This is a genomic window from Streptomyces tailanensis (assembly GCF_008386495.1).
GTDB lineage: Bacteria > Actinomycetota > Actinomycetes > Streptomycetales > Streptomycetaceae > Streptomyces > Streptomyces tailanensis.
The window spans coordinates 1-57,671 of sequence record NZ_VTHJ01000060.1 but is presented as its reverse complement, the minus strand read 5'-3'; the positions used below and the strand labels follow the sequence as shown (position 1 = coordinate 57,671).

Here is a 57,671-nt window from a genome sequence, read left to right as displayed (position 1 = left end):
CTCTCCGCCGCCGACGACATCGGCGCCGTACGCAACGCCCTCGCGGGCGGTGTGAAGGGATACGTCGTCACCGGCACCCGTACCAACATCGGACTGCCCACCCGCCCCGGCGCCGCCCCCATCGGCTCCGCCGCCCGTATGCACCGCCGCCCCCCGGGTGCCCCGAGCCACCCGGGCGGCTACCGGGAGCTGTCGGGCCGCGAGGTCGAGGTGCTGCGCCTGGTCGCGGAGGGGCAGTCGAACAAGGCGATCGGCGTCTCGATGGGCCTGTCCGCGCTCACCGTCAAGAGCCACCTCGCCCGCATCGCCCGCAAGCTCGGCACCGGTGACCGCGCCGGAATGGTGGCGGTGGCCCTGCGTACCGGGATCATCCACTGATGTTCTGCACCTTCCGGTTCGCCGGGAACATTCACTGACACGTGTGACACATGACCGGTTTACGACCCCTGAAGGCCCGTCGACGGAACGTTCCGTCGACGGGCCTTGTCCATACACAGATACCCTTGACAGGTGACCGACGCCCAAGAGACCGCAGCAGACAGCACCCTGCGAACCACCGGAGGCGCCCCTCCGGACGACGGCGGATCTTCTGAAGCGGGGGCGCCGATCCCTTTGCTGGAGCCCCGAGACGGCATTCCGCCCGTGATCGCCGACGAGTCCTCGCTCGCCGAGGTGATCGCCGCCTTCGCCGCCGGCTCCGGCCCCGTCGCCGTGGACGCCGAACGCGCGTCCGGGTACCGCTACGGCCAGCGCGCCTATCTCGTGCAGCTGCGCCGCGAGGGCGCGGGCACCGCCCTCATCGACCCCGTCGCCTGCCCCGACCTCTCCGGTCTCGGCGAGGCGCTCTCCGAGGTGGAGTGGGTGCTCCACGCCGCCACCCAGGACCTGCCCTGTCTGCGCGAGATAGACATGGTCCCGACCCGGATCTTCGACACCGAGCTGGCCGGACGGCTCGCCGGTTTCCCCCGCGTCGGCCTCGGCGCGATGGTCGAGAGCGTCCTCGGCTACGTCCTGGAGAAGGGCCACTCCGCCGTCGACTGGTCGACCCGCCCCCTGCCCGAGCCGTGGCTGCGCTACGCCGCCCTCGACGTGGAACTCCTCGTCGATCTGCGCGACGCCCTGGAGAAGGAGCTGGACCGGCAGGGCAAGCTCGAATGGGCCCGGCAGGAGTTCGACGCGATCGCGACCGCGCCGCCCGCCGAGCCCCGCAAGGATCCCTGGCGTCGCACGTCCGGGATGCACAAGGTACGGCGCCGGCGGCAGATGGCGGTCGTACGGGAGCTGTGGGAGGCGCGGGACCGGATCGCGCAGCGGCGGGACGTGTCGCCGGGCAAGGTGCTCGGTGACGCGGCGGTCGTGGAGGCGGCACTGGCGCTGCCGGGCAACGTGCACGCGCTGGCCGCGTTGAACGGGTTCGGGCATCGGATGGGGCGGCGGCAGCTGGAGCAGTGGCAGGCCGCGGTGGACCGGGCGAAGGCGCTGCCCGACTCCGCGCTTCCCGCGCATGGGCAGCCCGTGACGGGCCCGCCTCCGCCGAAGGCCTGGGCCGACAAGGACCCGGCCGCCGCGGCTCGGCTGTCGGCGGCTCGGGCCGGGGTGTCGGCGCTGGCCGAGCAGTTGAGCATGCCGCAGGAGAACCTGATCACGCCGGACACCGTGCGGCGGGTGTGCTGGGAGCCGCCGGGCACGATCGACGCCGAGGCGGTGTCCAAGGCTCTGGTCGGGCATGGGGCTCGGGCCTGGCAGGTCGAGCTGGTCACGCCGGTGCTGGTGGGGGCGCTGACGGTGGTGGCGAAGAACGCCTGATCGGGCGTGGACGAGCCCTACTTCGTCGCTCCCCTCGTGAAGCCGTTGTAGATGAACCTCTGCAGGGCCAGGAACACGATCAGGGTCGGCAGGATCACCAGGACCGCTCCTGCCGAGATCGTTTCCCAGTGGGCGCCGAAGGGGCCCTTGAAGCGGAAGAGGGATGTGGAGATCACGCCGCGGTCGTCGGAGGGCATGTAGAGGAAGGGGATGTAGAAGTCGTTGTAGACGGTGATCCCCTTCACGATGACGACCGTGGCGATCGCGGGTTTCAGGAGCGGGAAGATGATCTTCCGGTAGATCGTGAAGGTGTTGGCGCCGTCGAGGCGGGCGGACTCGTCGAGAGAGATCGGGATCGACCGTACGAACTGCAGGAAGATGTAGATCGAGACGATGTCGGTGCCCATGTAGAGGGCGATCGGGGCCCAGAGGGTGTCGAACATGCCGAAGCTGTCGACGATCTGGAAGGTCGCGACCTGGGTGGTGACGCCGGGGACGAGGGTGGCGACCAGGAAGAGTGCCACGACCAGCTTGCGGAAGCGGAACGTGAAGCGGTCGATGGCGTAGGCCGCCATCGAGCCGATGAGGACCGTTCCGGTGATGGCGAAGAAGAGGATGAAGGCCGTGTTGCCGAAGGCGGCGAGCATCTCGCCGTCCTGGAACGCCGTCACGTAGTTCTCGAAGTTCAGGAGATTGCCCGGCAGCGTGAGCGCGCCGCTGTCGTCCGCCATCTGCCGTTCGGTCTTGAGCGAGGTCAGCAGGACCACCAGGAGGGGCAGCAGGACGACCACGGACGCCAGCACCAGGGACACGTACGTGAGCGTCCGGGCGACTCGGCGGCGTATGACCGGCGTGGAGAGCGCGAGCGTCATGTGAGGTCCACCTTGTCGTCCGGTACGAGGCGGCGCTGCACCCAGGTCACCGCGAGGATGATCAGCAGCAGGACGACCGCGGCGGCCGAGGCGAGGCCCGTCTTGTTGAAGCGGAAGGCCAGGTCGACGGTCTGGATCACGAAGGTCTCGGTGCCGGTGGCGCCGCCGGTCATGATGTACGGGATCTCGAAGACCGACAGGGAGCCGGAGATCGAGAGGATCACGCTCAGGCTCAGGACCGGTTTGATGCCGGGGGCGATGATGTAGCGGAACTGGTGCCAGCGGTTCGCGCCGTCGAGTTCCGCGGCCTCGTACAATTCCCCCGGGATCGACTGGATCGCGCCCAGGAACAGGACGAAGTTCAGGCCCATGTAGCGCCAGACGGAGACACCGGCCAGGGAGATGTTCGCCGAGGTGGAGGTTCCGAGCCAGGCGCGGTCGGACTCGTACCCGAAGAGGGCGAGGACCGAGTCGAGGGTGCCGCCGTCCTGGAAGAAGTAGAGGAAGACGAAGCCGATCGCCACGCCGTTGATCAGGTACGGGAAGAACAGGACGCCCTTGAAGAAGTTCCGGAAGCGGATGTTGAAGCTGAGGATCGTCGCGAAGTAGAGGGCGGCGGCGATCTGGACGGCGGAGGCGGCCAGGTAGTAGGCGCTGACGAAGAAGACCCGGAACAGCTCGGGGCGGGTGAAGATCTCGACGTAGTTGTCGGCGCCGGTGTAGTTCAGCTCGGGGCCGACGCCGTCCCAGTCGGTGAAGCTGTACGCCAGCATGTTGGCGACCGGCGCGTAGGTGAAGACGATCAGGAGGGCGAGCGGGGCGGCCAGGAAGAGCCAGGGGGTGGCCATCCCCCGGAGGCGCACCCGGCGAGGGGCGCGCGTCCGGGGAGACGGTGGCGCGACCACCGCAGGCCGCGCCACCTTCTCGGTCGTCTGAGGCATCAGGACCCCACGGTCTTCTGGGCCTCTGTCCAGCGCTTGCCGAGGTCGTCGAGGAAGTCGTCGACGTCGCCGTCCTTGGCGCCGCGGGCGAGGTCGACGAGGTCCTGGCGGTACTCGGGCGCGTAGATGCCGACCTCCGAGGCACTGTCGATGTCCTTGACCGCTCCGCCCTTGGCGTCGTCGAGTTCGATGAGCTCGACGCCCTGCTCCTCGTACGGCTTCAGCACCTCGGGCAGCGGGGCGTCCTTGAGCGTGGAAATCGAGAGGTTGTCCGCCGCGTAGCCCGACTTGTCGGTGAACCAGTCGATCCAGGCGCGGGCCGCCTCCTTGTGTTCGGAGTGGATGTTGACGGCCTGGTTGTAGTCGGGGGTGGCCGTCGCGCAGGCCTTGCCGTCAACGCGGGCGGGGAACGGCATGAACCCGATGTCGTCGGGGTCGGCGCCGGCCTTCTGCGCCGCCTGCCGGAACTGGATGACCGCCCAGCTGCCGAGCCAGGCCGTGGCGATCTCGCCCTTCGCCAACTGGGGCTTGGAGCCCTCCCAGTTGGTGGTCGCCGGGTCCTTCTCGATCAGGCCCTGGTTCACTATGTCGTACAACAGCCGGTCGCCGACGCGCAGTTCGCCATCCTCGCCCCACGGGTTGCCCTCGGCCAGCTTGGCGGTGGCTCCGGTGTCGCAGCTGACCGAGCCGTTGATGTACGTCCACTGGGTCAGCGGCCACTGGGCCGCGAAGTTGGTGTAGTACGGGATGGCGTCGGTCTTGGACTTGATGGCCTTCAGCGCGGTGAGGAATTCCTCGGAGGTGGTGGGCCAGGCGGTGACGCCGGCCTCGGCCCAGATCCGCTTGTTGTAGAGGAAGCCGGGGGTCGCGCCCATCGGGCTCTGGCCGTAGACCTTGCCGTCGACCGTGGTGAAGTCGGTGAAGCGGTACTTCTTGCTGAGCTCCTGCTGGGTGCCCAGCGAGGCGAAGAACTTGGGGTAGTCGTTCTTCTTGATGACGCTCGGGATCATGAGGACATCGCCGTAGTTCTCCGTGTTCATACGGATCTTGACTTCTTCCTCGTAGTCCGTGATCGCGTCGAACTTCACCTTCACCTTCGGATAGGTCTTGCCGAACGTGTCCGCGTACTTCTTCATCGTGCCGTCCTGCACCAGATCCGTCCGGTGGGTGAGGACCGTGATGCTTCCGGACACCTGTGACGGATCGTCGGCCGCCTTGGCGTCGGCGCCCTTCGAACTTGCCCCGCTGCCTGTGCAGCCCGCGGCGAGGAGTGCGGCGGCGAGCAGTGTTCCGGTGCGTGCGAGTGTCCTTCGGTTCCTGAGGTTCCTTCGGTGGTTCATGTGCACCAGCTCCGTTCGGGACGGACGAGCACGAGTGGGTTGGCTGGTTCGGCACTCTGGCAGCCCGTCACTGAACCGGTAAAGTCCCTATTTCGCCAAGGCTGTCGAAAGATTTCGCGATACCGCTGACTCATGGACTGGACCGGTTTAGGAGTGCGCATGCTGGAGGCCACACCGCTCACCGAGGGCTGGATCCTGCGACACGAGGGACGTTCGCTGCCCGCCTCGGTGCCCGGGTGCGTCCACACCGATCTGCTGGCGGCGGGGCTGATCCCGGATCCCTTCCTCGAGCGGAACGAGACCGAGGTGGCGTGGGTGGGGCGCCGGGAGTGGACGTACGAGGTCGGTCTGCCCGGCTCCGGGACGGTCGGCCACGACCAGACCGACCTGGTCTTCGACGGGCTCGACACCGCCGCCGAGATCCGGCTCGACGGCCGGCTCCTGGGCTCCGTACGGAACATGCACCGCTCGTACCGCTTCGACATCACCGGGATGAGCGGCCGGCTCTCGGTGCGGTTCGCCTCCGCGTACGCCGAGGCGGAAGCGGTGCGTGAGCGGGTCGGGGACCGGCCGGGCGCCTATCCCGAGCCCTTCCAGTTCATCCGCAAGATGGCCTGCTCCTTCGGGTGGGACTGGGGGCCGACGCTCGTGACCGCCGGTGTCTGGCGGCCGGTACGGCTGGAGCGCTGGTCGACCGCGCGTATCGCCCGCGCACGGCCGGTGGTGACGGTCGACGGTACGACGGGGCGGGTGGAGCTGCTCGTCGACGTGGAGCGGGCGGCCGTCGAGGCGGGGCTGCGGCTGGAGGCCCGGGTGGGCGGCGTCGACGTCCGGGCGGTCGCCGAGGTCGAGGGCACGGGCGGGGTCGTACGGCTCGACGTGCCCGACGTGGAGCTGTGGTGGCCGCGCGGGTACGGCGAACAGCCGTTGTACGACGTCGAGTTGACCCTGTACGACGACGGCCGGGACCGGGCGCTGGATGTGTGGCGGCGGCGGGTCGGGTTCCGGGGCGTGGAACTGGACCGGCGTGCCGATGAGCACGGCACCGGGTTCACCTTCGTCGTCAACGGCGAGCGGCTGTTCGCGCGCGGGGTGAACTGGGTCCCGGACGACGTCTTCCCCTCCAGGATCACGCGTGAGCGCTACCGGGAGCGGCTGCGGCAGGCTGCCGACGTCGGTGTGGATCTGGTGCGCGTCTGGGGTGGCGGTATCTACGAGAGCGAGGACTTCTACGACGCCTGCGACGAGCTGGGGCTGCTGGTCTGGCAGGACTTCCCGTTCGCGTGCGCGGCCTACCCGGAGGAGCAGCCGCTGCGGGGCGAGGTGGAGGCCGAGGCCCGGGAGAACGTCGTACGGCTGATGCCTCATCCCTCGCTGGTGCTGTGGAACGGCAACAACGAGAACCTGTGGGGATTCCGGGACTGGGAGTGGGAGGAGCGGCTCGCCGGGGACTCGTGGGGCGAGGGGTACTACCTGGGCGTACTGCCGCGTGTTGTCGCGGAGTTGGACCCTACGCGGCCGTACACGGCGGGCAGTCCGTGGTCGGGGTCGTGGGAGCGGCACCCGAACGATCCGGCGCACGGCACCCACCACTCCTGGGAGGTGTGGAACCGGGAGGACTACTCCGAGTACCGGGCGAACGTCCCGCGGTTCGTCGCCGAGTTCGGGTGGCAGGCGCCGCCGGCGTACGCGACGCTGCGGCGGGCGCTGGGCGAGGGCGAGTTGTCGGCCGACTCGCCCGGGATGCTGCATCACCAGAAGGCGGAGGACGGGAACGGGAAGCTGGAGCGGGGGCTCGCGCGGCATTTCGTCGTGCCCGACGGCGACTTCGACCGCTGGCACTATCTGATGCAGCTCAACCAGGCGAGGGCCGTCGCCACCGGAATCGAGTACTGGCGGTCGCTGTGGCCCGTGTGCGCGGGCACGGTGGTGTGGCAGCTCAACGACTGCTGGCCGGTGACGTCGTGGGCGGCGATCGACGGGGACGGTCGGGAGAAGCCGCTGTGGCATGAGCTGCGGCGCGTGTACGCGGATCGGTTGCTGACGCTTCAAGTGCGGGGCGGGGAGCTGGTGTCGGCGGTCGTCAACCATGCGCGGGATGCGTGGGCGGCGGGGGTGCGGTTGCGGCGGATGTCCGTGGAGGGGGATGTGATCGCCGCTGTGGAGCTGGACGCCACGGCTGCCGCGCGTACGGTCGCCGAGGTGCGGGTGCCGCGTGAGCTGGAGCCCGTCGGGGCGAAGGAGTTCCTGGTAGCGGACGCGGACGGGGTGCGGGCGCTGCACTTTCCGGCGCCGGATCGTGAAGTGCCGTATTTGCGGCCGGAGTTCGAGGTCGAGGTCGAGGTCGGTCCGGGGGCGGTGACCGTGATCGTGACCGCCCGGACGCTCGTACGGGATCTGCTGTTGCAGGCGGACCGGCTGGCGCCGGCTGCTCGGGCCGACACCGGGCTGGTCACGCTGTTGCCCGGGGAGCGGGTCACCATCGGGGTACGCGGGTGGGAGGGCGTTCCTGACGTGGATGCCGTGCGAGAGGCGCTGTATTGCGTGGAGCCGGGGCGATGAGTACGCCGCCGACTCCGCGCGTGACCATCAAGGACGTCGCCGCCCGTGCGGGGGTGTCCAAGGGGGCGGTGTCCCTCGCGTTCAACCGGAAGCCGGGGCTGTCCGACGCCACGCGGGACCGGATCTTCGCGGCGGCACGGGAGCTCGGGTGGGCACCGAATCTGGCGGCGCGGTCGTTGTCGAGTCAGCGGGTGGATGTCGTGGGGCTGGCGATCTGCCGGCCGGCGAAGCTGCTGGGGCTTGAGCCGTTCTACATGGAGTTCATCTCCGGGGTGGAGAGCGTGCTGACCGAGCGGTCCTGTTCGCTGCTGCTGCGCTTGGTGCGGAATCTGGAGGAGGAGGTGGGGCTTCAGGACGCGTGGTGGCGGGGGCGGCAGGTGAGTGGGTCGATCCTCGTCGACTTCCGCGCGGATGATCCCCGGGTGGGGGCCGTGGAGCGGCTGGGGATGCCGGTGGTGGCCGTCGGGCATCCATCGCTGACCGGGGGGCTCACGTCGGTGTGGACGGATGACGCCACCGCCGTGACGGAGGCGGTGCGGTATCTGGCGGCGCTGGGGCATCGGCGGATCGCGCGGGTGGGGGGTGCGGCGGCGTTGGGGCATACGGCGATTCGGACGGCGGCGTTCGACGAGACGGCCGGGGCTCTGGGGCTGGCCGGGGCTTGGCAGGTGGCGACCGATTTCTCGGGGGAGGCGGGGGCTCGGGCGACGCGGTCACTGTTGACCGGGGCCGATCGGCCTACGGCGATCTTGTACGACAACGACATCATGGCGGTGGCGGGGTTGTCGGTGGCCGCGGAGATGGGGTTGCGGGTGCCGGACGATGTGTCGTTGCTGGCGTGGGACGACTCGCAGCTCTGTCGGCTGACGCGGCCGACGCTTTCCGCGATGAGTCATGACGTACATGGGTTCGGGGCGGAGGTCGCGCGGACGTTGTTCGGGGTGATCGCCGGGGACGGGGAGTCGCATCCGGTGGCTACGCCTGTGTTGGTGCCTCGGGGGTCCACGGCGCCTCCCCCCTGAGGGCCGTACGGGGCTGCCGGTGTGTTTGGGCTGGGCGCGCCCACGCGGCGGAGCCGCATGTCAAACACAGCGCCGCGCCCCTAGGATGGTGCACGTAACCGGCGGTAACACATGGAGCCCATGTGACGTTCACCGCTCCGCTTCCCAGGACTGTGCAGTCCTGTTACTCACAAGTAGCATGGGGCTGAGCGCGCGCTCAGCGCATCGTGCAGATCCCGCACCCCCTGGAGGAGAGCCATCGTGCCTCGTACCGTCAGGGACGTCGTCTTCGTCGACGGCGTCCGCACCCCGTTCGGCAAGGCGGGCCCGAAGGGCATCTACCACGAGACCCGCGCCGACGACCTCGTCGTGAAGGCGATCCGGGAGCTGCTGCGCCGCAACCCCGGTCTCGACCCGAAGAAGGTGGACGAGGTCGCCATCGCCGCGACCACGCAGATCGGTGACCAGGGGCTCACCCTCGGTCGTACGGCCGGCATCCTGGCCGGGCTGCCGCAGTCGGTGCCCGGTTACTCGATCGACCGTATGTGTGCCGGTGCGCTGACCGCCGTTACCACCACCGCCGGTTCCATCGCCTTCGGCGCCTACGACGCCGTCATCGCCGGTGGTGTCGAGCACATGGGCCGCCACCCGATGGGCGAGGGCGTGGACCCGAACCCGCGGTTCGTGAGCGAGAAGCTGGTCGACGAGTCGGCCCTTTTCATGGGCATGACCGCCGAGAACCTGCACGACCGCTACCCGACGATCACCAAGCGGCGCGCCGACGAGTACGCCGTGCGCTCGCAGGAGAAGGCCGCCAAGGCGTACGCCAACGGCAAGATCCAGCAGGACCTGGTGCCGATCTCGGTGCGCCGCACCGCTGCAGTCGATAGCGGCTCCGCCGCGGGGTCGGCCGGTGAGACCGGGTGGGGTCTGGTCACCGCCGACGAGCCGATGCGGCCGGGGACCACCCTGGAGAACCTCTCCGGGCTCAAGACTCCGTTCCGTGTGCACGGGCGGGTCACCGCCGGTAACGCGGCCGGTCTGAACGACGGTGCCACCGCGTCGATCATCGCGAGCGAGGACTTCGCCCGCGAGAACGACCTGCCGGTCAAGATGCGCCTCGTGTCGTACGCCTTCGCGGGCGTCGAGCCGGAGGTCATGGGATACGGGCCCATCCCGGCGACGGAGAAGGCCCTCGCCAAAGCCGGCCTGTCGATCGAGGACATCAACCTCTTCGAGATCAACGAGGCCTTCGCCGTCCAGGTCCTGGCCTTCCTGGAGCACTATGGCATCGCCGACGACGACGCGCGCGTCAACCAGTACGGCGGCGCCATCGCCTTCGGCCACCCGCTGGCCTCCTCCGGTGTCCGGCTGATGACGCAGCTGGCCCGTCAGTTCGAGGAGCAGCCGCACGTCCGCTACGGCCTGACCACCATGTGCGTCGGCTTCGGCATGGGCGCGACGGTCATCTGGGAGAACCCGCACTTCGACGGAGGCAACAAGTGAGCACCACCGCTGAACTCCTGAAGGGCGCGGCCGAGCTGTTCCCCGACGAGGTCGTGACGTCCGCGCACGTACGCCACCTCGACCTGCCGTACGGCGCCGGGCGCTTCGCCCTGATCACGCTGGACAACGGCTTCGACCACACCAAGCCGACCACCTTCGGCCCGGCGTCGCTGGCGAACCTGAACACCGCCATCGACCAGGTCGAGCAGGAGGCCGCGGCCGGCGAGATCGTCGGTGTCGGTGTCACCGGCAAGCCGTTCATCTTCGCCGTCGGCGCCGACCTCAAGGGCGTCGAGCTGCTCAAGGAGCACGAGCACGCGCTGGCCATCGGCAAGGGCGGCCACGAGGTCTTCAAGCGGTTGGCCGCCCTCGCGGTCCCGACCTTCGCGTACTACAACGGTGCCGCGATGGGCGGCGGTGTCGAGGTCGGTCTGCACTGCTCCTACCGGACCGTGTCGAAGGCGCTGCCCGCCTTCTCCCTGCCCGAGGTCTTCCTCGGTCTGGTCCCCGGCTGGGGCGGCTGCACGCTGCTGCCGAACCTGATCGGCGCCGACAAGGCCGTCACGGTCATCGTCGAGAACTCGCTCAACCAGAACAAGCAGCTGGGGGGTCAGCAGGTCTTCGAGCTCGGCATCGCGGACGCGATCTTCGAGGGCGCGGACTTCCTGGAGCAGTCGCTGATCTGGACGGCGAACGTCCTCAAGGGTGACGTCGAGGTCGAGCGTCCGGTCATCGACCGCGGCGAGGCCTGGGACCAGGCCGTCGCGCGCGGCCGGTTCATCGCGGACGGCAAGGTGCACGGGGCGGCCCCGGCCGCGTACCGCGCGCTGGACATCATCGCCGCCGCGAAGAACGGCGACCTCCAGCAGGGCTACGACGCCGAGGACGTGGCCCTCGCCGACCTGATCATGGGGGGCGAGCTGCGCGCCGGCATCTACGCCTTCAACCTGGTGCAGAAGCGCGGCAAGCGCCCGGCGGGTGCGCCGGACAAGAACCTGGCGCGTCCGGTCACCAAGGTGGGCGTGGTCGGCGCGGGCCTGATGGCCTCGCAGCTGGCTCTGCTCTTCCTGCGCCGTCTTGAGGTGCCGGTCGTGCTGACCGACATCGACCAGGAGCGCGTCGACAAGGGTGTGGGCTACGTCCACGCCGAGATCGACAAGCTGCTCGGCAAGGGCCGTATCAACCAGGACAAGGCCAACCGCCTGAAGGCCCTGGTCACGGGTGTCCTGGACAAGGCCGAGGGCTTCGCGGACGCGGACTTCGTCATCGAGGCCGTGTTCGAGGAGATCGGCGTCAAGCAGCAGGTGTTCGCGGAGGTCGAGGCGGTAGCCCCGGCGCACGCGATCCTCGCCACCAACACCTCGTCCCTCTCGGTGACCGAGATGGCGTCGAAGCTGAAGAACCCCGAGCGGGTCGTGGGCTTCCACTTCTTCAACCCGGTCGCGATCCTGCCGCTGCTTGAGATCGTCCGCGGCGAGGCGACGGATGATGCTTCTCTCGCCACGGCCTTCGCCGTCGCCAAGAAGCTGAAGAAGACCGCGGTCCTGGTGAAGGACGCCCCGGCGTTCGTCGTGAACCGCATCCTCACCCGCTTCATGGGCGAGATCCAGAACGTCATCGACGAGGGCACGCCGGTCGACGTGGCGGAGAAGGCGGTCGAGCCGCTGGGTCTGCCGATGTCGCCGCTGGTCCTCCTTGAGCTGGTCGGCCCCGCCATCGGTCTGCACGTCTCCGAGACCCTCAACGGCGCCTTCCCGGACCGCTTCAAGGTCTCCCCCAACCTCAAGGCCGTCGTCGAGGCCGGCAAGCGCGGCTTCTACGTCTACTCCGCAGAGAACGGCTTCAAGCCGGAGCTGGACCCCGAGGTCGCCGCGCTCCTCAAGCAGGGCGATGTCGTCCTGACCGAGGAGCAGGTACGGGCCCGCGTCCTCGACGCCGTCGCCCAGGAGATCAGGCTCATGCTCGACGAAGGCGTCGTCGCCGAGGCGCAGGACATCGACCTCTGCCTGATCACCGGCGCCGGCTGGCCCTTCCACCTGGGCGGCATCACGCCGTACCTGGACCGCGAGGGCGTCAGCGAGCGGGTGAACGGCAAGAAGTTCCTGGAGCCGGGCGTGGCTTCGGTTCCCGCGTAATGGTCGTACGGGCCGTACAGACCTGAAGAGGGCCTCCGCTTCGGCGGAGGCCCTCTTTCATGCGTCTGATGGGGTCTACCAACGGCCCCCGAACGGCAGGTGGTCGCACTTGTCCGAGCACGGCTCGCGGGAGGCCAGGGCCGAGCGGCTGATCCAGTTGTCCTCGGGGATGCCGTGGACCCGGATGGTGTGCTGCGCGGGCGCGGAGTGGATCGCGCTGAAGACGGCCACGAACTCCAGGACGTGCGTGCCGGGCCTCCAGTCGTGGGGATGGGTCACCTTCCAGGTGCCGTCCTTCTCGACCGGAGCGATGGCGATCATCCGTCCGTTCTCCAGCACCGCCACCTTGGAGACGCCCGGCTCGACCGTGCCCGAAAAGCGCGGCCGGGGCCCGGTCCACGCGCCTTCGCGGGGGCCGGTGACGACCGGTGGCTCCACCCAGTCCCTGACCGTGAAGGCCAGCTCGGCGACGGGGGTCACGCCCTGCTCGGTGAAGCCGACGGCGTGCACGAGGTGCGGTCCGCCGGGCCAGTTGAGCACCCGGCGCCAGGCCCAGGTGCCGCTGTCGCTCACCCGGGTGCCGCCCAGGTACATACCGTTCTCGAAGAAGAGCACGTACGTCGTGCCGGGCGCGACCGTGCCCGTGAACTTCTGCATGGCGCCGACGATCGCCCCGGAGGCGGGGGCCTTGAACCCGGGGGCGGCGCCGACCCGGAACTCCTCGTGGAGGGCGAACTCGGGCTTGTCGACGGTGAACTCGTCCAACGGGGGCGGGAACTCCGGCCCGACGGCCAAGGACTGCGGGTCGATGAACCCCTGCGGTATCCCCGTCGCACCCGCCAGTGCCCCGGCGACCAGCCGGGCCACCTCGCGTGCACCCACCTCGTTGAAGTGGGAGGCGTCGATGACGCCCTCAGGGAGGTTGGGGTGCTCCCCCGGGTCCAGCCAGCGGAAGTAGCGGCGGGCGTACTGCGGGCCGAGGTCCTGGACCAGTCGCAGGGTGAGTTCGTGGAGGTCGATCAGGGGTGTGCCCGTCTCGGCGGCCACCTCGCGGACGAGCTGGGGGTAGCCGTCGCCGGTGTCCATGACATGGCCGGTGGGAAGGAAGGAGCACCGGGCGGTCTGGGTGACCAGGACGGGTGTCGCGCCCTCGCCGCGCACGCCCTGCACGTACAGGTGCAGGAACTCCTTGAACTCGCGCGGCCCGTGGTAGCGCTGCGGGTTGTCGACGCGCTGTTCGACCAGACCCCAGTTGAACAGCACGAGGTCGCCGGGCTCGATCAGGTTGAGCAGCGATACGAAGCGCTCGGTGAAGTAGCCGCGGGCCGTCATGGCGTCACGGGCGTAGTTGCGCACCTCGTGGTACGGGGTCAGGAACTCCTGGAGGTACTGGCCCCACCCGGCGAGCGGTGCTTCCTCCGGGGTGCGCGGAGCCGCGACGGAGTTCCCGACGATGCAGACCTTGCTCATGCTCTCTCCGTGAGTCGTGCGGGCGGCCCGGTCACAGCGGCCACTCGGGCTGGCGGCCGCTGTGATAACGCTGGTTCCGGGGAGAGCCGTACTCGAACTGGCTCGCGATCGGGAAGTAACTGGGCAGGAACGCCGCGAGGATGGCGTCCTGTTCGTCCTCGGAGACGTCTCCGTCGTGGAAGTCGTTGAGGCAGAACACGTCGTTGGGCCGCGCCGTGAGGAGCCGGCTCAGCCGCGAGCGGTGTTCCTTCAGGCCGACGTTGACGAATCCGCAGGAGATCGATCCGGGCACACCGCGCCCCGTGTGGAAGGCGTAGTAGTGGTGCAGGGACGAGGCGATCGAGACGTCGCTGTGGCTGCGCAGCCGGCTGGCGGCCGTCCCCATGACCTGCTGGGGGAAGGCCTGTTCGAGGTCGGCCATGACGCTGCGGCGCAGTGGGTACGGGGCGTGCAGGAACGCGTGCGTGATGAGCTGGCCGAAGGCGCCGGCGATCAGGGCCCGGTTGTTCTTCGCGGCGCTGATGTTGAAGTCGTCGGTCTCCAGCGGCGGCACCATCGGGACCGAGGTGGGCGACAGGAAGTGCTTGGCCTGCCCGTTGCCCTGGAAGAAGAGGCTCGGCTGGACCGTGCGGCCCATGAAGAAGTCGTCGTTGAAGTAGAGGAAGTGCTCGGCGAGGCCGTCGATGTGGTGGAGCTGGCTCTCGATGGCGTGCGAGTTGAACGTCGGCAGGTTGCGTGGGTCGGTGAAGATCTCGCTGTGGTCGACGACCCGGACCCGGTGGTGGTTGGTGTCGAGCCAGGCGGGGACCTGGCGGTCGGTGACGATGTAGATGTTGCGGATCCACGGCGCGTACATGTCGATCGAGCGGAGCGAGTAGCGCAGTTCGTCACGGCTGCGGAAGCGGGCCGCGCTGGCCGCCGCGTCGACGGTCTCCAGGCCCAGGTAGGCCAGTACCTGGTTCTTGCGCTCCAGCCACGCCAGGTCGGAGCCGTCGACCCAGGTGTAGACGGCGTCGACGGGGAACGTCACGTCGTTGTGCAGGGGCTGGGTGAAGGGCGCCACGGTGGGATAGGTGCGGCCGCCGAGGACCGTGCTCGCGCGGCCCAGCGAGCGCTGGGCGATGCGGGTGCCGATGAGGGTGCGGGTCGGCGCGAGGAGGGCTTCGGCGTCCTCGATGTCGTTCTTCCAGAAGGAGATCGTGCAGCCGTAGACCGCGCCCAGGCGCAGGGTGCGGGACACCGACACCACCGGGCGGTAGACGCGTACGCCGGAGCAGGGCTGGTCGGCGGCCTGTTCGGCGAGGCCGGCGAGGACCGTCGAGCTGGTCTCCTGGCGGTCGTTGAGGAGGGCCGTGTAGACCGCCTGGTCCCGGTACCGCCCGGCGAGTTCCTTGAGGACCTGCTCGCGGAACGACTCGTGGACGGCGACCGTGTGCCGGACCATCGTGTCGCGTACGACGAGGTAGGGGATGCCCGCCGCTTCGAGTGCGTCGGCGGCCAGCGCCAGGTTCGCCTGCACGGTCTCGTACGGCGACTCGGTCTCCGTCACCAGGCAGAGCTGCCCGCCGTCGCGCACCAGGTGCGGGTGGCGCTTGGCCAGGGACTGCTCCAGCCCCCGCTGGTCGCCGGAGCGGGACTGGCTCGCCGGTGCCGGGGCGGCCGGGGTGGCGGCGCCGTCGGGGCCGCTGAACACGGCGTGCAGGGACTGCCGGTCGGCCTTCGCCGCGGCCCGGTCGCCCCGGTCGCGGAAGTCGGCCAGTTCCTGGAAGAGCTTCTCCCAGCGGGCGGTGACCAGCGGCGGGTCGAAGCGGTGGATCGCCTCCGCCGCGTTCGCGCCCAGGTGGTGGCGGAGCGCGTCGTCGGACATCAGCTGGTTGAGCCGCTGGGCGAGCGCCTCGACGTCGCCGGGCGGTACGAGGATGCCGGTCTGCCCGTCGAGGATGATCTCGCGGGGGCCGTTGGGGCAGTCGTACGACAGGACGGGTACGCCGGCCGCCTGGGCCTCCATCAGGACCAGAGGGAACGCCTCGTTCTTCGAGGTCATCAGGGCGATGCTGGCCTTGGCCCACTCCTCCGCGAGGTGCGGGGAGTTGCCGTTGAGCTGGATCGAGTCGTGCAGGCCGAGCTGGTTGATCTGGCGGCGCAGCGCCCCGCTGAGCGGGCCGTCGCCGAAGATGCGCAGGGTCCACGTCGGGTGGTACGGGGCTATGAGCGCCCAGGCGTCGATGGCCTGGTTGAGCTGCTTCTCGCCGACGAGGCGTCCGGCGGTGACGACGGTCCGGGTCTGGAGGGTCGACCTGGGGCGGAAGCCGGTGGGCAGCGCGTTGGGGATGACCTCGATCCGGGGTGCGGCGGCGCCGAAGGTCTCCGCGAACCACTCCCCCGTGCGCTCGCTCAGCACGGCGAGGGCGTCCAGGCGGGGGGCGTACCGCAGCAACGGCTCCCCACTGCTGCCGCGCAGCTCCGACACCCGGTGCTCCTGGTGCACGGTGATCACGTCGGCCGGGGCCAGCTGCACGACGAGGGCCATCAGGGCCGGGGTCGTCGTGATGAGCACATCCGTGTCGGTGTCCTGCAGGGCCAGCGCCAGCTCGCTGTCGGAGAGCCGGTTGAACGCGACCTCCCAGGCCCGGTCGACCAGGTCGCTCGGCAGTGCCGCGAGGGCGGTCAGCTCGGCGTCGGAGAGGCGGGACGGGCGCAGGGGGCGCGGCACCTGCCCGGTCACGTCGACGAGGTAGTCGACGCGTACCCGGTCGTCCACCGTGAAGAACAGCTGCGGTTGGCTTTTGAAGACGCTCAGCACCCGCACGTCGTGGTGGGCCGCCAGCTCGGCGGCCTGGTTGAAGACCGCCCGCTCGGTCCCGCCTACGGCGTCCGCGGTGGTGAGCAGGAAAGTGATCTTCATCAGGTTCTCCGCCCGGACTCGGGCATACGGCTGCAGGTGACCCGGAAGTTGCCGGCAGGGGTGTAACGGGGGTGGACGATCAACGGGGCCGCGCCGGGCGGGGCCACGGTCAGCGCGGCGATGCCGAAGACGCGCTGCGGATTGCGGACGTCGTGGACGTGGCGTCCGATGCGCAGGGCCTGTCCCGAGGCGAGGCGGGCGGTCACGTCCCAGTGCAGGACGTCGCGCCGGTCCGGCGGCATCTCCGCCAGCGGCACATGCACCCGCCAGCTGTCGTCCGGCAGGGGCGTGACGGGCCGGGTGAGGCGGCGGCCGCTCGCGGCGAACTCCACCTGGAGGTCGTTCGTCGAGGCGCCGACCAGCCGGAAGTCGACGACCAGGCCGGTGTGCGACAGGTCGACCCGGACCACTTCGGCCAGCGGGCGGGGCGTGGTGGTGACGATCCTCAGGCTGCCGGTGACGGACCGGGTCAGCCGATGGCTCTGGCCGGTGATCGGGGAGACCGTGTGCGGCATGGTGGGTCCCGCGTACGGCTCGGGCAGTTCGACCAGCAGCAGGGCCAGCTTGCGGGAGCGGGGCCCGGTCCGGGTCCGCAGGCGCACCTTCCAGTGGCCGTCCCGGACGGGCAGCCCGCCGAGCCCGTCGCCGAGCAGGACTGCGGCGTCGCACAGCAGGCGGCCCTGCGTGTCCTCGTAGACCCGGGCGGGGCACGTGTGGCGTTCGCGGCCCCTGGTGAGTTCGATCTCGGCGTGCTCGGGCAGGGGCAGCGAGTCGGGCAGCTCCGCGTGGAGGTTGACGGTCTGTCCGTCGAGGACGGCCGCGTAGTGGAGGCGGCCCACCCGGGTGCGGCGCGGCAGGAAGATCCGCAGCAGCATCCAGGAGGCCAGGGCCTTGAAGGGCCGGCGCACCCTGCGGCCGGCGCCCGCGCGGAGTCGGCGGGCCGCGCGCGTCGCTCTGGAGATCATCGTCCGCTGCCCTCGAATTCCGCAGGCGGACGCCGGTACCGCGTCTCCCGGTCGACGGGCAGCTCGTAGGGGCTCGGCACCGGGAAGTAGGCCTCCAGGAAGGCTCGGACCATGCGTTCCTGGGCGTCGCGGTCCGCCGGCACCACCGTGTCGTTGATGCAGAAGGTGTCGAAGTCCCGCCGCGCGACGAGCCGGTTCAGCCGCTGCTGGGCCTTGATGTCGCCGATGTCGATGTAGACGTACCGCAGGTCGCCGACCGTGGCGCGGGCCGTGTGGTACGCGTGGTAGTGGTGCAGCGACGAGGCGATCGGGACGTCCTGCGGTGAGCGGAACTTCGAGTGCTGTGTCCTGAAGTGCTCGTGCGGATAGGTGTACTCGATCTCCTGGAGCACCTCGCGCCTGAGGGCGTGCGGCGTGTGCTTCATCTTCTGCGCGATGAAGGTGCCGAACTGCTGGGCGATGAGGCCGCGGCTGTTCTTGCCCGCCGCGTTCACCGGCAGGTCCTGGTGGCTGACCTGCCCGGCGGGGATCAGCGCCTTGGACATGAAGAACTTGGTCAGGCCATTGGGGTGGAAGAACTGGCCGGGCCGTACGGGACGGCCGAAGAACACGTCGTCGTTGAGGTAGAGGAAGTGCTCCGACAGGCCCTGGATGCGGTGCAGTTGGCTCTCGATGGCGTGCGAGTTGAACGTGGGCAGGGCGGCGGGGTCGGCGAAGATCTCCCGGTGGTCCACGACCCGCAGCCCCGGGTACTCGGCGTTGAGCCAGCTCGGTACCTGACCGGCGGTGACCAGGTAGATGTTGTGCACCCACGGGGCGTACTGGTGGATCGACCGCAGCGAATAGCGCAGCTCGTCGCGGCTGGTGTAGCGCGCGTCGTTCGCCGCCTGCTCGTGCAGACCGCCGTCGCCGGGCTCGCCGGTCAGGACCCGCTGGGCCGCGTCCTTGCTCGCCTTCCACACCGGGTCGGAGTCGTCCACCCACGTGTACACGACGTCGATCGGGAAGAGGTGGTCGTCGGGCAGCGGGACCCCGAACTCGGGCAGTGAGCGGGCGTGTCCGGTGTGGTACAGCGAGGGCACGGGGCTGAACAGCTTCTGTTCCATCCGCCGGCGCTCGGTGCGCACGGGGGCGTGGGTCATGACGCTGTTGGGGCGTGGCGCGACCAGTTCGTGGCCCTCGCGGGCCCAGAACTCGAGGTCGCAGCCGGAGTCCTGGCCGAAGACGAGACGTCCGGTGGGGTCGCAGACGTTCCATGCCACCCGCAGCACCTGCGTGGAGCGCATCCTGCGCCAGGTCTTGGCCGAGGCGCCGTCGCGCTGTTCGCCGGAGCCGTCGGAGACATAGCCGGGGTTGCGGCCGAAGGCGATCTGCAGGATCTCCTCGGCGTCCTCGCGCTGGTCCGCGGGAACCGCGACACAGGGCACGGCCCGGGAGGTTCCCCGGACACAGAAGTAGTTGATCTCCGCCTCTTCGAGCACGGCGACGAGGATGTGCAGGTTGCGGGCGCGGGCCGCCCACTCGGTGGCGCCGCCGACGACAGTGGCCCGGACGTGCTTGCCGCCGTGCCGGACGATGCGCTGGAAGGCGTCCGGGCTGTGCCGGGCGGACGAGGTGCTGCCGCCGAGGGCACGGGTGACGACGGCGGTGCGCAGGGAGTCCGCCGAGGCCAGCGTGCGCATGGCCGCGTTGCGCAGCGGCCGCGGGACGCGACGCACGATGCGTCGACGGGCGCCCACGGGCACCAGCGATCGGTACGTAGACACCAGCGCGCTGGCCTCGGGGTTGTTGAGGCTCACCACCGAAGTTCCACACCATCCAAGACAAAGAAAGAGGCCACCACCGACGACCGGGCATGGGACACCGTTGTCCACGGCGTGCTCGACACACGCGCCCGACGGCCGCCAAGGTGCGATCCCCCGTCGACCCGATGGATGGCTGCACGACCCTCGGAATTCAGACGTTTGACCGGCTGAGATCACCAAAGGTTGTTATGCGGCACAAGATCTTCACATCAATGGCCACATGATGTCCATATCCACCCTTGACATGGCCGAGCCCAACTCGACCGACAAAAGGGATAGTTAATGATTTAACATATGTCGCTGTGACACTTGTCATAACGAGGCAACTGAACCCGGAAGGTTCTCAGACCGTCCCCGCGGGCTCCATGACCAGCCCGGGGCCTGGACCCTGCCGTGCGACGCGCAGGTCACCGCGCTCGTCCAGCACGGCGAGCACCAGCCGCCCCAGGCCGTCGTGCGCGAGCACGGGCTGATGGGGGCTCGTCTCCCCCGTGGGGGACCACCACACGCCCGCCTGCTCGTTCTCCGTGCCACTGGCGGCGAGCATCACGCTGCCGTCCAGGTCCCGGTGGGCGAGGACCGTGCAGTCGTACCCGTCGATCATGCTCCGTACGGCGGCGAGGCGGCCGGGTGCCGGACTGCCGCCCATCGGGATCACCCAGCCGCCGGGCCGGTGGGCCTGAACGGTGCCCGTGGCGAGGTCCGTCCAGTAGAAGGTGGCCCGGTCCGGGCCCGTCTCCAGTACGACGGCACTGTCCGCGGCGGGGGCGATGTGGATGTTGGGCCTGCGCTCCACCTCGCCGTCGCCCTGTGTCTGGCACCAGTGCATGGCGGGGCCTTCACCGGGAGTGAGCAGTTCGAGCCTGCCGGACCGCAACGCCGTCACGGCGAGCCCGTCCTGCGCCTTGTTGCCCCGGATGTCCGTCCACGGCAGCCAGCCGCCGCGCTCGCTCTCACGCCGCATGGTCACGCCGCCTCCGGCGTTGCGGATGAAGACGTACACCGTGCCGGACGCGCTCACGGCACCCACGGGAGGGCCGATGAGCCCGGCACGCTCCGCGTCCTTGTACGGGCTGCCGACGCTCGCCCACTCCGTGAGAGGCCGCCCGGACTGGTACTGGATGGCGTGCACGATCTCCGCGGGGGCGCCCGGCTGCTTGCCCCTGACCCTGCGGCCCAGGAAGTGGACGTACCCGTTCTCGCCCTGGGCCACGGAGATGTCGGTGATGCCGGGCGCCGCGAAGAAGTCCGGGCCCTGCCAGCCGGGTCCGCCGGGCCGGGTCTCGGTCCAGCGCAGCAGACCGCCTTCGGCCCTCGCGTAGGCGGTGAGGCGGCCATCCTTACCGAGCAGCAGCCAGCGGCCGTCGAGGACGGCTTCGGCAGCGGGACCCGACACACCGCCGGTCACGGGCCGTGCGCTCGCGCCCGGCGCCTGTCCGCGCATGGCAGACCTGGATCTCGCCATCAGCCGACGCCCTCCGCCGCACGGTGTGCCGCGGGGTTCCGCGCCTCCGGATGCCGCGCACACCACCCCGCCCACGCCGACGTCACCATCGCGCGGACGTCGTGCCGGGCCGACCAGCCGAGTTCCTCGCGGATGCGGTCCGCGGCGGCGACCACGCGGGCCGGGTCGCCGGGCCTGCGGGGGGCGGTCACCGGGGCCGCGGCCGGGCCGTAGCCGGTGACCTCGCCGATCAGTTCGATCATCTCGCGTACGGAAATGCCCTCGCCGCGACCGATGTTGACCGTCAGATCGCTGCCGGGCTCACGGCCGGGGAGAGCGCGGGCGGCGGCCAGGTGGGCGGAGGCGATGTCCTCGACGTGGATGAAGTCCCGTACGCAGGTGCCGTCCGGGGTGTCGTAGTCGTCGCCGAAGATCACCGGCGCGGCGCCCTCGGTGAGCTTCTCGAACACCATCGGGATCAGGTTGAAGACCCCGGTGTCCGCGAGGAGTTCGTCGGCGGCGCCCGCCACGTTGAAGTAGCGCAGCGAGGCGGTCCGCATGCCGTGTGCGCGACCGGCGGCGCGCACCAACCACTCGCCCGCCAGCTTGGTCTCGCCGTAGGGGTTGATCGGTGCGCAGGGCGTGTCCTCGGTCACCAGATTCACGTCGGGCATGCCGTACACGGCGGCCGAGGAGGAGAAGAGGAAGTTGCGTACGCCGGTGTCGGCGGCCGCTTCGAGGAGGGTGGCGAGGCCCTGGACGTTCTCGCGGTAGTAGTCCAGCGGCCGTGCGACCGACTCGGCGACCTGCTTCTTCGCGGCGAGGTGGACCACGCCCTCGATCCCCAGGTCGGCGAGGCTACGGCGGAGCAGTTCGCCGTCCAGCACGGAACCCTTCACGCGGGGCACGTCTCCCGGGACGCGGCCGGCGTCGCCGGCGGACAGGTCGTCGTACACCGCGACCCGCTCGCCCGCGTCCAGCATTGCGGGCACGACATGCGCCCCGATGAACCCCGCACCGCCTGTGATCAACCAAGTCATGGCTGCATACTATTTCTTTCGCCCAAGTTCACTAATAGATCACGCTTAGATCACACTTCGGCCGTCTGTGGTCGAATGTCGGTCTATAGTGCAGGGTCAGTTTGGCCGTACACGGACCGGCACCTCCCCCCCACCCGAGTCCCCACGCCGTTCATCACCGCCCCTCGGGGCCACGACAAACGAGGACTCAGGTACCGATGAGCGATGTCTCGACGCCCCAGCGCCGCAGCGAGAGCGAGCCGTCGGCGGGCCGGGGCAGCCGCAGACGCAAGCCGAAGCGGGCCGGAGGGCGGGCCGGGGGGCGCCGCCGCACCGGCCGGATCGTGCTGCTGAGCCTGCTGGTCCTCGTCCTCGCGGCCGGCGGCACCGGCTACTGGCTCTACAGCGACCTCAACGGCAACATCGACGGCGTCGACCTCGACAAGGCGATCGGCGACGACCGCCCCCAGAAGCTGCCCACCTCCGGACAGAACATCCTGGTCCTGGGCTCGGACTCGCGCTCCGGGAAGAACGCCGACCTCGGCACGGGCAACGTCTCCGGCGCCCGCTCCGACACCGCGCTGGTGATGCACATACCCGAGGGCCGCACCGAGGCCGTCGCGGTCAGCATCCCCCGCGACACCCTCGTGACCCGCCCCGAGTGCACCAAGTCGGACGGCTCCACGCTCGCCTCCGCGAAGCGTGTGATGTTCAACTCGGTCTACTCACTCGCCGGTCCGGCCTGTGTCGTGAAGACCGTGGAACAGATGTCCGGGGTCCGCATGGACCACTTCGTGGAGATCGACTTCGCCGGTTTCAAGGGGCTCGTCGACGCGATAGGCGGCGTCACGGTCACGATCGACGAGGACATCCAGGACAAGTCCAGCGGCCTCGACCTGGAGGCGGGCACCCACAAGCTGGACGGCACCCAGTCCCTCGCCTTCGTCCGCACCCGGCACGGCGTCGGCGACGGCAGCGACCTCGGCCGCATCGGCCTCCAGCAGCAGTTCATGATCGCCCTGCTCTCCGAGATCAAGAAGCAGGACCTGTTCGGCAGCCCCACCAAGGCGTACTCGGTCGCCGACTCGCTCACCGAGTCCCTCACCACGGACTCCGAACTCGACTCCCTCACCGCGCTGGCCGACTTCGCCCGCAGCATGAACGGCGTCGACCCGTCGACCATGGAGACGATCATGCTCCCGGTCGCCTACGACAGGACCGACCCCAACCGCGTCGTCGCCGCCGAGCCGCAGGCGACCCAGTTGTGGAAGGCGATCCGCACCGACGAGGAGATCCCCGAGTCCGCGAAGAAGTCCCCGGCCCCGGGCGGCACTTCGTCCGGTTCGTAGGTTCACCTCCTGCAACAGGGAGGACAATAGGGACCCATGACGACACTCGTGATCATCGACGCCGCCAACGTCATCGGGTCCGTCCCCGACGGCTGGTGGCGCGACCGGCGCGGCGCGGCGGAACGCCTGCGCGACCGGCTCGCCCGGGAGGGCATCCCGGGCCGGCCCGACCCCGTCGAGATCGTGCTCGTCGTCGAGGGCGCGGCGCGCGGCGTGGAGCCCGTACCGGGTGTACGCGTGGACCCGGCGCCCCACAGCGGCGACGACCGCATCGTCGAACTGGTCGCCGGGGAAGGCCACCACCGCCCCTGCCTCGTCGTCACCGCCGACCGTGAACTGCGGCGCAGGGTCGAGGAGCTGGGCGCGGAGGTAGCAGGTCCGCGTACGGTACGCGGTCAGTCCTGACCGCCCGTTCGGGCCGGTACGCCGGAGGAGCCCGTGCCGTTGACCGCAGACCGGATCGCCGTCGGTACGGCGAACCGGCTCCAAGGGCGGGAGTACGACGTCACGGTCGTCCCGTATCCGCTGTCCGGGCGGCCCGACGCGACGGCGTTCCATCTGGAGACCGGGCGGCTGTGCGTGCTCGCGCCACGGCACCGGCACGCGTCCAGCGTGACCAACCCCGCCGCCCGTGCCCCAGTCAATCCTGTCCGACCCCTTCGCCCGTACGCCGGTCCATCCTGAGCGCCCCCTCGCCCGTACGGGCGTACAGCACCGCTCCGTCCAGTCTCCCGGCCTCCTCGTACCCGTCGGCCAGGATCCGCCTCAGCGACGGCATCCGTTCCGGGGCGTACGGCTTGGCGCGGGAGTCGTCGACGATCAGGGCCGGCGGTCTGGTCGCCAGCTCCTCCCGGAAGACCTCCCAGGCCCCCGCCACCCCGTACCGCTCCCCCACCCGCGGTCCGTCGCGCCCTCCGCTGTAGTTGGTGAGCAGGCCGGCGGTCAGGTAGCGGGTGGCCGGGGTGCGGTCGGCGAGCCAGTACGTCTCCGGGTGCATGCCCCAGACCAGGACCCGGTCGGCGGGTGCCGTGCGGCGGGCGACCTCGGCCGCGAGGCGGTGTGCGTGGGCGAGGTCGGGGCGGGGTGCCAGCAGGCCCCAGGCCAGGAAGAGCACACAGGTGCAGGCGGAGACGAGAAGAGCTCTCGTCTGTGTCTCGCCCGGCAGGGTTCGCAGGGCCGCGGTCCCCAACAGGACGACAGGCGGGACGAGTTGCAGGTAGTAGTGGCCGAAGAAGTGGAAGCCGAGGGCCACCGCCGGCGCCGACGAGCCGAGCCACAGCCACAGGTCCACCGAGCCGGTGCGGGGGGCGGTCCGCAGTAGCCGTACCACCGGCGGGATCAGCCCCGCACACACCACGCCCAGGATCGCGGCGTTGACCAACCCCCTTGCCAGAACGTGGAGTTCGGATCCGGCGAAGGAGACGTACGCGCCGGATCCGGTCACCGTCCAGAACAGGAACCCGGCGGGGTCGGTGAGCACCGCCGCGCCCAGGACCGGCACAGCGGCGCCAACGCCCAGCCGTAGCAGGTCACTTCGCGGCGCACCCGACCGGTACAGCAGCCAGAGCGCCGGCACCAGCACCGCCCCGCCCGTCTGCTTGGCCAGGAACGCGCAGCCGACCGCCGCGCCCGCCGCACCCCAGCGGCGCCGGTCCGCGCACCACATCGCGCAGGCCGTGAAGGGCAGTATGAAGACCTCGAAGAGCGCGGCCTGGGCGTCCTCGGGGTTGAGCCCGATGGACGTCAGCAGATACAGGACGCCCGCCGTACGGCCCGCCCGGTTCCCCCAGCGGCGGCGGGCCAGCGAGGCCAGCAGGACGGCGGTCACCAGCTGCGCGCCGGTCGCGAGCACCCGTACCGGGGTCAGCGAGTCGTCACCGAACACCGCGAACGACGCCGCGTACAGCCACGGCACCAGCGGCGGCTTGCGGTCCACGACCGTCTCGTACAACTCTCCGCCGTCCGCCAACAGCCGTGCCTGTACGGCGAGATAGCCCTCGTCGGGGTTCCACAGCGGCGGGACGAAGGACGGGATCCGGGTGACGCAGGCCAGCGCGGCGAGCACCGGAAGCAGCCGTCTCCAGTAGTCGGACCCCGGCCGTCCAGGTGCGGAGCGTGACGGGACGAGGTGCGTAACGAGCATGAGCGGCACGCTATCCGGCCCCGCATCACCACCTGAAGTGGGACATACGGGGCCGGAGAGTCAAGCGGCCGGTCGGAGGTTGACTACTGTTCGTCGCGTTTCGGCGGCCTCAGGACCTCGCCCACCGTGGTCTCCTCGTGGCGTCCCAGGCGGCTGTGCGAATAGCCGTAGAGGAAGTAGACGACGAAGCCGGCGGCCATCCAGCCGGCGAAGCGCAGCCAGGTCTCGGCGGGCAGGTTGAGCATCAGCCACAGCGAGGCGAGCACCGACAGGACCGGAATGACCGGCACCCACGGGGTGCGGAACGCACGGTGCAGATCGGGGCGGGTGCGGCGGAGGATGATCACGCCGATCGCGACGACCACGAAGGCGAACAGGGTGCCGATGTTCACCAGAGCGGCGAGTTCGCTCAGCGGAGTGAAGCCCGCGAGGACCGCGATGACCACGCCGAGCAGAATGGTCGGCCGGTGCGGGGTCTTGAACCTCGGGTGGACATGGGAGAAGAAGCGCGGCAGCAGTCCGTCGCGGCTCATCGCGAAGAAGACGCGGGTCTGGCCGAGCAGCAGGATCATGCAGACCGTCGTCAGGCCGACGGCGGCGCCGAAGCTGATGAAGCCCGCGAACCAGGGATGGCCGGTGGCCTTGAACGCGTCGGCGAGCGGCGCGCTCACGGACAGCTCGGTGTAGTGCTGCATACCGGTCACGACGATCGATACAGCCACGTACAGCGCGGTGCAGATGAACAGGGAGCCGAGGATGCCGCGGGGCATGTCGCGCTGCGGGTTCCTGGTCTCCTCGGCGGCCGTGGCGACGACGTCGAAGCCGATGAAGGCGAAGAAGACGACGGAGGCGGCGGTGAAGATGCCCATCACCCCGAAGTTGGAGGGCGCCCACCCGAAGATCAGCTGGATGAGCGGGGACTGGAGACTCTCGCCCGCCGGTACCTCCTGTGCCTTCGGGATGAACGGGTCGTAGTTGTCGCCCTTGATGAAGAAGGCACCCGCGATGATCACGGTGAGCACGACCGTCACCTTGATGGCGACGACGAGCGAGGTGACGCGCGCGGAGAGCTTCGTGCCGAGCACGAGGATGCCGGTGAGGACGAGAACGAGCGCGGCGGCGAGAATGTCGAAGCCGAAGTCGCCGGTCCCTTCCCTGGTACCGAGCGCCGCCGGCATGTCCCAGCCCGCGTTGTCCATCAGCGAATGGATATAGCCGGACCAGCCGACCGCCACCACCGCCGTCCCCAGCGCGAACTCCAGCACCAGGTCCCAGCCGATGATCCAGGCTGGCAGCTCACCGAGCGAGGCGTACGAGAAGGTGTACGCGGACCCGGCGACCGGGACCGTGGACGCGAACTCGGCGTAGCACAGGGCGGCGAGGGCGCAGACGACCCCGGCCACGCCGAAGGCGAGGGCGACGGACGGGCCGGCGTTGTTCTTGGCGACCGTGCCGGTGAGAACGAAGATGCCGGTGCCGATGATGACACCGACGCCGAAGACCGTCAGATCGAGCGCGGACAAGGATTTCTTGAGCGCGTGCTCCGGCTCCTCGGTATCGAGGATGGACTGCTCGACCTTCTTCGTCCGGAAGAGTGTGCTGCTCACGGGCGTACCTCCCACGCTTGTCGTCCTCGACATGATCGAGAGGGGGCGATGGGGGTCCCCCCGGTCGAGCGAAGCCGAGACTGGGGGAGCGTTTGCCCCGGCGCGAGCAGTTTCACGCGGATGGGCCGGTTTCACCACCGCAAAGGATGGTGAAACCGGCCCAGTCGGACTCGACTTCGTACGTCAGTCACGGCTGCGTACGTCAGTCGCGCATCCACTACGTCAGTCGCGCGCCGGCTCCGCCTCGACCTCGGTGTCGCCGAACCGGCCGTCAATCCTGGAGACGAGCCCGGTGACCTGACGGGCGATGTCGGGGGCGGTGAGCCCGATCTCGGCCAGGACCTCGGCGCGGGAGGCGTGGTCGAGGAAGCGCGGCGGGATGCCGAAGTCACGCAGCGGGATGTCGACGCCCGCGTCGCGCAGCGCCTGCGCGATCGCCGAACCGACGCCGCCGACCCGGGAGTTGTCCTCCACGGTGACGACCACGCGGTGCTTGTCGGCGAGCGGCGCCATGTGCTCGTCGACGGGCTTGACCCAGCGCGGGTCGACGACGGTGGTGGTGATGCCCTGCTTGTCGAGCAGGTCGGCGATCTCCAGGCACATCGGCGCGAGGGCACCCACGGAGACGAGGAGCACGTCCGGGGTGTCGGTGCCGGGATCCCGCAGCACGTCCATGCCGCCGATCCGGCCCACGGCGGGTACGGCGGGGCCGACGGCGCCCTTGGAGAAGCGGACCACGGTCGGCGCGTCCGTGACCTCGACGGCCTCGCGGAGCTGGGCGCGCACCTGGTCGGCGTCGCGCGGCGCGGCGAGCCGGAGGCCCGGCACGACCTGGAGGATCGACATGTCCCACATGCCGTTGTGCGAGGCACCGTCGGTGCCGGTGACACCGGCCCGGTCCAGTACGAAAGTCACACCGCACTTGTGGAGGGCGACATCCATGAGGACCTGGTCGAAGGCACGATTGAGGAATGTCGCATACACCGCGAACACCGGATGCAGGCCGCCCGTGGCGAGCCCTGCCGCGCTCACGGCGCCGTGCTGCTCGGCGATGCCGACGTCGTAGATCCGGTCCGGGAAGGTGTCCGCGAACTTCTTCAGGCCGACCGGCTGCAGCATCGCCGCCGTGATCCCCACGATGTCCTCGCGCTCATGGCCGAGCCGGACCATCTCGTCACCGAAGACGGAGGTCCAGTCGGCGCCCGAAGCCTTGATCGGCAGGCCTGTGTCGGGGTGAATGGGACCGATGCCGTGGAAGCGGTCCGCCTCGTCCTGGAGGGCGGGCTGGTAGCCGCGGCCCTTCTCGGTGAGGCAGTGCACGATGACCGGTCCGCCGAACCGCTTGGCGCGGGACAGCGCGGACTCCAGGGCCTCGATGTCGTGCCCGTCGATCGGCCCGACGTACTTGAGCCCCAGGTCCTCGAACATGCCCTGCGGGGCGATGAAGTCCTTCAGCCCCTTCTTGGCGCCGTGCAGGGTGTCGAAGAGCGGCTTGCCGACGACCGGGGTGCGGTCGAGGATGTCCCTGGTGCGGGCGAGGAACCGCTCGTACCCGTCGGTGGTCCGCAGCGTCGCGAGGTGGTTGGCGAGGCCGCCGATGGTCGGGGCGTACGACCTCTCGTTGTCGTTGACCACGATGACCAGCGGGCGGTCCTTGGCCTCGGCGATGTTGTTGAGCGCCTCCCAGGCCATACCGCCGGTCAGCGCGCCGTCACCGATCACGGCGACCACATGGTCGTCGCGTTTGAGCACCTGGTTGGCCTTCGCGAGCCCGTCGGCCCAGCCGAGGACCGTCGACGCGTGGCTGTTCTCGATGACGTCGTGCTCGGACTCGGCCTGCGAGGGGTAGCCAGACAGGCCGCCCTTCATCTTCAGCCTGGAGAAGTCCTGACGGCCGGTGAGCAGCTTGTGCACATAGGACTGGTGGCCCGTGTCCCACAGCACCTTGTCCTTCGGTGAATCGAAGACGCGGTGCAGCGCGATGGTGAGTTCGACCACGCCGAGGTTCGGTCCGAGGTGACCGCCGGTCTTGGACACCGCCTCCACGAGGAAGGTCCGGATCTCCTCCGCGAGCTCATCCAGCTGCTCCAGGCTGAGCCGGTCCAGATCGCGCGGTCCCCTGATGCGGGTCAGCAGCGGCACCCGTGCCTCCTTGCAGTAGTGCGTTTCGAGCGTTTCCGGGCTCGTCGAAGTCTAATCTTCCGCGTTCACAGCCAACTCCCGGGCACACCAAAAGGGGCGCGGGGAACTGCGCGACCGGCCACAAACGACCGGCACTCGCAGAACAACCCGCGCCCCAACGGTGGTTACGCGCGCCCCGCCGCCTTCTGGCTCTTACGGGAGACGGAGTCGATGACCACGGCGCCCAACAGCACCGCACCCGTGATCATGTACTGAATCGACGTGTTCATGTTCAGCAGGTCAAGACCCGTCTGAATCGACTGAATCACCAACATACCCAGCAGCGCCGACCACACAGATCCACGCCCACCGAAGAGACTCGTACCGCCGATGACCGCCGCGGCGATCGCGAGCATCAGCGTGTTACCGCCACCGGCGGACAGCGTCGCACTCGCGGTCTGACCGGCGAAGAACATGCCGCCGACCGCCGCGAACCCACCGGAGATGGCGAACACGGTGATCCGGATCATCGGCACGTTGATACCGGCGCGGCGGGCGGCCTCGATGCCGCCACCGACCGCGAACACCTTGCGGCCGTAGGTCGTACGGCGCAGCACGAAGTCCACGATCACCAGCGCCGCCAGGAAGATCACCAGCGCGTTGGAGACACCGGCCGAGTCGTTGAGCACGGCGGCGGCGACGAAGGACGCGACGCCGAGCGCGCCGACGCGCAGCAGGATCTCGCTGGTCGGCCGGAACGGCACCCCCGCGGCCCGGCGGCGGCGCTGCTCGTTGAAGTTGCCGACGGCGGTCAGCACGACAGCGAGGCCGGCCAGAATGTACGCGCCGATGATGGCCTGGTCCATGAAGAACGAGCTCTGGCCGAGCAGATGGACCGGACCCGCGTCGGACGGGATGTTGATCGTGCCGCTGTCGCCCAGCAGCCACAGCATCAGACCGTTCCAGCCGAGGAAACCGGCCAGGGTGACGACGAACGCCGGTACGCCGATCCTGGCGAAGAACCAGCCGTGCAGCGCGCCGATGCCGAGGCCGGTGAGGATCGCCAGTACCAGCGACAGCCAGGCGTTCATGCCCTGGTTCACCACGAACACGGCGAACACGGTGGAGGACAGACCGCTGACCGAGCCCACCGACAGATCGATCTCGCCGAGCAGCAGGACGAACACGAGGCCGATGGCGAGCATGCCGGTGGCCGACAGGAAGTAGCTGATGTTCGAGAGGTTGTCGGCGCTGAGGAATCGGTCGTTCTGCAGCTGGAAGATCGTCCAGATGACGATCAGGCCGATGAAGACCGGCAGCGAGCCCAGCTCACCGCCCTTGACCTTGCGCTTGAACTCGGTGACGTAACCCTTGAGGCCCTCTTCACGGACCAGCAGCCGCGGGTCGACGACGGACACCGGGGCGGCCGTGGGGTCGTCGGCGGGGGCGACGGTGGTCTGGCCCTCCACGACGCCCTCGGCCTTCTCGGCCTTCTTGGTGTCGCTCTTCACGGTCTTGGACGTGTCGCTCACTTTGCCGCCTCCGGGGTGCGACGCCCCGCACGACGGGTCACGGCGTTGTCCGTGGCGCCCGTGATGGCGGCGATGATCTCTTCGTGGCTGGTGTCCTTCACGGAGAAGGAGCCGTTGTTCTTGCCCAGGCGCAGTACGGCGACGGTGTCCGCGACCGCCTTGACGTCGGCCATGTTGTGGCTGATGAGGATGACGCCGAGGTCACGCTCGCGCAGCCGCTCGACCAGGTCGAGGACCTGCGCGGTCTGCTCGATGCCGAGCGCGGCGGTGGGCTCGTCGAGGATGACGACCTTGGGGTCGCCGATCAGGGCGCGGGCGATGGCGACGACCTGGCGCTGACCGCCGGAGAGGCTGGCGATCGGGATGCGCACGCTCGGGATGCGGATGGAGAGCGTGGACAGCAGCTCGCGGGCCTTCTGCTCCATCGTCACCTCGTCGATGACGCCCCGGTGCAGCAGCTCGCGGCCGAGGTAGAGGTTGCCCACGACGTCGAGGTTGTCGCAGAGCGCGAGGTCCTGGTAGACGGTCGCGACGCCGAGGCCCTGGGCGTCGTGCGGCTTGTTGATCTTGACCGGGTTGCCCTGCCACTCGATGACGCCGTCATCGATGGGGTGGACACCCGCGATCGTCTTGACCAGGGTGGACTTACCTGCGCCGTTGTCGCCCACCAGGGCGACCACTTCTCCGGCGTGGACCTCCAGATCGACGTCGGTGAGTGCCTGCACCGCACCGAATCGCTTGGAGACTCCGCGCAACGCCAGCACGGGCGTAGCGGACACGTGAACCATCTCCTTCGCCGCCTGACCGGCGGGGATGCCGCGCTGGGAACCAGGCGCGGAGGATTGTGCGCGGACCCGAGGCGAGGCCCGAAGGCGAGAGCCGGGAGACCGCCGCACGAGGCTTACAAGATGAACATGCGTGAATCCGTTGCGCGGGCAACGGTTCCGTCCGGCGCCCGCCCCGGAAGCGGGGTCTGAAGGTGGGGCGGGCGCCGGACAGGCTATGCGGGGCTCGAGTGCTTACTCGAGACCGGCCTTCTTGCACGCCTCGGCGTACTCGGCGGTGCAGATGTCGGCGACGGTGAAGAGCTTGTCCTTGACGACCGTGTCCGCGATGTTCTCCTTGGTGACGGACACCGGCGTCAGCAGCTTCGCGGGCACCTTGTCACCGGAACCGCTGGTCACCTCGGTGTCGGCCAGGGACTTGATGTCCTTGCCCTCCAGCAGGTTGACCGCGAGCTCGGCGGCGGTGTCGGCCTCGGGCTTGTAGGCCTTGTAGACCGTGGCGGACTGCGTGCCGGCGACGATCCGCTGGATGGCCGCGAGCTCGGCGTCCTGACCCGTCAGGGGGATGTTGCTGATCTTCGCGCCCTTGAGGGTGTTGGCGATACCACCGGCCATACCGTCGTTGGCGGCGTAGACGCCCGCGATGTTCTTGGCGCCCAGCTGCGTGATCGCCGCGGACATCTTCTGGGCGGCGACGGTGTCCTTCCACAGGCCGGACTGCTCGTAGGCGATGTCGACCTTGCCGTCGAGGACCTTGTGCGCGCCTTCCTTGAACTGGCCGGCGTTCGGGTCGGCGTCGTCGCCGTTGATCATGACGACCTTGGACTTGGTGGTCGCCTTGTCGCCGAGCGCGTCGAGCAGGGCCTGGCCCTGGAGCTCACCCACCTTGACGTTGTCGAAGGAGACGTACGCCGAGACCGGGCCCTGGGCGAGACGGTCGTAGGCGACGACCTTGACGCCCTTGTCCACAGCGGACTGGATGGAGGACTTGATCGCGGCGGAGTCCTGGGCGGAGACCACGATGACCTTCACGCCCTTGGTCACCATGGTGCTCATCTGCTGGGCCTGCTTGGTGGGGTCGGCCGCCGCGTTCGCGTACTGGACGTCGCAGTCGGAGCACAGCTCCTTGACCTTGGCCTCGAAGTACGGCTTGTCGAACTTCTCGTAGCGCGCGGTGACAGTGTCGGGCAGGAGCAGACCGATGGACTTGCTGTCCGAGCCGCTGGTGCTGCCGCTGTCCGAGTCGTCGTCGCCGGCCTTGCCGCAGGCGGCCACGGAGAGCGCCAGCGAAACCGCCGTGGCGCCGATCACGACTCTACGCATCGTTGCGTTCATTTTGGGTTGTGCCTCCCTGACACGGGCCGCAGCACTGCGGCCGAGGTGACTGGAAGTCAACTCGGCCACATGTGCGACGTCAAGAAGTAAATCCTTAACGGGTTGGCAACGACATGTTTCGTTCTCTAAGTGAAGGCAGGGGTGGCGGCGGACAAGGTCCCGTCCAACAGTGTCGAATCACCCATCTCGCTCAGAGCCAGGGCGAGTGCCCCGAGAACCTCCGCCCGACCGCCAAGTGCCCCTGGCAGCACCGAGAGTTGACGCGCGGCACTGGGGATGGCGTACCGGCCGACCGACTCCCTTATGGGTCCGAGAACCAGCTCTCCGGCCTCGGCGAGATCGCCACCGAGGACCACACGGCTGGGGTTCAGCAGATTGCAGAGATTGGCGACTCCACTTCCGATGTGTCGGCCGACGTCGGCGATCACCCGGCGGCAGCCCGGGTCCCCGTCCCTCGCCAACCGTACGACGTCCTCCATGGTCAGATCGGTGCCGTGGCTGGACTGGAGGAGTGGCAGCACATAGCGCGCGGCGGTGAAGGTCTCCAAGCAGCCACGGTTGCCGCAGCGGCAGACCGGGCCGGACTCATCCAGAGTGATGTGCCCGATTTCTCCCGCCGTGCCGCCCGGCCCTCTGTAGATCTTGCCATCGATCACCAGTCCGGCACCAACGCCGCTGGACACCTTGATATAGGCCAGGTCCCGCACCCCGCGGCCGCTGCCCCAGACCAGCTCGCCCAGGGCGCCGAGGTTGGCGTCGTTGTCCACGTGCACCGGGACGCCGAGGCGGCCGCGCATCTCGGCGGCGGGCTTGGTGCCGGTCCAGCCCGGCAGGATGGCGGTGGAGCCCAGCGTCCCGGACTCCACATCGATCGGACCGGGCACACCGAGGCCGACGCCCGCGATCTTCGTACGGTCCACTCCGGTGGCGTCGACCAGGCGATTGACCAGCTGTTCCGCCCGGTCGAAGCCCTGCGTCGAGGAGGCGTCCACATCGAGCGGCTCGGCCTCCTCGGCGAGCACCTGGTGGGCCAGATTTCCGATCGCGACGCGCAAATGCGTGTGCCCGAAGTCGACGCCGATGACGATCCCGGCGTCTCCGCTCAGCGAGACCGCGCGGGCCCGGCGGCCGCCCGCCGACGTGGGCGTGACCTCGACCGTTCCGCCGTCCTTCAGTTCCCGCACGATGTTGGAGACCGTGGCCGCGGACAGGCCCGTCGTCCTGGCGATCTCGGCCTGGGTGAGTGATCCGGCGAGGCGCACCGCCCGGACGACGCGCTCGAGATTTGCTCGGTGCAGCGACGACTGCGACCCCGGAGTCTCCACGACGACCTCCCGCACGCGGGACCGCGTCGGCGAGGCCCCGTCTATGTCCAACTAGTGAACTCTAAGCTGAGCCGTTCGGGTCGTGTCCCGTCAAGAGGTTGAACCGGATCCGGGGTATGCGCACACGTGTGTACACCGCTCCCCCACAAGAGGAACGGTGTACGACGTGTTCGGGAATGTCTTACTTCAGCGTCTTACTTCAGCGCGCCCGCAGTCAGCCCCTGCACGACCTGGCGCTGGAAGACGATGTACGCGGCGAGCACCGGCAGCATCGCCATCACGAGCCCGGCGAAGAGGCCGGACCAGTCACCCTTGTAGCCCTGACTGACGGCCAGCTGGACCAGGCCCTGGGTGAGCACCTTCCGGTCGGGTTCGGTGTTGAGCACCGTCGGCAGCATGTACTGGTTCCACTGCCCCAGGAAGTTGAAGATGCTGATGCTGATCAGGCCCGGCTTGGCCATCGGCAGCATGACCTGGAAGAACGTCCTGGTGTGCGAGGCGCCGTCCACGAAGGCCGCTTCCGCCACCGTGGTCGGCAGCGTACGGAAGAAGGCCGTCATGAAGAACACCGTGAAGGGCAGCGAGTACCCGATGTAGACCAGGATCAGCCCGGGCAGTGTGTTCAGCAGTGAGAGGTTCTGCATGACGTAGAACAGCGGGACCAGCGCCAGGATGATCGGGAAGCTCATCCCTCCGATGAAGAGGAAGTAGATGAAGCGGTTCCCGGGGAAGTCGAAGCGCGCGAGGACGTACGCCGCCATCGAGCCCAGCAGCATGGTGCCGACGAGCGAGCACCCCACCACGATCACCGTGTTGAGGAAGTAGTCGCTCATGTTCGCCTCGGTCCAGGCACGCGACCAGTTCTCGAAGTGCAGCGAGTCGGGCAGCGCCCAGGGCGAACTGAAGATGTCCCGGTCCGTCTTGAACGAGGTCATCACCGCCCACAGCAGCGGCAGGACGACCATGAACGCCCACAGGATGAGCATGCCGTGCGAGAAGACGTTGAGAAACGTTCCCTCGGTGGCCTTCGCGGGCGGCGCGGGGACCTCCGACGTCTTGGCCACGGGCGGCACATCCTCGGCGGGGTCGACGGGAGGCGTGTCGGTCGTCTTCATTGGGGTCCTCCTCGCGACTCGGTCGGCGCTGTCGGCACGATCGGCCTGGTAAGCGGCCGGGTCGGCTCGATCCGCACGGTCGGCCTGGTCGGCGGCCCGGTTGGGCGGGTCGGCCCGGTCGACTCGATCGGCACGGTCAGCTCCGTCGGCACCGTCAGCGGCCCGGTCGGCCCAGTCGGCACGGTCCCCATCAGTACTCCAGCCGTTCGCGTCGGCCGAGCTTCATCACGATCGCGACGAAGAGCAGCGTCACGACGAGGAGGGCGACGCCGATTGTTGTCGCGTAGGCGGCCTGGCCGTCGCGGAATGCCTTCTGGTAGACGTACAGCGGCAGGACCGTCGTCGAATAGTCGGGGCCGCCGCCGTTCGGGCCGACGGTCATGATCTGTACGACCGCGAAGGACTCGGCGCCCAGCGCGAGGATGCCCATGTAGGCCCAGCCCGACTGCACGGTGTCCCAGAGCAGCGGCAGGGTGATCCTGAAGAACGTGGTGATGCGGTTCGCCCCGTCCAGCAGTGCGGCCTCGTAGTAGTCCCGGGGAATGGAGGCCATTCCGGCGGAGAAGAGCACGACGAAGAATCCGACGGTGCTCCAGACGAGGACCGCGAAGACACACCACAGGGCGAGATCGGGGTCGCCGAGCCAGTTGGGCTGGACGTTGTCGAGACCGATGAGTTTCAGGCCGGAGTTGAGCGCGCCGCTGTTGGGGTTGTAGGCGAACTGGAACAGCAGGGCGACGATCGCGATCGACAGCACCTGCGGGAAGAAATAGACGACCTTGTAGAAGGAGGAGCCGCGTACGCCCGCGATCGCGGCGCCCTTCCGGCGCCTGCCGCCGACGTTGAGCATGAAGGCGAAGAACAGGGCGAGGGTGAGCGTGACCAGCGGAAGCAGCACCACGAGCATCACGCTGTGCTGAAAGGACTTCCAGAAGACGTCGTCCTCCAGCATTCTCGTGAAGTTCTTGAACCCCACCATCTTGAACTCGGGGCTCAGTCCGCTCCAGTCCGTGAACGAATAGTAGATGGACTGGATGAATGGCCAGATCACGAAGAGGCCGTAAATGGTCAGGGGGGCCGCCAAGAACCCCACGATAAAACGGTACTTGCCGTGTTGCATTCCTACCGACCCGATCTTCCCGCGGGCACCGCCGCCGACGCCGCCATCAAGAGCCGGGGATTCCCGTCAATCGTCCGAGCGTCGGAAATCCCCGGCCGCGCCACGCTCACTGGTGCTTGTAGTGCTTGATGGAGTCGTCCTTGGCCGCTTCATCGGCGTACCCCTGGATCTTCTTGATGGCCTCGGCCGGGGTGAGGCGGCCCGCCATCATCTCGCCGAGGCCGCCGACGCCGATCTTCTCTTTCTGCAGGGCCACGTACCAGTCCTGGAGCCGCGGGTTGACCACGTTGTCGCCGGCCTTCTCCAGGGCGGCGACACCGGACTTCAGGCCCGGGGTCAACTCGATGCCGTCGGTGCCGCCGTTGAACGCGCTCAGTGACTTGACGGACTGGGTGAAGTTCCTCGACGAGTCCTCGCTGAGCATGATGCGCAACTGCTCCATGCCGCCGTCGGGGTTCTTGGCCTTGGCGGGGACGATGAAGGGCTCGCCGCCGGATGCCCAGATGGTGCCGAAGGGCATCTTGTCCGAGCTGTCGATGCCGGACGGCGCGGACACGGCGAGGTCGAAGTCCGCCGGCATGGTCTTCGCCGCCTCGTTCTCCACCCAGGAGCCGTTCGGGATGAAGAGTGCCTTGCCCTCGGTCCAGGCCGTCTGCGACTGAATGTGGTCCAGGCCCGGGGTGCCCCTGAGGATGTAACCCTTCTTGTAGAGCTCGTAGTAGGCCTCGAAGCAGGTCTTGACCGCGGGGTGCTTCCAGGCATTGGGCTCCAGGTTGTCGATCGCGTCAAGGACCTCGGCGCCGCCGACCTTGCCGATCATCGGGTAGAGCGAGAAGGGGATGTAGTACGGGTGCTTGCCCGCGTACGTCCAGCCCGCCATGCCCTTCTTCTTCGCCTTCTCGCAGACCGCGAGCATGTCGTCCCAGGTCTCCGGATAGGTGGCGTCGAGCGAGTCCAGCGCCTTCTGGGAATACCACACGCCATAGACGGTGTACGCGTAGTACATGATCCAGACCGGGTCGCCGTCGAACTGGCCCATCTCCACGATGCCCGGGCGCAGGGTGTCCCGGACCTTCTTGTTCGGGTCGTCGACGGACGGCGCGTCCAGCAGCGGGGTGAGGTCGGCGAGCTGCTTCTGGCCCACGAGGACGCCCATGTCCATCTGTTCGGCACCCGAGTTGTCGATCAGATCCGGCGGCGTGCCCTGGTTGAAGCGCGGCTGGAGGACCGACTGGATCTTCTGGGTCGCGGAGAACTTGACCTTCGCGTCGGGGAACTTCTGCTCGTAGACGGCCTTGGCGTCCTCGGCGTACTTCGTGCCGAAGCCGCCGTCGAAGATGACGATCTCCAGCGGCGCGCTCTCGTTGACGGCGAGCGGGTTCTCCGCCGTCTTCTCGCCCTTTTCCACCTTCTCGCCACTGTCGCCGTCACCGCCGCTGGCGCAGGCGGAAAGGAAGCTCATTGTGGGGACGGAGATCAGGCCCAGCGCGGCGGAACGCTTGATCAGATCGCGGCGGCCGACACCTGCGGAGCCGTTGTCGTACCCGGTGTTCTCAGCGGTAGTGGATCCCACGTTCAAGTCCTCGCCTTCTCCAGGACTCAGGCGGTGAACCGGATCCTCCCGGCACCGCGGTCGGTTCAAGCTGGGTCGTGCGTGAGGATTCAACAGCGGCAGGACGGCGGTCCGCGGCGTGACACGTCCGCGATCACCGGTAATTCCCCCCGGGTCGTGCCTGCCCACACCTGTGTGCCCACTATGCGGACGCCGACAGGTATAGTCCACTTCCCGCCAGGGGGGCAAGATCGAATGCAAGTTGGCCATTGGTCTTTTCCGAGTTGAGACCTCTCGGAAATATGAGCGCCTTTGCGCCACCTGATCGAATCCTCGCCATTCGACCCGGACGACACACTCAACACCCTTGACATCACCAGCCACTTGAACCACTACTGGTCCCTGCGTAACCGGTAGAAAACGTTAGCCGACCGGCTGGACCCTCCAGGGCTCGGCGGACGGCAGCACGTGACAGACCCTCGACCGTCGCTCCGGCGAGTCGTTCACCTGGGACCGACAGACGCGGGCCTTCTCGATCCCGGGCCCGAGCACGTACCGCCACTACCGCCTGGCCCTCGACGAGACCGCGACATTGGCGGAGGTGGAGCTGCTGGCCTGACGTCAGGGCGAAGACGTACGCGAGAACAGTATGAACACAAAGGCTTCGGCGGCCCCTCAACACCCAACTGAGTTGACGATGCCGTCCGTTGACGGGGTAGAGTCTTGTATAGACCACTCGACAACGTTGTCTCGTCGTCGCCCGGTCCTCCGGAACCACACCCCACCGCGCCGGTTTCCCCCGTACCGGCCGCGGCTCATGGACCGGGTGGGCACGCACTGCCCGCCCACCCGGTCCACCCGAGCGTTTCAGCCCACCCGGCAGGGCAAGGCTGTCGCGGAATCACCGCCCGATCCCTGCACGACGTATCCGAACGTGGCGGTCTCGCCCGGATCCAGTGCCCCGTTCCAGTCGGCGTTGTGGACCATCACGTCCTGTCCGGTGTAGGTGGCGCTGCCGCTCCAGAGGCTGTCGACCTTCTGTCCGGCGGACAGCGTCCAGTTGACCATCCAGCCGAGCATCGGCACGTCGCCGGTGTTGGTGACGACGACCTCGGACTGGTAGCCGCCGGTCCAACTGCCCGTCGTACGACGGGTCGCGGCGCACTCCCCTGGTACCGGGTCGGTGGGGTCGCCCGGCTCCTTGATGCCGGTCACCTCGCCGTTGCCGCCGTCGAAGACGACGTCGGAGCAGGAGTAGAAGGTCTCCTGGCTGTCGGAGCGCTGCCAGACCATGTAGATGATGTGGCGGCCCGACTTGTCGGCGGGCAGCTGGCCCCGCCAGGAGTAGTTGGCCTCAACCGTGCCCGGGCTGCCGTTGAGCGGCGGGTGGTCGACGCTCAGGAACGGCTGTTCCTCCATGTCGTCCCAGGTGAGGGTCTGGGTCGGGTCGAAGCCGTCCTTGGTGATGTAGACGTAGAACCAGCCCGGGTGCGCCGCCCACGCGTTGTACGAGAAGTCGACGGTCGCGCCGGAGGTGAGGTGGGTCAACGGCCAGTCGGCGCTGGGGGTGTTGAACCCGGTGAAGTTGGTGTTGCCGCCGCTGCACAGCTGGCCGTCCGGGACGAAGCCCCGGGTACGGCCGGCGCCGTCCGAGCGGAGCACCGAGAACCAGTTGTAGAACGGGGTCGTCCCGCTCACCTGCTGTGCGGAGCGACAGGCCGGGTTGATCGGTTTGATCTCCCCGGTGTCGGTCAGCCCGTCCTGCCAGCACAGGAAGGTGCGGCTGCCCGGCTTCATCGGGGTGCCGTGGGCTTCCGCCTCGCCGCTGCCGGCCGTGAGGACCAGGCCGAGTGCCGGGATCGTGGTCACGAGGGCGAGCAGGACGAGGAGGAGGGCACGGTGGCGTTTGGGCAGGCCTAATCGTAAGATTGTCACGTGCATGACAAACGCTCCTTTGGGTGTACGGCCTTGAGGAACGTGCGCGTGTACATGTGTGTGGGTGAGTGAGTGGTGCGGGGGTGGGAACGGGTCCGGGGCGGCGGGTTCCGGTCCGCCGCGCGTTATGGGAGCGCTCCCACCCCACCTGCTTCGGAAGCTAGCGCGGAGAGCCGCGCTTGTAAACGTCTTGCGCGACCCTTGACGCACAAGGGCCGCACCCGAGTGGGTGCGGCCCTCGCGATGACGGAGAACGCGTGCGGACGAAGGAGCTCCTTTCCGTAGTCGTTGACGACTCTGAGGGCGAAAGCTGAGGCGAAACTGAAGAGCGGGGGCGTTGTCAGAGGCGGGTGCTTTCATGACCGTATGGACATCGATCACGCGGATCCCCATGAGGTAGCGGCGCTCCGTGCCGCGTTCGACGTCGACGACGGCGGCGAGTCGGCGCTCGGCTGGGAGGCCGTGCGTGCCTTCGAGGCGGAGCATGGGGTCGTGCTGCCCGAGCCGTACCGCACGTTCGTCGCCGAGATATCGGACGGGTCGTACTCCGGACCACCGGACTTCGGGCTCGTGTCGTTGGCGAACCTGCCGGACGACTGGGGTGGCGAGGGGCAGGACCGTGATCTCAGCAAGCCGTTCCCGCTGAGCGAGATGTGGCTGTGGGAGGACGATCCCAGGCCGTCCGAGGAGATCGAGCCCATATTGGAGCAGGTCTTCGACCACGGGACGATCGTGCTGGGGACCGACGGATGCGGCATGAACTGGCATCTCGTCGTCACCGGCCCGCACCGGGGGCACATCTGGCACATCACCGGTGAGGGCGCCACTCCCTTCGGCGCCGAGTTCGGGTTCACCAGCGCCGAGTCCGGGTTCGCCGGATGGGTCGCGCACTGGGCGGCCGGCAAGCCCTGGTACGACGCGGAGTAGATGGTCAGAGGAGTTCGGCGTGGCGGCGGATGGAGGTGAGCAGTCGGCGGGTGAGGGTCGCGTGTGTGCCCGAGGTGATGACGAGCAGGCGGTACAGGGTGCCGAGGGGGCCGGGGAAGCGGGCGTGGGTCCTGGCCCGTAGGAGAACTCGGCCCGGGGCGGCGGGTTCGAGGTGGAAGGCGAGGGTGTACGTCGAGAAGTAGTGGCGACCCCGGAGGGCCAGTTCCTCGCCCTCGATCGCCGTCACCGCGCGGAAACCGGGAATGGTCGAGCCCTCGGCCGGCGGTCGTGGGCCGGAGGCTGTGCGGTCGGCGCAGCCCACGAGGGTTGCGTAGCGGGCGGCGCGGGGGCTCGAGAAGGCGCCGTCCAGGGCTTCGCCCAGGGCCCGCCAGACGGTGTCGGGGGCTGCCTCGATGACCGTCGTGTACTCGTCGACGTACGGCGAGGTCTGCTGCATCAAGGGCTCCCTGGGGTGGGGCGGGACCGTTGGCTCGGGCCCGCATCGCACCCCACCAGGGAAGCCGCCGCCTTGAGGGAACTCAAGGGGGCGGCGGCCTCGAAAGCCGGCGGTCACACGTGAACCGCCGTCACCTGCCCCCCTGGTCACGCCGGAATCGACCGTATCGGCGGTGCCGAGGGGACCGAAGGGGCTGAGACCGTGTCGATGGCCGGGAGTTCGATCGTGCCGGCGGCCGGGAGTTCGGTGGTGAACTCCGTGTGGCCGGGGTCGCTCACCGCGTCGAGGCGGCCGCCGTGGGCGGAGACGATCGCGGCGACGATGGCGAGGCCGAGGCCGGAGCCGCCCTGGTGGGGGCCGGTGCGGGAGCGGGAGGCGTCGGCTCGGGTGAAGCGTTCGAAGACCGAGGGGAGGAGGGCGGGCGGGATGCCGGGGCCGTCGTCGCGTACGCGGATCACGCAGCGGTCGGCAGTGGACTCGACCGAGGCCGTGACCGTCGTACCGGGCGGGGTGTGCACCCGGGCGTTGGCCAGCAGGTTCGCCACCACCTGGTGGAGTCGGGCCTCGTCCCCCGTGACCAGCGCCGGGGCGTCCAGGAACAGGGTCAGCTGCCAGTTGTGGTCCTCGCCCGCCGCCCGCGCGTCCCACACCGCCTCCGCGACCAGGGCGGCGAGGTCCACCTCGGCCGACTCCAGGGGGCGGCCCTCGTCCAGGCGGGCGAGCAGGAGGAGGTCCTCCACCAGGCCCGTCATCCGCGCCGACTCCGCCGAGATGCGCCGCCACGCCAGCGTCGGCTCGATCTTGTCGGTACCCCGGTTCATCAGTTCCGCGTAGCCGGCGATCGACGCCAGCGGCGTACGGAGTTCATGGCTGGCGTCGGCGAGGAAGCGGCGCATGCGTTCCTCGCTGCGCTGCCGTTGGGCGAGGGATGCCTCGACGTGGTCGATCATGCGGTTGAGGGCGGCGCCGACCTGGCCGGCCTCGCTGCCGGGGTCGGTGTCGCGGTCGGGTACGCGAGTCAGGCCCGTGACCTCGCCGCGGTCGAGGGGAGAACGGGAGACCTCTACGGCTGTGGCGGCGACCCGGTCGAGGGGGCGCAGCTGACGCCGGATCACGAACGCGCAGACACAGCCCGCGACGGTGAGGCCGACCCCCGCGACCACCGCCTCGACCACCACGAAACCGTTGATCATGTCCTGGACGTCGTCCATCGGCAGGCCGGTCAGGACGTGCAGCCCGTCCGCGCTGAGGGCGGTGATCCGGTAGGTACCGAGGCCGGGCACGGTCCGGGTGTGGGTCGAGCCGTCGGCCCCGATGCCGTCGAGGGCGGCCCGCTGCCCGGCGGTGAGGGTCTCCGGTTCGCCGCTCGTACCGATGACCTCGGCGGAGGTGATGTTCCCCGCGTCGTCGAGCCGCGCGGCTAGCGTGCCGACGGCCTGGCCCTGCTCCCTGAGGAACGCCAAGTCGGTGTGGTTGCGTGGCCCGACGCTCACCCCGCCCAGGCTGCGCTCGGCGGCGTTGGTGACCCGCTCGTCGAGGGCGCCCAGCAGCGAGGAGCGCTGCGCGGCGACCGTGGCCAGCGTCATCGCGACGCACACGGCCACCAGGGTGGCGGTGATGAAGAAGAGCAGCCGGGTACGGAGGGAGCGGCTCCGCACCGTCTGCCGACAGCGGTTCCGTACCCCAGCCGTCCAACGGGCCGTCATCTTCCGTCCTCCCCCGCCCGGATCGCGTACCCGAGCCCGCGCACGGTGTGGATCATCGGCGCTCTGCCCTTGTCGATCTTGCGGCGGAGACTGGAGATGTAGACCTCCACCAGATTGCCGCCGCCGTCGAAGGAGCTGCTCCACACGTGGTCGAGGATCTGGGCCTTGCTCAGCACCTGGCGGGGGTGGCTGAGCAGCAGGCCGAGCAGTTCGAACTCCTTGGCGGTGAGCTGGATCGGCGTACCGTCGCGGTGCACCTCGCGGGTCTCCTCGGTGTAGACGAGGTCGCCGAGCACGAGGGCTCCGTCGTCCGCCGACGACCTGGTCTCCTCGACGCCGGACCGCCGCAGCAGTCCGCGCAGCCGCAGCACGACCTCCTCCAGGGAGAACGGCTTGGTCACATAGTCGTCCGCGCCCGCCGAGAGCCCGTCGATACGGTGCTCCAGCCCGTCCCGGGCGGTCAGCATGAGCACGGGCAGCTTCGGGTTCTCGTACCGCAGTCGCCGTAGCACCTGGACGCCGTCCAGGTCGGGCAGCATCCCGTCGAGGACCACTGCGTGCGGGGCGCAGCCGCGCGCCACCCGGAGCGCGCTGTGCCCGTCCGCCACCGGGTAGGGGCGCCAGCCCGCCTCGGTCACGGCCACGGCCAGCAGTTCGGTGAGCCCGGGTTCGTCGTCGACGATGAGGACACGGACTCGGCCGTTTCGGGTCGCGGAGATGCCTGCCATGTCCTGATCCTGTCGCGGTTGGCTGAGGGAACCCTGTGTTCCGGCTGAGCTGGAGCCGTGTGAGCCGGCGGCACGGCGAAGGGCCGGAGCCGTGCGAGCCGGGGACACGGCGAAGGGCCGCACCCCCGGCGACGGGGGTGCGGCCCTCAACTGCCGTACTGAGCCGCTTACTTGCGGATCAGGTTGCGCAGCACATACTGCATGATGCCGCCGTTGCGGTAGTAGTCGGCCTCGCCGGGGGTGTCGATGCGGACGACCGCGTCGAACTCGACACCGGTGTCGGTCGTGACCTTGACCGTGCGCGGCGTGGTGCCGTTGTTCAGCTCCTCGACGCCGGCGAAGGAGAAGGTCTCCTCGCCGGTGAGGCCGAGGGACTCGGCCGAGGCGCCCTCGGGGAACTGCAGCGGGAGGACGCCCATGCCGATGAGGTTCGAGCGGTGGATGCGCTCGTACGACTCGGCGATGACGGCCTTGACGCCGAGGAGGGCCGTGCCCTTGGCCGCCCAGTCACGGGACGAGCCGGAGCCGTACTCCTTGCCGGCCAGGATGACCAGCGGGATGCCCTGCTCGATGTAGTTGCGCGAGGCGTCGTAGATGAACGACACCGGGGCGCCTTCATCGGACCGGGTGAAGTCGCGGGTGTAGCCGCCCTCGGTGCCCGGCGCGATCTGGTTGCGCAGGCGGATGTTGGCGAACGTACCGCGGATCATGACCTCGTGGTTGCCTCGCCGGGAACCGTAGGAGTTGAAGTCACGACGCTCGACACCGTGCTCGGTGAGGTACTTGCCGGCCGGGGTGTCGGCCTTGATGGCGCCGGCGGGCGAGATGTGGTCCGTCGTCACCGAGTCGCCCAGCTTGGCGAGGACACGGGCGCCGGCGATGTCCGAGACCGGGGTGGTCTCCATCGTCATGCCCTCGAAGTACGGGGGCTTGCGGACGTAGGTGGACTGCGGGTCCCACTCGAAGGTGTTGCCGGTCGGGATCGGCAGCGCCTGCCACTGGGCGTCGCCCGCGAAGACGTCCTGGTAGGACTTGTTGAACATGTCCTCGCCGATGGCGTTCGCCACGACGTCGTTGACCTCGGCCTCGGAGGGCCAGATGTCGGACAGGAAGACCGGCTTGCCGTCCTGGTCGGTGCCGAGGGCGTCCTTGGTGATGTCCACCTTCATGGAGCCCGCGATGGCGTACGCGACGACCAGCGGCGGGGAGGCCAGGTAGTTCATCTTGACGTCGGGGTTGATACGGCCCTCGAAGTTCCGGTTGCCGGAGAGGACCGAGGTGACCGCGAGGTCGTGGTCGTTGACGGCCTTGGAGACCTCCTCCGGCAGCGGGCCGGAGTTGCCGATGCAGGTGGTGCAGCCGTAGCCGACGAGGTTGAAGCCGACCTTGTCGAGGTACGGGGTCAGGCCCGCCTTGTCGAAGTAGTCGGTGACGACCTTGGAGCCCGGGGCGAGGGTGGTCTTGACCCACGGCTTGCGGGTCAGGCCCTTCTCGACCGCCTTCTTGGCCACGAGCGCGGCGGCGACCATGACGTACGGGTTCGAGGTGTTGGTGCAGGAGGTGATGGCCGCGACCGTCACCGCACCGTGGTCGATCTCGTACGTCGAGCCGTCGGGGGCGGTCACGGTGACCGGGTTGGACGGGGCGCCGTTGGGCGCGACGGCCGGAGCGTCGGAGGCCGGGAAGGACTCCTGGCCCGCCTCGTCGACGGTGTCGACGTAGTTACGGACGTCGCTCTTGAACTGCTCGGCGGCGTTCGCGAGGACGATGCGGTCCTGCGGGCGCTTCGGACCGGCGATCGACGGGACGACCGTCGCGAGGTCCAGCTCCAGCTTCTCGGAGAAGTCGGGCTCGGCGGCCGGGTCCAGCCAGAGGCCCTGCTGCTTGGCGTACGCCTCGACGAGCGCGAGCTGCTGCTCGCTGCGGCCGGTGAGCTTCAGGTACTTGATGGTCTCGCCGTCGATCGGGAAGATCGCGGCGGTGGAGCCGAACTCCGGCGACATGTTGCCGATGGTGGCGCGGTTGGCGAGGGAGGTGGCGGCCACGCCCTCGCCGTAGAACTCGACGAACTTGCCGACGACACCGTGCTTGCGGAGCATCTCGGTGATGGTCAGCACGAGGTCGGTGGCGGTGGTGCCGGGGGGCAGCTCACCGGTCAGCTTGAAGCCGACGACGCGCGGGATGAGCATGGAGACCGGCTGGCCGAGCATGGCGGCCTCGGCCTCGATGCCGCCGACGCCCCAGCCGAGGACGCCGAGGCCGTTGACCATGGTGGTGTGCGAGTCGGTGCCGACGAGGGTGTCGGGGTAGGCCTGGCCGTTACGCACCATGACGGTCCGAGCGAGGTGCTCGATGTTGACCTGGTGGACGATGCCGGTGCCGGGCGGGACGACCTTGAAGTCGTCGAAGGCGGTCTGGCCCCAGCGCAGGAACTGGTAGCGCTCGCGGTTGCGGCCGTACTCCAGCTCGACGTTCTGCGCGAAGGCGTCGTTGGTGCCGAACTTGTCGGCGATGACGGAGTGGTCGATGACCAGCTCGGCCGGGGAGAGCGGGTTGACCTTCGCCGGGTCGCCGCCGAGCTCCTTGACGGCCTCACGCATGGTCGCGAGGTCCACGACACAGGGGACACCGGTGAAGTCCTGCATGATCACGCGGGCCGGCGTGAACTGGATCTCCTGGCTGGGCTGGGCCTGCGAGTCCCAGCTGCCAAGAGCACGGATGTGGTCGGCGGTGATGTTCGCGCCGTCCTCGGTACGGAGCAGGTTCTCCAGCAGGACCTTGAGGCTGTACGGAAGGCGGGCCGAGCCTTCCACCTTGTCCAGCCGGAAGATCTCGTACGACTCGTCGCCCACCTGCAGCGTGCTGCGGGCGTCGAAGCTGTTCGCCGACACGACAGTCTCCTTCATTCCATGTGCGCGTACCACCGCATCCTGCCGCCACGCCCTCTTGGCCGATCCGCTAAGGCAAGGCTAAGTTAGGTAATCCTTACCAGGGCGGGCGGCTACGGTACGCCTCGGCAGATATCTCGATGTCGAGATAACTCTAGTACATGAGGGCGGGCTGGTCATGCCCGGCCCACTGTGGCGCGCGCAAATGCCGTGTCCGTGGAGCGGTCGAAAAGGGTTTGCGCGCGGAGCCGCAGGGCGGATAGAGGTTTGGACAGAAGTAACGGCTGAACCCCGCCACAAGGCTTGAGGGGTCACGACAGCGAGAGGAGGGATAAGCCGATGAAGCCCATGATCACCGCGCTTGTCTCCTCCCGGGGCGCGAACCACGCCTGACCCCGGAGCGGAAACGGGCGCCTTCACAGGAGCGCGCCTTGACCGCGGAACAGAACGACCTGACCACACGCCCGATCGACGACCTGACCATGCGTCCGATCAGCGGACGCGAAGAACTCGACCTCTTCTGCCGACTGTCCTACGCCCTCAACGGCGCACTGGCGGACGACCTCGCCGCCGGCCGCCGGCGTCCGGAATGGATGCGGGTCGGCGCCAGTATCGCGTCGCGCCCGTCTCGCCCGCGCCGGGTGCGGAACCCGTACCGTCGGTGCACTTCGACCAATCCCTGGCCTTCGCCCATCAGTTCGCGAAGGCGGGGTAACCGACAAGCAGCACCGAACGCCGAACCGGCGCCAACGAACGTACGGCGACGGGAGGCAGGCATGCCGCTCGCGTTCCGCAAGAGTTTCCGGATACTGCCGGGGGTGCGGCTGAACATCAACCGGCACTCGTGGTCGATCACCACCGGAAGGCGCCACGGGCCGCGCCGTACGCACAGCAGCACGGGACGGCGTACGACGGTGGGGGCGCCCCCGCTCGAGCGAAGCCGAGAGTGGGGGGACCTGCCCGGCCCCTTCGGCCGGCGTCGCACACGCAAGGCACGCCGGGGCTGAGATGTACACCGAGGTCGAGGCGTCGGACGACCCGTCACGGAGATACCCAACCGGTCCGGGTCACCCATACAGACCCACCCGACGCAGGAGTCATCTCATATCTGAGATAGCCTCACCGCATGACCGACGACTACCTCGTACGCATCGGCAGGCTCATCCGTGACGCCAGGCAGCACCGTGGCTGGACGCAGTCGCAGCTGGCGGAGGCGCTCAACACGAGTCAGAGCGCCGTCAACCGCATCGAGCGCGGCAATCAGAACATCAGTCTTGAGATGATCGCTCGAATCGGTGAAGCCCTGGACAGTGAGATCGTGTCGCTGGGGTACGCGGGACCGATGCATCTGCGCGTGGTCGGCGGGCGCCGACTGCGCGGCTCGATCGACGTGAAGACCAGCAAGAACGCATGTGTCGCGCTGCTGTGCGCCTCCTTGTTGAACAAGGGACGCACGGTGCTGCGCCGGGTGGCGCGGATCGAGGAGGTGTACCGCCTTCTGGAGGTGCTCGGCTCCATCGGCGTACGCACCCGGTGGATCAACGACGGCGTCGACCTGGAGATCGTGCCGCCGGCCGAGCTGGACCTGGCGGCGATCGACGCGGAGGCGGCCCGCCGTACGCGGTCCATCATCATGTTCCTCGGCCCGTTGCTGCACCGTATGGACCACTTCAAGCTGCCGTACGCGGGCGGTTGCGACCTCGGTACGCGGACCATCGAGCCGCACATGATCGCGCTGCGCCGGTTCGGGCTGGACATCACGGCCACCGAGGGGCTGTACCACGCCGAGGTCGACCGGTCCGTCGTCCCCGGCCGCCCGATCGTGCTGACCGAGCGCGGCGACACGGTGACCGAGAACGCGCTGCTCGCCGCCGCCCGCCACGACGGCGTGACCGTCATCCGCAACGCCTCCTCCAACTACATGGTCCAGGACCTGTGCTTCTTCCTGGAGGCCCTCGGCGTACGGGTGGAGGGCATCGGCACCACCACGCTCACCGTGCACGGCGTGCCGCACATCGACGTGGACGTCGACTACTCGCCCTCCGAGGACCCGGTCGAGGCGATGAGCCTGCTGGCCGCCGCCGTCGTCACCGAGTCCGAACTCACCGTGCGCCGGGTGCCGATCGAGTTCCTGGAGATCGAGCTGGCGGTCCTGGAGGAGATGGGCCTCGACCACGACCGCTCGGCGGAGTACTTCGCCGACAACGGCCGTACGCGGCTGGTGGACCTCACCGTCCGGCCCTCCAAGCTGCAGGCGCCGATCGACAAGATCCACCCGATGCCCTTCCCCGGCCTGAACATCGACAACGTGCCGTTCTTCGCGGCCATCGCCGCCGTCGCCCAGGGCAAGACCCTCATCCACGACTGGGTCTACGACAACCGCGCGATCTATCTGACCGACCTCAACCGGCTCGGCGGGCGGCTCCAACTCCTCGACCCCCACCGCGTCCTGGTCGAGGGCCCCACCCGCTGGCGCGCCGCCGAGATGATGTGCCCGCCCGCCCTGCGCCCCGCCGTCGTCGTCCTCCTCGCGATGATGGCCGCCGACGGCACGTCCGTCCTGCGCAACGTGTACGTCATCAACCGCGGCTACGAGGACCTCGCCGAACGGCTGAACTCGGTGGGAGCGCAGATCGAGATCTTCCGGGACATCTGAACGGCGGGTGCCGCCGTACCCCGCCTGACCTGCGTGGATGCGGGTCGGGAAGGGGTGCGGCGGCACCTCTGGGACTTCCCTGGGACTTTGGGCCTGGACCGGGCTTCTGCCGGTCGTCCGAGCTACGCGAAGACCGCGTCGATGGCGGTGCTGCCGCGCGCACCGGCACGGGGCAGGAAGTGCGCGTACTTCCGCAGCGTGAATCCGGGGTCCGAGTGGCCGAGCCATCGGGCCAGGGAGACGACCGGCTCGCCGGCCTCCAGTTGCTCGGAGGCGTAGAAGTGGCGCAGGGCATGGTAGCCGTGCTCTCGGGACGGCTCCCATACTCGGGCCCCGGCGGGGGCGCTCTCCTCCAACGTGGCGATCACGCCGGCCCCGGCCAGGGCGGGCTTCCAGACGTAGGAGTTGAAGTAGTTCCGGTTGATCGCCTTTCGCTCGCGGCCGGTCACCAGGAGGTTGTAGGTCCTCGGCCTCCTGTGCTTGGCCTCTACCGGCGTCTCTGCCGGGCGCGGGTCGTCCCAAGCCATCGTGACGGGCACAGGTGCGAAGAGCTCCATGCGCTGCCGCAGGGCTTTGGCCACGCTTGGGGGCAGGGGCACATCACGGACCTTGCGCCCCTTGGGAAGCGCGAAGCACAGCTTCGTCCGCACCATCTTGACCTGGCGCCGGACGTGGACGACTTCCGCCTCGAAGTCGATGTCTGCCGCAGCCAGACCGAACGCCTCTCCTTGGCGGAGGCGGCAGCGCGCCGAGGTGCGGGACGATGTGCCGACGCACCCGCTGCTCGATGCGTTCGAGGGTGGACGGGCCGCCACTCTGGGTGGGCCACCAGTGGGTCTCGATGTAGTCCTTGAGGGAGCAACTCAAGCATTCACATCGACGTGAAGAAGGTCGGCCGCATCCGCGACGGAGGCGGCAGGCGGGCACACGGGCGCGGCATTGGACAGCCCAAGGCCGTCAATCGTTGCGAATCCGACCGCACCGCCGCCCCTGCCGATGACCGTCCGCCCGCGTGGCAAGGTGCTCTCAGCAGTGACCATAGGACTCGTTACCGGCCACGCCGCTCTGCACGGCCGCGCCTTGGTACAGCCCCCATCAGACACCGGCAGCCAAACAGGCGCGCAACTCTGCCTCGCCGGCGTTGCCGCCGCTGCACACCATCGCCACCCTGCGGCCGACCATGACGTTCCGCAGGGCGAGCAACGCGGCCAGCGGCGCGGCGCCCGCATCTTCCGCGAGCGTACGGGCGTCACGCAGCAGCAGCCACTGGGCCCGTCGGATCGTCCCGCGCGCCGTGGGGCTTCCGTCCGCCGGGCTGTTCACCGTACGGCAGCACCGCCAGCGGCGCCGTCGACCGCCCACCTCCCGGTCACGGACCGCCGTCTTCGCAGACGGTTAGGCTGCCCGAGTCGGTCCATCGGACCCCGCACGACATGGGCCGCACGCCCTGTGCGCGGCTCGGAACGTCGAGGGAGGTACCCATGCGGCTGGCACGCGTACTCGCCGCCGCCCTCACCGCGGCGCTGCTGCTCGCAGGGTGCGGCGGAAGCGACGCGCCACCCCGCCCGTCCGGGGAGATCAAGGTGGCCACCGGCAACCCAGGCGGTGTCTACGCGGACTACGGGGCCGGTTACGCCGACCTCATCGATAGTCGGCTGCCGGACGTCTCGGCGCGGGTTCTGCACAGCGGGGGCAGTGTGGACAATCTGCGCCGGGTGGCCGCCGACCAGGCACAGGCAGGCTTCACTCTCGCCGATTCCGCCGCCGACGCGGTCGCCGGGAGCGCGCCCTTCTCCCGGAAGCTGCCCGTGGTGGCACTGGCCTCGCTCTACGACAACTACGTGCAGTTGGTGGTCCGCGCGGACAGCCCGGTCCGCAGCGCGAAGGCGCTGCGCGGGCTGCGGGTCTCCGTGGGGGCCGAGGGCTCCGGGACGGCATTGATCGCCGAGCGCATCCTGAAGGTCGCCGGGCTCTCCCCCGACGGCGACCTGACCTCGCTGCGGCTGGATGTGCGTGAGTCGGCGACCGCCCTTGCCGAGGGGCGGATCGACGCCTTCTTCTGGAGCGGCGGCCTGCCGACCGGGGCGATCACCGAACTCCGCCGGACCACGACGATCCGCCTCGTCGACCTCGGCGACGTGGTCGGGGAGCTCACCCGGTCCTACGGCGAGCTCTACACCGAGACCACCGTGCCCGCCGTCGTCTACGGGGCACAGAGCGCGGTGACCACGGTGAGCGTGCCGAACTTCCTGGTCGTACGGCGGGACATGCCGGACGCGGAGGCGTACTGGCTGACGCGGCTGCTGTTCGAGGGGCAGTCCCGGCTGATCCGGGCGCACCCGGAGGCCCGCCGCCTCGACCGGCGTACGGCGATCGCCACCCACCCGCTGGAGCTGCACCCCGGCGCCGCCCGGTGGTACCGCGAGTCGCATCCCTGACCGCTTACAGGCCCGTCACCGACTCCCATCACACCGGGTCGCCGGGGAGTGCCGGCGCGGCGGGCAGCCGTACGGTGGCGGAGAGTCCGTGTGGCCGCGCGGCTGCCAGGAGCAGTTCACCGCCGCCCGCCTCCACCACCATGCGGGTGAGCGCGAGGCCGAGCCCTGTGCCGCGGACGTTCTGGTGGCGTGTGCTGCGCCAGAACCTCCCGCCCGCCTGGGGCAGTTCCTCCTCGGTCAGGCCGGCGCCGGCATCCCGTACCGTCACCTCGACCGTCTCCCTCGCTGCCCCGGCCGGGGCGCGGTGCACGGAGACATCGACCGGTGCCCCCTCGCTGAACTTGAGGGCGTTGTCGAGCAGGGTGTCGAGTGCGTGGTCGAGGGAGTCGGGCAGGGACAGCGCGCTCACCCCGTCGGGAATCGTCGTGCTGAGCGGGACGCCTGCGCTGGCGAAGGCCGTCCGCCAGGCATCGACCCGGTGTCTCACCACGGCTGAGACGTCGACCTGTGCGCGTTCCGCCTCGGACGCCTCCGCCCTGGCCAGCCGCAGCAGCCCGTCGAGCATCTCGCCGAACCGGTCGGCCTCCTCCACAGCGAAGTGCAGTTCGTTCAGGCCGCGCGGGTCGTTCACGAACTCCTCGAGGTTCTCCACCCGCAGCCGGAGCGCGGTCAGCGGGTTGCGCAGTTGGTGGGACGCCTGTGCCACGAACGCCCGCTGCTGCTCCTGGGAGGCGTGCATGCTGTCCGCCATCACGTTGAAGTGGTTGGCGAGGCGGCGCAGTTCGGGGGCGCCCGCCCGCTCCGACACACGGGTCTTCAGGCGTCCGAGGGCGACCTCATGGGTGGCGCGGTCCAGGTCGTGGACAGGGCGGAGCACCCAGCGGACCACCGGCGCCGCGACGGCGATCACCACCAGGACGAGTGCCGCGAGGCTGCCCAGTACCACCAGCGTCAGATGGTCGGCAACCTCGGAACGGGCCTGGTCGGTGGGGGAGACGATCAGCACGGCACCCAGCACACGGCCGTCGCGCCGGACGGGCTCGGCCAGCACGAAGGGCCGGTCGTCCCATGGCCACCACACGCCGGGCTGCTCGGGAGGCCGGTCGGCGAGGGCGAGCAGCAGCGCCGACCGCACCTGCGGCTCCTCCAGGTCGACGGGGCGCGAGGCGACCACAGTCTCGCTGTCGGCGTCCACCACCGCGACGCGTGAGTCATAGAGGTTCGCGTAGCGGTCGGCGGTGGCCTCGAGCCGGCCGGTCCGCCCCGACTCCAGGGCGGTGGCGGCCAGGTCGGCGAACCAGGCGCCGTCCTCGACCCTCCCGATGAACGAGCTCTGGACCGTGCGCTCCGCGGTGGCCCGCACCAGGGGCAGGCTGAGCGCGACGATCAGACCTGCGACCAGGACGAAGACGATGACGAGAAGTCGGCGGCGCATCCGGCGTCCTTACTCGCCTGCCGCCGCCGGACCGCCGGCCTCCGCGCCACCACCGTCGACTCCCGGACCAGCGTCGCCCCCCGGACCACGGGCCGCCCCCGTACCGGCGGAGAGCCGGTATCCGAAGCCGCGCACGGTCTGCACCAGGCCCCCCGCCCGCCCCAGCTTGCCGCGCAGGGTGGCCACATGGACGTCGAGGGTGCGTGACATACCGTCGTACGTCGTCTGCCACACCTCCACCACGATCCGGTCGCGGGGCACTGCGGCACTGCCCGCGCGGGCCAGCAGGGCGAGAACCTCGAACTCCTTGCGGGTCAGGGTGATACTCCGCCCGTCCACGGTGACCGTGCGCCGTCCGAGGTCCACCTCCAGGCCGTCGACGGCGACGAGCAGGTCCTCGTGGCCGCGCTGGCTCACGCTGCGCCGGAGCACCGCCTCGATACGGGCCAGCAGCTCCGCGGTCCCGAAGGGCTTCACCACGTAGTCGTCGGCGCCACTGCGCAGCCCCCGCACGCGGTCGGGCTCGTCTCCCCTCGCGGTCACGGCGATCACCGGGACCCCGCCACGGGCGCGCAGTTCCCGGCACACCTCGATGCCGTCCCGGTCGGGCAGGCCGAGATCGAGCAGCACGAGATCGACCGTCGGTGCCGCCAGGGCGTCAGCCGCGTTGGCGGCACGCCGTACCTCGTACCCGTGGCGCCGGAGGGCACCGGTGAGGGCGTCGGCGACCCGGTTGTCGTCCTCGACGAGAAGTATCCGCACACGGCCTCCCGGTTACTGAAATCCGGCGGGGCCTGAGGCCCGGCGGCAGGGGTGCCGAGGGAGCGCGCAGGTCACAGCCGTCGCGATGAGCGTAGAAGTGACCGCCGTCACTGAACCCTAAACCTACGTTAAGTCCTCGGGCGTGCTCTGTTGCCCGCATGTAAACGGCTGCCACGGTCTGGGGCAACACGAACCACCTAGCCCCAGGAGATGCCGCGATGAGCATGGCAACGGCGCCGTCCGAGCCGAGGCAGCGATCAGCCGAGGAGCTCGTGGCCGAGTTCGAACAGGAGCGGCCGGCCCGCAAACTCTCCCCCGGGGTCTCCGCGGCCGTGTCCGTGGTGTGCGCCGCGCTGTCGGTCTTCGTGCTGTACGCGATCTTCTTTCCAGTGGCCAAGGGCACCCAGTACTACCTGACCCTCTTCCTGTCGGGGGCGCTGCCGCTGATCTTCCTGACCCACCGCGGGACGGTACGGGTACCGGCGCTGCTGCTCCCCTGGCGACGCGGTGACCGCACCGCGCCCGCCGACGGGAGGTCGGACAAGACGGCCGTCCGCCACGACAACCCAGCCTGGCTCGACTGGCTGCTCGCCGCGGCGGCACTCGCCGTATGCCTGTATCCGCTGCTGGAGTTCGACGCCTTCATCGAGCGGCGCCAGCTTCCGACCTCACTGGACACAGCTGCGGGCCTCGCCATGATCGTGCTGGTCCTGGAGGCATGTCGGCGCACCACCGGCTGGGTCCTGCCCGCCTTCTGCGCGAGCTTCCTGGTGTACGCGTACTACGGCGGACTGCTGCCGTACGACTGGTCCCTGGCGCACGGCGGCTTCGACATCGACGCGATCGCCGCCCACTACTTCATGGGCACCGACGGCGTCTACGGCGTGCCACTGAACGTGGCCGGCACCTACATAGTCCTGTTCACCATCTTCGGCGCCGTCCTCGACATCTCCGGCGCGGGCAAGTTCTTCATCGACCTGTCGTTCGCGGCCTTCCGCGGCTCGCGCAGCGCCCCCGGCCGCACAGTGACCGCCGCGGGCTTCCTCCTCGGCACGGTCTCCGGTTCCGGCACCGCGACCGCGGTCAGCCTGGGCTCAGTCGCCTGGCCCGTCCTGCGCCGGGCCGGCTACGGCAAGGAACAGGGCGGCGGAGTGCTCGCGGCCGCCGGCATCGGCGCGATCCTCTCCCCGCCGACGCTGGGCGCCGCCGCGTTCATCATCGCCGAGTACCTGAGGGAGAGTTACCTCACCGTCCTGCTGTACGCGCTGGTGCCCACGCTCCTGTACTACCTGGGCATCCTCCTCGCCGTCGAGATCGACGCCCGCAAACACCACACGCAGCCGGTCGTGGACGACGAGCCCACCTCGGCACTGCGCCTGCTCGGCCGGTTCGGCTACCACTTCCTCTCCCTCTTCATGATCGTCGGCTTCATGGCGATGGGGCTGCCCCCGTTCAAGGCAGTGGTCTACGCGACGGCCCTGCAGTTCCTGCTGTCGTTCCTCGACCCGCAGCACCGGATGACGCCGCGACGGCTGTACCAAGCCCTCGCCGAGGGCAGCAAGTCGGTCCTCCCGGTCGTCGCCACCTGCGCCGCCGCGGGCATGATCGTCGCCGTCGTCACCCAGACCGGCCTCGGCCTGAACCTGGCCTCGGTCATCGTCGACGCGGCCGGGATCTTCGGCGACAACCCGACCGTGACGCTGGTCCTGACCGTGCTCTTCGCCGCGGTCGCGGTGTCGATCCTCGGGCTCGCGGTCCCGGTCACCGCCTCCTTCATCATCGCCGCGGTGATCATCGCGCCCGCCCTGCTCGAACTGGGAGTCGCCACCCACGAGGCGTACATGTTCATCTTCTACTACGCCGTGCTCTCCGAGGTGAGCCCGCCGACGGCCATGGCGGCGGCCGCCTCCGCCGCCATCACCGGCGGCAATCCGATGCGCACGATGGTGGCGACCTGGAAGTACTCGCTGCCCGCGTTCCTCGTGCCGTTCGCCTTCGTCCTGACCGACAACGGCGCCCATCTGCTCGGCACGGGCGGCCTGTGGGGCGTCCTGTGGACCACCGCGGTCTCCGCCCTCGCCGTGGCCGCCCTGGCCGCGGCCACCGGAGGCCGACTGCTCGGCCCGGCAGGTCCGGTGGAGCGGGCGCTGTGCGCAGCCGCCGCCCTGTGCCTTCTGTACCTCGAAGCCGTAGCGATCACCGCGGGTTTCGCGGCCCTCGCACTCGCCCTCGGCGTGCATCTGGTGCGCCGCAGGCAGACCACCCTGGGGGTTCCCACCAGTGGTGGGAACCCCCAGGCGGAACACCATCACAGCGCAGACGCGGAAGGACAGCTCCCCTCTTGACCTCCACCCCGCCGTGAACAGCGGAGATCCCTTCCCTCACGGGTCGAGCTTTCCGCTTCGCAGCCCGCTGCCGCCTGGGGTTACCAGCGAAGGGACGGTGTGCCGCCCACGGTCTTACACAAGCTCCACAGACCTGACTTCCCGCCGGCCCGGCGGTAGACCCGGCGGCTTGGTTGTCGCCGCCGGGTGCGACACAGCGTAGTGCAACCCGGACGCTCCGCGTCCGGCGATATTCGGATGCGTTTTCTCCCCGGCATGAAGACCGGGGTCTCCACTCAAGGAGTTTCGATGAAGCACCAGATGCGCGCCCTGCGCCTCGCCACCGCCGCACTCGCCATAGGTCTCCTCGCCACCGCCTGCGGTGGCGGGAAGCAGACGGAGAACACGGCCGCCGGCAGCAGCGGAAAGGGAGGCCGGCTCACCATCGCGACCGGGCCCACCACCGGCGTCTACTACCAGATCGGCGGCGGACTCGCGGAGCTGATCTCCGACAACCTCGACGGCTACCGGGCCACCGCCACCACCACCGGCGCGTCTGTGCAGAACATCCAGGGCCTCGGAGCCGGCACCTACGACCTCGCCTTCTCCCTGCTGGACACCGCCGGCGACGCCGTAAAGGGCAAGGAGTCCTTCACCTCCCCCCAGAACATCGAGGCACTGACCCGGCTGTACCCGAACTACACCCAGGTGCTGGTCCGCTCCGATTCAGGGATCGACTCCATCAAGGACATGAAGGGCAAGCGGGTCTCCACCGGGGCCCCCGGCTCCGGCACGGAAGTGATCGCCAACCGGCTGCTGAAAGCCGCGGGGCTGGACCCCGCCAAGGACATCTCCGCCGACCGCCTGGGCCTCCCGGAAACCGTGGACGCCATGAAGGACGGCACGATCGACGCGCTGTTCTGGTCCGGCGGACTGCCCAGCGGCGGCATCACGGACCTCACCACCAGCCTCAAGAAAGAGGTCCGCTTCCTGGACGTGACACCACAGCTGTCCGCTTTGAACCAGGAGTACGGCGATGTCTACATGACGGCCTCCATCCCCAAGTCCGTATACAACCAGCCCAAGGACGTGCCCACGATCGTGGTACCGAACGTGTTGCTGGTGAAGAAGGGCTTCGACCCGGATCTCGCCGCCGAGATCGTCAACCTCATCTACGTGAAGAAGAGCGAACTGGAGAAGGTGAACGCGGCCGCGGCCGAGATCAAACTCGACATGGCCGAGATCGTCACCCCCGTCCCGCTGAACCCCGGCGCGGAGAACGCGCTGAAGGCCCTCGCCCAGAAGTCCTGAGCCAGGCAAGGGGCAGGTGGCCGGTCCGAAAGGACCGGCCACGCATCACAAACAGATCAACCTCTACCCAGCGCGGGCGCACCAACTCGCGCGAACGACAAGCCATACGACCGATCCAGGGAACCGCTGCCAGCCCCTCCTTCATATGCCTGCTGCCTCACGCCGCCGACCGTGTCCGCGGTGTCGCCGCCCGGTCCGCACCGGGAGCGCACCCGTCAAGGGATGTCATGGTGCACACCCACAGAGAACCGTTCCTGGGGACTGAGCAGGAGTAAGCCCGTTCAGCCGCACGCCCCGAACGGTCTTGGGCGTACTGGTCCCCGGCGTACTCGACCCCGGGGCGGCGACA

Annotated in this window: 42 protein-coding genes and 2 pseudogenes (1 of these 44 running past the window's edge); 16 read left to right on the top strand and 28 right to left on the bottom strand. The window is 69.2% G+C overall.

Going from position 1 to position 57,671, the window contains the following annotated elements; all coding sequences use genetic code 11:
• On the top strand, nucleotides 1-378 hold the 3' portion of the coding sequence (locus tag F3T56_RS36200) for a helix-turn-helix transcriptional regulator (RefSeq protein WP_033529424.1). Its footprint begins 282 nt before the window's first position; the window shows 378 of its 660 coding nt (coding positions 283-660); its start codon lies beyond the left edge, outside the window; its stop codon occupies nucleotides 376-378.
• 132 nt (nucleotides 379-510) lie between these two features.
• A complete protein-coding gene (locus F3T56_RS36195; protein WP_172639301.1) occupies nucleotides 511-1,806 on the top strand; it encodes an HRDC domain-containing protein in 1,296 nt (431 codons plus the stop codon).
• 17 nt (nucleotides 1,807-1,823) lie between these two features.
• Here the strand turns inward: F3T56_RS36195 and F3T56_RS36190 are convergent, their stop codons facing one another.
• From F3T56_RS36190 to F3T56_RS36180, 3 genes are read right to left on the bottom strand one after another with little or no spacing between them, the layout of a single operon-like run.
• Entirely contained in the window at nucleotides 1,824-2,678 is an 855-nt protein-coding gene (locus F3T56_RS36190; RefSeq protein ID WP_149829594.1) for a carbohydrate ABC transporter permease, read from the bottom strand.
• On the bottom strand, nucleotides 2,675-3,619 hold the full coding sequence (locus F3T56_RS36185) for a carbohydrate ABC transporter permease (RefSeq protein WP_149829593.1): 945 nt from the start codon (nucleotides 3,617-3,619) through the stop codon (nucleotides 2,675-2,677). Before F3T56_RS36185 ends, F3T56_RS36190 begins: the two co-directional genes overlap by 4 nt.
• Nucleotides 3,619-4,959 (bottom strand): ABC transporter substrate-binding protein, encoded by a 1,341-nt coding sequence (locus tag F3T56_RS36180; RefSeq protein WP_149829591.1) that lies wholly within the window; start codon nucleotides 4,957-4,959, stop codon nucleotides 3,619-3,621. The genes F3T56_RS36185 and F3T56_RS36180 overlap by 1 nt, the downstream gene beginning before the upstream one ends.
• Nucleotides 4,960-5,118: 159 nt before the next feature.
• On the opposite strand from F3T56_RS36180, the gene F3T56_RS36175 reads away from it, so the two are divergent.
• The 4 genes from F3T56_RS36175 (at nucleotide 5,119) to F3T56_RS36160 (ending at nucleotide 12,163) form a co-directional block, all read left to right on the top strand.
• Complete coding sequence (locus F3T56_RS36175; protein ID WP_149829590.1) at nucleotides 5,119-7,521, top strand: glycoside hydrolase family 2 protein; 2,403 nt, start codon at nucleotides 5,119-5,121, stop codon at nucleotides 7,519-7,521.
• Nucleotides 7,518-8,543 carry a LacI family DNA-binding transcriptional regulator gene (locus F3T56_RS36170; protein ID WP_149829589.1) on the top strand — a complete coding sequence of 342 codons (1,026 nt, stop codon included), beginning with the start codon at nucleotides 7,518-7,520 and terminating at the stop codon, nucleotides 8,541-8,543. The genes F3T56_RS36175 and F3T56_RS36170 overlap by 4 nt, the downstream gene beginning before the upstream one ends.
• 240 nt (nucleotides 8,544-8,783) lie before the next feature.
• The gene (locus F3T56_RS36165) at nucleotides 8,784-10,028 is read left to right on the top strand and encodes a thiolase family protein (protein WP_149829588.1); all 1,245 of its coding nucleotides are present in this window, start codon (nucleotides 8,784-8,786) and stop codon (nucleotides 10,026-10,028) included.
• Nucleotides 10,025-12,163, top strand: a complete 2,139-nt coding sequence (locus F3T56_RS36160; protein WP_149829587.1) for a 3-hydroxyacyl-CoA dehydrogenase NAD-binding domain-containing protein — start codon at nucleotides 10,025-10,027, stop codon at nucleotides 12,161-12,163. The genes F3T56_RS36165 and F3T56_RS36160 overlap by 4 nt, the downstream gene beginning before the upstream one ends.
• Nucleotides 12,164-12,238: 75 nt before the next feature.
• Here the strand turns inward: F3T56_RS36160 and F3T56_RS36155 are convergent, their stop codons facing one another.
• The 6 genes from F3T56_RS36155 to galE all read right to left on the bottom strand — a co-directional run bounded on the left by F3T56_RS36155 (nucleotide 12,239) and on the right by galE (nucleotide 21,792).
• A complete protein-coding gene (locus tag F3T56_RS36155) occupies nucleotides 12,239-13,633 on the bottom strand; it encodes a hypothetical protein (RefSeq protein WP_149829586.1) in 1,395 nt (464 codons plus the stop codon).
• A 31-nt stretch (nucleotides 13,634-13,664) separates the two neighbouring features.
• Nucleotides 13,665-16,538, bottom strand: a complete 2,874-nt coding sequence (locus F3T56_RS36150; protein ID WP_149829585.1) for a stealth conserved region 3 domain-containing protein — start codon at nucleotides 16,536-16,538, stop codon at nucleotides 13,665-13,667.
• Complete coding sequence (locus F3T56_RS36145) at nucleotides 16,538-17,503, bottom strand: hypothetical protein (protein WP_246204248.1); 966 nt, start codon at nucleotides 17,501-17,503, stop codon at nucleotides 16,538-16,540. The genes F3T56_RS36150 and F3T56_RS36145 overlap by 1 nt, the downstream gene beginning before the upstream one ends.
• On the bottom strand, nucleotides 17,500-19,305 hold the full coding sequence (locus F3T56_RS36140) for a stealth family protein (RefSeq protein WP_172639300.1): 1,806 nt from the start codon (nucleotides 19,303-19,305) through the stop codon (nucleotides 17,500-17,502). The genes F3T56_RS36145 and F3T56_RS36140 overlap by 4 nt, the downstream gene beginning before the upstream one ends.
• Nucleotides 19,306-19,651: 346 nt before the next feature.
• Nucleotides 19,652-20,752 carry a PLL family lectin gene (locus tag F3T56_RS36135; protein WP_246204247.1) on the bottom strand — a complete coding sequence of 367 codons (1,101 nt, stop codon included), beginning with the start codon at nucleotides 20,750-20,752 and terminating at the stop codon, nucleotides 19,652-19,654.
• Between the two features lie 20 nt (nucleotides 20,753-20,772).
• Nucleotides 20,773-21,792, bottom strand: a complete 1,020-nt coding sequence (gene galE / locus F3T56_RS36130) for a UDP-glucose 4-epimerase GalE (RefSeq protein WP_149829583.1) — start codon at nucleotides 21,790-21,792, stop codon at nucleotides 20,773-20,775.
• 197 nt (nucleotides 21,793-21,989) lie between these two features.
• Here galE and F3T56_RS36125 point away from each other — a divergent pair, with 197 nt between their 5' ends.
• From F3T56_RS36125 to F3T56_RS36115, 3 genes and pseudogenes are all read left to right on the top strand, one after another.
• On the top strand, nucleotides 21,990-23,120 hold the full coding sequence (locus F3T56_RS36125; protein ID WP_149829581.1) for an LCP family protein: 1,131 nt from the start codon (nucleotides 21,990-21,992) through the stop codon (nucleotides 23,118-23,120).
• A gap of 36 nt (nucleotides 23,121-23,156) precedes the next feature.
• A complete protein-coding gene (locus tag F3T56_RS36120; protein ID WP_149829579.1) occupies nucleotides 23,157-23,525 on the top strand; it encodes an NYN domain-containing protein in 369 nt (122 codons plus the stop codon).
• A 24-nt stretch (nucleotides 23,526-23,549) separates the two neighbouring features.
• Nucleotides 23,550-23,735, top strand: a pseudogene (locus F3T56_RS36115) (helicase); the annotation flags it as partial.
• Nucleotides 23,736-23,760: 25 nt separating this feature from the next.
• On the opposite strand, the gene F3T56_RS36110 reads toward F3T56_RS36115, so the two are convergent.
• The 10 genes from F3T56_RS36110 to ngcE form a co-directional block, all read right to left on the bottom strand.
• A complete protein-coding gene (locus F3T56_RS36110) occupies nucleotides 23,761-25,263 on the bottom strand; it encodes a glycosyltransferase family 39 protein (RefSeq protein WP_149829578.1) in 1,503 nt (500 codons plus the stop codon).
• An 83-nt stretch (nucleotides 25,264-25,346) separates the two neighbouring features.
• The gene (locus F3T56_RS36105) at nucleotides 25,347-26,870 is read right to left on the bottom strand and encodes an amino acid permease (RefSeq protein WP_149829577.1); all 1,524 of its coding nucleotides are present in this window, start codon (nucleotides 26,868-26,870) and stop codon (nucleotides 25,347-25,349) included.
• A gap of 222 nt (nucleotides 26,871-27,092) precedes the next feature.
• A complete protein-coding gene (gene dxs, locus F3T56_RS36100; RefSeq protein WP_149829575.1) occupies nucleotides 27,093-29,012 on the bottom strand; it encodes a 1-deoxy-D-xylulose-5-phosphate synthase in 1,920 nt (639 codons plus the stop codon).
• A 164-nt stretch (nucleotides 29,013-29,176) separates the two neighbouring features.
• Entirely contained in the window at nucleotides 29,177-30,523 is a 1,347-nt protein-coding gene (locus F3T56_RS36095; RefSeq protein WP_149829574.1) for a sugar ABC transporter permease, read from the bottom strand.
• Nucleotides 30,520-31,311: an ATP-binding cassette domain-containing protein gene (locus F3T56_RS36090; RefSeq protein ID WP_149829572.1), complete on the bottom strand. Its 792-nt coding sequence runs from the start codon at nucleotides 31,309-31,311 to the stop codon at nucleotides 30,520-30,522. The genes F3T56_RS36095 and F3T56_RS36090 overlap by 4 nt, the downstream gene beginning before the upstream one ends.
• Before the next feature lie 231 nt (nucleotides 31,312-31,542).
• Entirely contained in the window at nucleotides 31,543-32,631 is a 1,089-nt protein-coding gene (locus F3T56_RS36085) for a sugar ABC transporter substrate-binding protein (protein ID WP_149829571.1), read from the bottom strand.
• A 137-nt stretch (nucleotides 32,632-32,768) separates the two neighbouring features.
• Nucleotides 32,769-33,968 carry an ROK family transcriptional regulator gene (locus F3T56_RS36080; RefSeq protein ID WP_149829600.1) on the bottom strand — a complete coding sequence of 400 codons (1,200 nt, stop codon included), beginning with the start codon at nucleotides 33,966-33,968 and terminating at the stop codon, nucleotides 32,769-32,771.
• 194 nt (nucleotides 33,969-34,162) lie between these two features.
• Nucleotides 34,163-35,083: a carbohydrate ABC transporter permease gene (locus tag F3T56_RS36075; RefSeq protein WP_149829569.1), complete on the bottom strand. Its 921-nt coding sequence runs from the start codon at nucleotides 35,081-35,083 to the stop codon at nucleotides 34,163-34,165.
• A 190-nt stretch (nucleotides 35,084-35,273) separates the two neighbouring features.
• On the bottom strand, nucleotides 35,274-36,203 hold the full coding sequence (locus F3T56_RS36065; protein WP_149829568.1) for a carbohydrate ABC transporter permease: 930 nt from the start codon (nucleotides 36,201-36,203) through the stop codon (nucleotides 35,274-35,276).
• Nucleotides 36,204-36,309: 106 nt separating this feature from the next.
• Nucleotides 36,310-37,776: an N-acetylglucosamine/diacetylchitobiose ABC transporter substrate-binding protein gene (gene ngcE, locus F3T56_RS36060; protein WP_149829567.1), complete on the bottom strand. Its 1,467-nt coding sequence runs from the start codon at nucleotides 37,774-37,776 to the stop codon at nucleotides 36,310-36,312.
• 406 nt (nucleotides 37,777-38,182) lie between these two features.
• Between ngcE and F3T56_RS48575 the strand changes: the two are divergent.
• Nucleotides 38,183-38,374, top strand: a pseudogene (locus tag F3T56_RS48575) (hypothetical protein); the annotation flags it as partial.
• Between the two features lie 248 nt (nucleotides 38,375-38,622).
• Here F3T56_RS48575 and F3T56_RS36050 read toward each other — a convergent pair.
• Entirely contained in the window at nucleotides 38,623-39,696 is a 1,074-nt protein-coding gene (locus F3T56_RS36050; protein WP_172639299.1) for a lytic polysaccharide monooxygenase auxiliary activity family 9 protein, read from the bottom strand.
• A 360-nt stretch (nucleotides 39,697-40,056) separates the two neighbouring features.
• On the opposite strand from F3T56_RS36050, the gene F3T56_RS36045 reads away from it, so the two are divergent.
• Nucleotides 40,057-40,617 carry an SMI1/KNR4 family protein gene (locus tag F3T56_RS36045; protein ID WP_149829566.1) on the top strand — a complete coding sequence of 187 codons (561 nt, stop codon included), beginning with the start codon at nucleotides 40,057-40,059 and terminating at the stop codon, nucleotides 40,615-40,617.
• 4 nt (nucleotides 40,618-40,621) lie between these two features.
• Here F3T56_RS36045 and F3T56_RS36040 read toward each other — a convergent pair whose 3' ends face one another.
• From F3T56_RS36040 to acnA, 4 genes are all read right to left on the bottom strand, one after another.
• On the bottom strand, nucleotides 40,622-41,074 hold the full coding sequence (locus F3T56_RS36040; RefSeq protein ID WP_149829565.1) for a DUF2867 domain-containing protein: 453 nt from the start codon (nucleotides 41,072-41,074) through the stop codon (nucleotides 40,622-40,624).
• 146 nt (nucleotides 41,075-41,220) lie between these two features.
• Entirely contained in the window at nucleotides 41,221-42,780 is a 1,560-nt protein-coding gene (locus F3T56_RS36035) for a sensor histidine kinase (RefSeq protein ID WP_149829564.1), read from the bottom strand.
• Nucleotides 42,777-43,508, bottom strand: coding sequence for a response regulator transcription factor (locus F3T56_RS36030; RefSeq protein WP_149829563.1), 732 nt, complete (start codon nucleotides 43,506-43,508; stop codon nucleotides 42,777-42,779). Before F3T56_RS36030 ends, F3T56_RS36035 begins: the two co-directional genes overlap by 4 nt.
• A 167-nt stretch (nucleotides 43,509-43,675) precedes the next feature.
• The gene (gene acnA / locus F3T56_RS36025; RefSeq protein ID WP_149829562.1) at nucleotides 43,676-46,399 is read right to left on the bottom strand and encodes an aconitate hydratase AcnA; all 2,724 of its coding nucleotides are present in this window, start codon (nucleotides 46,397-46,399) and stop codon (nucleotides 43,676-43,678) included.
• A 773-nt stretch (nucleotides 46,400-47,172) separates the two neighbouring features.
• Here acnA and F3T56_RS36015 point away from each other — a divergent pair.
• Both F3T56_RS36015 and F3T56_RS36010 read left to right on the top strand, forming a co-directional pair.
• Nucleotides 47,173-47,403, top strand: a complete 231-nt coding sequence (locus tag F3T56_RS36015; protein ID WP_149829598.1) for a DUF4236 domain-containing protein — start codon at nucleotides 47,173-47,175, stop codon at nucleotides 47,401-47,403.
• 119 nt (nucleotides 47,404-47,522) lie between these two features.
• Nucleotides 47,523-49,052 carry a helix-turn-helix domain-containing protein gene (locus tag F3T56_RS36010; protein WP_149829561.1) on the top strand — a complete coding sequence of 510 codons (1,530 nt, stop codon included), beginning with the start codon at nucleotides 47,523-47,525 and terminating at the stop codon, nucleotides 49,050-49,052.
• A 122-nt stretch (nucleotides 49,053-49,174) separates the two neighbouring features.
• Here F3T56_RS36010 and F3T56_RS36005 read toward each other — a convergent pair whose 3' ends face one another.
• Together F3T56_RS36005 and F3T56_RS36000 are read right to left on the bottom strand one after the other, a co-directional pair.
• Nucleotides 49,175-49,867: a tyrosine-type recombinase/integrase gene (locus F3T56_RS36005; protein ID WP_246204246.1), complete on the bottom strand. Its 693-nt coding sequence runs from the start codon at nucleotides 49,865-49,867 to the stop codon at nucleotides 49,175-49,177.
• Nucleotides 49,868-50,147: 280 nt separating this feature from the next.
• Nucleotides 50,148-50,375 (bottom strand): hypothetical protein, encoded by a 228-nt coding sequence (locus F3T56_RS36000; protein ID WP_149829560.1) that lies wholly within the window; start codon nucleotides 50,373-50,375, stop codon nucleotides 50,148-50,150.
• A 158-nt stretch (nucleotides 50,376-50,533) separates the two neighbouring features.
• Here F3T56_RS36000 and F3T56_RS35995 point away from each other — a divergent pair, with 158 nt between their 5' ends.
• Entirely contained in the window at nucleotides 50,534-51,490 is a 957-nt protein-coding gene (locus tag F3T56_RS35995) for a TAXI family TRAP transporter solute-binding subunit (RefSeq protein ID WP_172639298.1), read from the top strand.
• 28 nt (nucleotides 51,491-51,518) lie between these two features.
• Here the strand turns inward: F3T56_RS35995 and F3T56_RS35990 are convergent, their stop codons facing one another.
• Nucleotides 51,519-52,925 (bottom strand): HAMP domain-containing sensor histidine kinase, encoded by a 1,407-nt coding sequence (locus tag F3T56_RS35990; protein ID WP_149829558.1) that lies wholly within the window; start codon nucleotides 52,923-52,925, stop codon nucleotides 51,519-51,521.
• Nucleotides 52,926-52,934: 9 nt separating this feature from the next.
• The gene (locus tag F3T56_RS35985; RefSeq protein WP_149829557.1) at nucleotides 52,935-53,687 is read right to left on the bottom strand and encodes a response regulator transcription factor; all 753 of its coding nucleotides are present in this window, start codon (nucleotides 53,685-53,687) and stop codon (nucleotides 52,935-52,937) included.
• A 218-nt stretch (nucleotides 53,688-53,905) separates the two neighbouring features.
• On the opposite strand from F3T56_RS35985, the gene F3T56_RS35980 reads away from it, so the two are divergent.
• Nucleotides 53,906-56,032, top strand: coding sequence for a TRAP transporter permease (locus tag F3T56_RS35980; protein WP_246204245.1), 2,127 nt, complete (start codon nucleotides 53,906-53,908; stop codon nucleotides 56,030-56,032).
• Between the two features lie 288 nt (nucleotides 56,033-56,320).
• On the top strand, nucleotides 56,321-57,322 hold the full coding sequence (locus F3T56_RS35975; RefSeq protein WP_149829555.1) for a TAXI family TRAP transporter solute-binding subunit: 1,002 nt from the start codon (nucleotides 56,321-56,323) through the stop codon (nucleotides 57,320-57,322).
• Nucleotides 57,323-57,671 lie beyond the last annotated feature (349 nt).

Coding starts and splice junctions, on each gene's coding strand:
- F3T56_RS36120 (WP_149829579.1), top strand. CDS start 23,157: ATGACGACACTCGTGATCATCGACGCCGCCAACGTCATCGGGTCCGTC.
- F3T56_RS35980 (WP_246204245.1), top strand. CDS start 53,906: ATGAGCATGGCAACGGCGCCGTCCGAGCCGAGGCAGCGATCAGCCGAG.
- F3T56_RS36015 (WP_149829598.1), top strand. CDS start 47,173: ATGCCGCTCGCGTTCCGCAAGAGTTTCCGGATACTGCCGGGGGTGCGG.
- F3T56_RS36065 (WP_149829568.1), bottom strand. CDS start 36,203: ATGCAACACGGCAAGTACCGTTTTATCGTGGGGTTCTTGGCGGCCCCC.
- F3T56_RS36050 (WP_172639299.1), bottom strand. CDS start 39,696: ATGCACGTGACAATCTTACGATTAGGCCTGCCCAAACGCCACCGTGCC.
- F3T56_RS36010 (WP_149829561.1), top strand. CDS start 47,523: ATGACCGACGACTACCTCGTACGCATCGGCAGGCTCATCCGTGACGCC.
- F3T56_RS36110 (WP_149829578.1), bottom strand. CDS start 25,263: ATGCTCGTTACGCACCTCGTCCCGTCACGCTCCGCACCTGGACGGCCG.
- F3T56_RS36170 (WP_149829589.1), top strand. CDS start 7,518: ATGAGTACGCCGCCGACTCCGCGCGTGACCATCAAGGACGTCGCCGCC.
- F3T56_RS35995 (WP_172639298.1), top strand. CDS start 50,534: ATGCGGCTGGCACGCGTACTCGCCGCCGCCCTCACCGCGGCGCTGCTG.
- F3T56_RS36135 (WP_246204247.1), bottom strand. CDS start 20,752: ATGCGCGGACAGGCGCCGGGCGCGAGCGCACGGCCCGTGACCGGCGGT.
- F3T56_RS36190 (WP_149829594.1), bottom strand. CDS start 2,678: ATGACGCTCGCGCTCTCCACGCCGGTCATACGCCGCCGAGTCGCCCGG.
- F3T56_RS36085 (WP_149829571.1), bottom strand. CDS start 32,631: ATGCGTAGAGTCGTGATCGGCGCCACGGCGGTTTCGCTGGCGCTCTCC.
- galE (WP_149829583.1), bottom strand. CDS start 21,792: ATGACTTGGTTGATCACAGGCGGTGCGGGGTTCATCGGGGCGCATGTC.
- F3T56_RS36030 (WP_149829563.1), bottom strand. CDS start 43,508: ATGGCAGGCATCTCCGCGACCCGAAACGGCCGAGTCCGTGTCCTCATC.
- F3T56_RS36145 (WP_246204248.1), bottom strand. CDS start 17,503: ATGATCTCCAGAGCGACGCGCGCGGCCCGCCGACTCCGCGCGGGCGCC.
- F3T56_RS36045 (WP_149829566.1), top strand. CDS start 40,057: ATGGACATCGATCACGCGGATCCCCATGAGGTAGCGGCGCTCCGTGCC.
- F3T56_RS36090 (WP_149829572.1), bottom strand. CDS start 31,311: ATGGTTCACGTGTCCGCTACGCCCGTGCTGGCGTTGCGCGGAGTCTCC.
- F3T56_RS35975 (WP_149829555.1), top strand. CDS start 56,321: ATGAAGCACCAGATGCGCGCCCTGCGCCTCGCCACCGCCGCACTCGCC.
- F3T56_RS36035 (WP_149829564.1), bottom strand. CDS start 42,780: ATGACGGCCCGTTGGACGGCTGGGGTACGGAACCGCTGTCGGCAGACG.
- F3T56_RS36150 (WP_149829585.1), bottom strand. CDS start 16,538: ATGAAGATCACTTTCCTGCTCACCACCGCGGACGCCGTAGGCGGGACC.
- F3T56_RS36075 (WP_149829569.1), bottom strand. CDS start 35,083: ATGAAGACGACCGACACGCCTCCCGTCGACCCCGCCGAGGATGTGCCG.
- F3T56_RS36185 (WP_149829593.1), bottom strand. CDS start 3,619: ATGCCTCAGACGACCGAGAAGGTGGCGCGGCCTGCGGTGGTCGCGCCA.
- F3T56_RS36180 (WP_149829591.1), bottom strand. CDS start 4,959: ATGAACCACCGAAGGAACCTCAGGAACCGAAGGACACTCGCACGCACC.
- F3T56_RS36125 (WP_149829581.1), top strand. CDS start 21,990: ATGAGCGATGTCTCGACGCCCCAGCGCCGCAGCGAGAGCGAGCCGTCG.
- F3T56_RS36040 (WP_149829565.1), bottom strand. CDS start 41,074: ATGCAGCAGACCTCGCCGTACGTCGACGAGTACACGACGGTCATCGAG.
- F3T56_RS35990 (WP_149829558.1), bottom strand. CDS start 52,925: ATGCGCCGCCGACTTCTCGTCATCGTCTTCGTCCTGGTCGCAGGTCTG.
- F3T56_RS36155 (WP_149829586.1), bottom strand. CDS start 13,633: ATGAGCAAGGTCTGCATCGTCGGGAACTCCGTCGCGGCTCCGCGCACC.
- F3T56_RS36175 (WP_149829590.1), top strand. CDS start 5,119: ATGCTGGAGGCCACACCGCTCACCGAGGGCTGGATCCTGCGACACGAG.